At 72.8% G+C, this 55009-nt stretch carries 53 protein-coding genes and 1 riboswitch (1 of these 54 cut by a window edge); of the genes, 18 read left to right on the forward strand and 35 right to left on the reverse strand.

What is annotated here, in order from left to right:
- Positions 1-52 precede the first annotated feature (52 nt).
- Positions 53-2230: an alkyl/aryl-sulfatase gene (locus ACFXOZ_RS25860; protein WP_380592923.1), complete on the reverse strand. Its 2178-nt coding sequence runs from the start codon at positions 2228-2230 to the stop codon at positions 53-55.
- Positions 2231-2446: 216 nt separating this feature from the next.
- Between ACFXOZ_RS25860 and ACFXOZ_RS25865 the strand changes: the two genes are divergently transcribed.
- Positions 2447-2752 (forward strand): hypothetical protein, encoded by a 306-nt coding sequence (locus tag ACFXOZ_RS25865; RefSeq protein ID WP_375891969.1) that lies wholly within the window; start codon positions 2447-2449, stop codon positions 2750-2752.
- A 17-nt stretch (positions 2753-2769) separates the two neighbouring features.
- Here the strand turns inward: ACFXOZ_RS25865 and ACFXOZ_RS25870 are convergent, their stop codons facing one another.
- The 6 genes from ACFXOZ_RS25870 to ACFXOZ_RS25895 all read right to left on the reverse strand — a co-directional run bounded on the left by ACFXOZ_RS25870 (position 2770) and on the right by ACFXOZ_RS25895 (position 7257).
- Entirely contained in the window at positions 2770-3255 is a 486-nt protein-coding gene (locus ACFXOZ_RS25870) for a DUF3995 domain-containing protein (RefSeq protein WP_380526177.1), read from the reverse strand.
- A 96-nt stretch (positions 3256-3351) separates the two neighbouring features.
- Positions 3352-4251 carry a DUF1963 domain-containing protein gene (locus ACFXOZ_RS25875; protein ID WP_380592925.1) on the reverse strand — a complete coding sequence of 300 codons (900 nt, stop codon included), beginning with the start codon at positions 4249-4251 and terminating at the stop codon, positions 3352-3354.
- A 114-nt stretch (positions 4252-4365) separates the two neighbouring features.
- Positions 4366-5454, reverse strand: coding sequence for a methyltransferase domain-containing protein (locus ACFXOZ_RS25880; protein WP_380526173.1), 1089 nt, complete (start codon positions 5452-5454; stop codon positions 4366-4368).
- Positions 5455-5721: 267 nt separating this feature from the next.
- A complete protein-coding gene (locus ACFXOZ_RS25885; protein ID WP_380526171.1) occupies positions 5722-6573 on the reverse strand; it encodes a helix-turn-helix domain-containing protein in 852 nt (283 codons plus the stop codon).
- A complete protein-coding gene (locus tag ACFXOZ_RS25890) occupies positions 6570-7082 on the reverse strand; it encodes a DUF6879 family protein (protein WP_380526169.1) in 513 nt (170 codons plus the stop codon). Before ACFXOZ_RS25890 ends, ACFXOZ_RS25885 begins: the two co-directional genes overlap by 4 nt.
- Entirely contained in the window at positions 7066-7257 is a 192-nt protein-coding gene (locus ACFXOZ_RS25895; RefSeq protein ID WP_380526167.1) for a hypothetical protein, read from the reverse strand. Before ACFXOZ_RS25895 ends, ACFXOZ_RS25890 begins: the two co-directional genes overlap by 17 nt.
- A 369-nt stretch (positions 7258-7626) precedes the next feature.
- Between ACFXOZ_RS25895 and ACFXOZ_RS25900 the strand changes: the two genes are divergently transcribed.
- Positions 7627-8001 (forward strand): SMI1/KNR4 family protein, encoded by a 375-nt coding sequence (locus ACFXOZ_RS25900; protein WP_380401026.1) that lies wholly within the window; start codon positions 7627-7629, stop codon positions 7999-8001.
- A 73-nt stretch (positions 8002-8074) separates the two neighbouring features.
- Here ACFXOZ_RS25900 and ACFXOZ_RS25905 read toward each other — a convergent pair whose 3' ends face one another.
- The 11 genes from ACFXOZ_RS25905 to hisC form a co-directional block, all read right to left on the reverse strand.
- The gene (locus tag ACFXOZ_RS25905; RefSeq protein ID WP_380592927.1) at positions 8075-8497 is read right to left on the reverse strand and encodes a hypothetical protein; all 423 of its coding nucleotides are present in this window, start codon (positions 8495-8497) and stop codon (positions 8075-8077) included.
- A gap of 234 nt (positions 8498-8731) precedes the next feature.
- Complete coding sequence (locus tag ACFXOZ_RS25910) at positions 8732-9241, reverse strand: GNAT family N-acetyltransferase (protein ID WP_380592929.1); 510 nt, start codon at positions 9239-9241, stop codon at positions 8732-8734.
- Between the two features lie 48 nt (positions 9242-9289).
- Positions 9290-9712, reverse strand: coding sequence for a hypothetical protein (locus tag ACFXOZ_RS25915; RefSeq protein WP_380592931.1), 423 nt, complete (start codon positions 9710-9712; stop codon positions 9290-9292).
- 103 nt (positions 9713-9815) lie between these two features.
- On the reverse strand, positions 9816-11504 hold the full coding sequence (locus tag ACFXOZ_RS25920) for a CocE/NonD family hydrolase (protein ID WP_380592933.1): 1689 nt from the start codon (positions 11502-11504) through the stop codon (positions 9816-9818).
- Between the two features lie 204 nt (positions 11505-11708).
- Complete coding sequence (locus tag ACFXOZ_RS25925) at positions 11709-11909, reverse strand: DUF397 domain-containing protein (protein WP_380592935.1); 201 nt, start codon at positions 11907-11909, stop codon at positions 11709-11711.
- Positions 11902-12633, reverse strand: a complete 732-nt coding sequence (locus ACFXOZ_RS25930; RefSeq protein WP_380592937.1) for a Scr1 family TA system antitoxin-like transcriptional regulator — start codon at positions 12631-12633, stop codon at positions 11902-11904. The genes ACFXOZ_RS25925 and ACFXOZ_RS25930 overlap by 8 nt, the downstream gene beginning before the upstream one ends.
- 112 nt (positions 12634-12745) lie before the next feature.
- Positions 12746-13375, reverse strand: coding sequence for a hypothetical protein (locus ACFXOZ_RS25935; protein ID WP_380592939.1), 630 nt, complete (start codon positions 13373-13375; stop codon positions 12746-12748).
- A gap of 13 nt (positions 13376-13388) precedes the next feature.
- Positions 13389-14600 (reverse strand): ABC transporter permease, encoded by a 1212-nt coding sequence (locus ACFXOZ_RS25940; protein ID WP_375891940.1) that lies wholly within the window; start codon positions 14598-14600, stop codon positions 13389-13391.
- The gene (locus tag ACFXOZ_RS25945; RefSeq protein ID WP_375891938.1) at positions 14597-15400 is read right to left on the reverse strand and encodes an ABC transporter ATP-binding protein; all 804 of its coding nucleotides are present in this window, start codon (positions 15398-15400) and stop codon (positions 14597-14599) included. The genes ACFXOZ_RS25940 and ACFXOZ_RS25945 overlap by 4 nt, the downstream gene beginning before the upstream one ends.
- A 2-nt stretch (positions 15401-15402) precedes the next feature.
- Positions 15403-16791 (reverse strand): efflux RND transporter periplasmic adaptor subunit, encoded by a 1389-nt coding sequence (locus tag ACFXOZ_RS25950; protein WP_380592941.1) that lies wholly within the window; start codon positions 16789-16791, stop codon positions 15403-15405.
- A gap of 345 nt (positions 16792-17136) precedes the next feature.
- Complete coding sequence (gene hisC, locus ACFXOZ_RS25955) at positions 17137-18222, reverse strand: histidinol-phosphate transaminase (protein ID WP_380526154.1); 1086 nt, start codon at positions 18220-18222, stop codon at positions 17137-17139.
- Between the two features lie 358 nt (positions 18223-18580).
- Between hisC and ACFXOZ_RS25960 the strand changes: the two genes are divergently transcribed.
- The 3 genes from ACFXOZ_RS25960 (at position 18581) to ACFXOZ_RS25970 (ending at position 22402) form a co-directional block, all read left to right on the forward strand.
- A complete protein-coding gene (locus ACFXOZ_RS25960; RefSeq protein ID WP_360243017.1) occupies positions 18581-19738 on the forward strand; it encodes a LacI family DNA-binding transcriptional regulator in 1158 nt (385 codons plus the stop codon).
- 171 nt (positions 19739-19909) lie between these two features.
- On the forward strand, positions 19910-21187 hold the full coding sequence (locus ACFXOZ_RS25965) for a metallophosphoesterase (RefSeq protein WP_380592943.1): 1278 nt from the start codon (positions 19910-19912) through the stop codon (positions 21185-21187).
- 282 nt (positions 21188-21469) lie between these two features.
- Entirely contained in the window at positions 21470-22402 is a 933-nt protein-coding gene (locus ACFXOZ_RS25970) for a hypothetical protein (protein ID WP_380592945.1), read from the forward strand.
- 38 nt (positions 22403-22440) lie between these two features.
- On the opposite strand, the gene ACFXOZ_RS25975 is transcribed toward ACFXOZ_RS25970, so the two are convergent.
- Positions 22441-23343, reverse strand: coding sequence for a LysR family transcriptional regulator (locus ACFXOZ_RS25975; protein WP_380592947.1), 903 nt, complete (start codon positions 23341-23343; stop codon positions 22441-22443).
- A gap of 138 nt (positions 23344-23481) precedes the next feature.
- Here ACFXOZ_RS25975 and ACFXOZ_RS25980 point away from each other — a divergent pair, with 138 nt between their 5' ends.
- Entirely contained in the window at positions 23482-23868 is a 387-nt protein-coding gene (locus tag ACFXOZ_RS25980) for a VOC family protein (protein ID WP_375891928.1), read from the forward strand.
- A 121-nt stretch (positions 23869-23989) separates the two neighbouring features.
- Here ACFXOZ_RS25980 and ACFXOZ_RS25985 read toward each other — a convergent pair whose 3' ends face one another.
- From ACFXOZ_RS25985 to tenA, 5 genes are all read right to left on the reverse strand, one after another.
- Positions 23990-25249 carry a DUF4241 domain-containing protein gene (locus ACFXOZ_RS25985; RefSeq protein ID WP_380592949.1) on the reverse strand — a complete coding sequence of 420 codons (1260 nt, stop codon included), beginning with the start codon at positions 25247-25249 and terminating at the stop codon, positions 23990-23992.
- 59 nt (positions 25250-25308) lie between these two features.
- Positions 25309-25755 carry a DUF5994 family protein gene (locus tag ACFXOZ_RS25990; RefSeq protein ID WP_380592951.1) on the reverse strand — a complete coding sequence of 149 codons (447 nt, stop codon included), beginning with the start codon at positions 25753-25755 and terminating at the stop codon, positions 25309-25311.
- Between the two features lie 134 nt (positions 25756-25889).
- The gene (gene thiC / locus ACFXOZ_RS25995) at positions 25890-27704 is read right to left on the reverse strand and encodes a phosphomethylpyrimidine synthase ThiC (RefSeq protein ID WP_380592953.1); all 1815 of its coding nucleotides are present in this window, start codon (positions 27702-27704) and stop codon (positions 25890-25892) included.
- Positions 27699-27834, reverse strand: a riboswitch (TPP riboswitch). It overlaps the preceding gene by 6 nt.
- Before the next feature lie 156 nt (positions 27835-27990).
- Positions 27991-28191 (reverse strand): DUF5326 family protein, encoded by a 201-nt coding sequence (locus ACFXOZ_RS26000; protein ID WP_375891922.1) that lies wholly within the window; start codon positions 28189-28191, stop codon positions 27991-27993.
- Between the two features lie 181 nt (positions 28192-28372).
- Positions 28373-29041: a thiaminase II gene (gene tenA, locus ACFXOZ_RS26005; protein ID WP_380526142.1), complete on the reverse strand. Its 669-nt coding sequence runs from the start codon at positions 29039-29041 to the stop codon at positions 28373-28375.
- A 134-nt stretch (positions 29042-29175) separates the two neighbouring features.
- Here tenA and ACFXOZ_RS26010 point away from each other — a divergent pair, with 134 nt between their 5' ends.
- Positions 29176-29556, forward strand: a complete 381-nt coding sequence (locus tag ACFXOZ_RS26010; RefSeq protein ID WP_360242972.1) for a phage holin family protein — start codon at positions 29176-29178, stop codon at positions 29554-29556.
- 174 nt (positions 29557-29730) lie between these two features.
- On the opposite strand, the gene ACFXOZ_RS26015 is transcribed toward ACFXOZ_RS26010, so the two are convergent.
- The gene (locus ACFXOZ_RS26015; protein WP_380592955.1) at positions 29731-30153 is read right to left on the reverse strand and encodes an SsgA family sporulation/cell division regulator; all 423 of its coding nucleotides are present in this window, start codon (positions 30151-30153) and stop codon (positions 29731-29733) included.
- 114 nt (positions 30154-30267) lie between these two features.
- On the opposite strand from ACFXOZ_RS26015, the gene ACFXOZ_RS26020 reads away from it, so the two are divergent.
- Positions 30268-30810 (forward strand): NUDIX domain-containing protein, encoded by a 543-nt coding sequence (locus ACFXOZ_RS26020; protein WP_375891918.1) that lies wholly within the window; start codon positions 30268-30270, stop codon positions 30808-30810.
- Between the two features lie 46 nt (positions 30811-30856).
- Here the strand turns inward: ACFXOZ_RS26020 and ACFXOZ_RS26025 are convergent, their stop codons facing one another.
- From ACFXOZ_RS26025 to pdhA, 4 genes are all read right to left on the reverse strand, one after another.
- Positions 30857-32485: a globin domain-containing protein gene (locus ACFXOZ_RS26025; protein WP_380592957.1), complete on the reverse strand. Its 1629-nt coding sequence runs from the start codon at positions 32483-32485 to the stop codon at positions 30857-30859.
- A gap of 219 nt (positions 32486-32704) precedes the next feature.
- Positions 32705-34045, reverse strand: a complete 1341-nt coding sequence (locus ACFXOZ_RS26030; protein ID WP_380592979.1) for a dihydrolipoamide acetyltransferase family protein — start codon at positions 34043-34045, stop codon at positions 32705-32707.
- The gene (locus tag ACFXOZ_RS26035; protein WP_380526137.1) at positions 34045-35064 is read right to left on the reverse strand and encodes an alpha-ketoacid dehydrogenase subunit beta; all 1020 of its coding nucleotides are present in this window, start codon (positions 35062-35064) and stop codon (positions 34045-34047) included. Before ACFXOZ_RS26035 ends, ACFXOZ_RS26030 begins: the two co-directional genes overlap by 1 nt.
- The gene (pdhA, locus tag ACFXOZ_RS26040) at positions 35064-36203 is read right to left on the reverse strand and encodes a pyruvate dehydrogenase (acetyl-transferring) E1 component subunit alpha (RefSeq protein ID WP_375891913.1); all 1140 of its coding nucleotides are present in this window, start codon (positions 36201-36203) and stop codon (positions 35064-35066) included. The genes ACFXOZ_RS26035 and pdhA overlap by 1 nt, the downstream gene beginning before the upstream one ends.
- Positions 36204-36367: 164 nt before the next feature.
- Here pdhA and ACFXOZ_RS26045 point away from each other — a divergent pair, with 164 nt between their 5' ends.
- Positions 36368-36814, forward strand: a complete 447-nt coding sequence (locus tag ACFXOZ_RS26045) for an Lrp/AsnC family transcriptional regulator (protein WP_350507326.1) — start codon at positions 36368-36370, stop codon at positions 36812-36814.
- A 15-nt stretch (positions 36815-36829) separates the two neighbouring features.
- Here the strand turns inward: ACFXOZ_RS26045 and ACFXOZ_RS26050 are convergent, their stop codons facing one another.
- Positions 36830-37414, reverse strand: coding sequence for a TetR/AcrR family transcriptional regulator (locus ACFXOZ_RS26050; protein WP_375891910.1), 585 nt, complete (start codon positions 37412-37414; stop codon positions 36830-36832).
- 188 nt (positions 37415-37602) lie between these two features.
- Here ACFXOZ_RS26050 and ACFXOZ_RS26055 point away from each other — a divergent pair, with 188 nt between their 5' ends.
- The 3 genes from ACFXOZ_RS26055 (at position 37603) to ACFXOZ_RS26065 (ending at position 42408) form a co-directional block, all read left to right on the forward strand.
- A complete protein-coding gene (locus ACFXOZ_RS26055) occupies positions 37603-38880 on the forward strand; it encodes a glycosyltransferase family 39 protein (protein ID WP_380592959.1) in 1278 nt (425 codons plus the stop codon).
- A gap of 171 nt (positions 38881-39051) precedes the next feature.
- Positions 39052-40752, forward strand: coding sequence for a phenylacetic acid degradation protein PaaN (gene paaN / locus ACFXOZ_RS26060; protein WP_380592961.1), 1701 nt, complete (start codon positions 39052-39054; stop codon positions 40750-40752).
- A gap of 162 nt (positions 40753-40914) precedes the next feature.
- Positions 40915-42408, forward strand: a complete 1494-nt coding sequence (locus tag ACFXOZ_RS26065) for an FAD-dependent monooxygenase (protein WP_380592963.1) — start codon at positions 40915-40917, stop codon at positions 42406-42408.
- Between the two features lie 74 nt (positions 42409-42482).
- Here ACFXOZ_RS26065 and ACFXOZ_RS26070 read toward each other — a convergent pair whose 3' ends face one another.
- Positions 42483-43049, reverse strand: coding sequence for a CGNR zinc finger domain-containing protein (locus ACFXOZ_RS26070; RefSeq protein WP_375891903.1), 567 nt, complete (start codon positions 43047-43049; stop codon positions 42483-42485).
- A 259-nt stretch (positions 43050-43308) separates the two neighbouring features.
- Here ACFXOZ_RS26070 and ACFXOZ_RS26075 point away from each other — a divergent pair, with 259 nt between their 5' ends.
- From ACFXOZ_RS26075 to ACFXOZ_RS26095, 5 genes are all read left to right on the forward strand, one after another.
- Positions 43309-45480 (forward strand): protease pro-enzyme activation domain-containing protein, encoded by a 2172-nt coding sequence (locus ACFXOZ_RS26075; protein WP_380592965.1) that lies wholly within the window; start codon positions 43309-43311, stop codon positions 45478-45480.
- 300 nt (positions 45481-45780) lie between these two features.
- A complete protein-coding gene (locus ACFXOZ_RS26080) occupies positions 45781-46806 on the forward strand; it encodes an XRE family transcriptional regulator (protein WP_375891899.1) in 1026 nt (341 codons plus the stop codon).
- Between the two features lie 190 nt (positions 46807-46996).
- The gene (locus ACFXOZ_RS26085; protein WP_380592967.1) at positions 46997-47467 is read left to right on the forward strand and encodes a VOC family protein; all 471 of its coding nucleotides are present in this window, start codon (positions 46997-46999) and stop codon (positions 47465-47467) included.
- 8 nt (positions 47468-47475) lie between these two features.
- Positions 47476-48387 (forward strand): pyridoxamine 5'-phosphate oxidase family protein, encoded by a 912-nt coding sequence (locus ACFXOZ_RS26090; protein WP_380592969.1) that lies wholly within the window; start codon positions 47476-47478, stop codon positions 48385-48387.
- Positions 48388-48571: 184 nt separating this feature from the next.
- The gene (locus tag ACFXOZ_RS26095; RefSeq protein ID WP_380532289.1) at positions 48572-49639 is read left to right on the forward strand and encodes a peptidoglycan-binding protein; all 1068 of its coding nucleotides are present in this window, start codon (positions 48572-48574) and stop codon (positions 49637-49639) included.
- Positions 49640-49676: 37 nt separating this feature from the next.
- Here the strand turns inward: ACFXOZ_RS26095 and ACFXOZ_RS26100 are convergent, their stop codons facing one another.
- A complete protein-coding gene (locus ACFXOZ_RS26100) occupies positions 49677-50420 on the reverse strand; it encodes a TrmH family RNA methyltransferase (protein WP_380592971.1) in 744 nt (247 codons plus the stop codon).
- A 5-nt stretch (positions 50421-50425) separates the two neighbouring features.
- Positions 50426-51061: a TetR family transcriptional regulator gene (locus tag ACFXOZ_RS26105; protein ID WP_375891891.1), complete on the reverse strand. Its 636-nt coding sequence runs from the start codon at positions 51059-51061 to the stop codon at positions 50426-50428.
- 99 nt (positions 51062-51160) lie between these two features.
- Here ACFXOZ_RS26105 and ACFXOZ_RS26110 point away from each other — a divergent pair, with 99 nt between their 5' ends.
- Positions 51161-51820: a hypothetical protein gene (locus tag ACFXOZ_RS26110; RefSeq protein ID WP_380592973.1), complete on the forward strand. Its 660-nt coding sequence runs from the start codon at positions 51161-51163 to the stop codon at positions 51818-51820.
- A gap of 75 nt (positions 51821-51895) precedes the next feature.
- Here the strand turns inward: ACFXOZ_RS26110 and ACFXOZ_RS26115 are convergent, their stop codons facing one another.
- Positions 51896-54037 (reverse strand): FUSC family protein, encoded by a 2142-nt coding sequence (locus tag ACFXOZ_RS26115; RefSeq protein WP_380592975.1) that lies wholly within the window; start codon positions 54035-54037, stop codon positions 51896-51898.
- Between the two features lie 9 nt (positions 54038-54046).
- A protein-coding gene (locus ACFXOZ_RS26120; protein WP_380592977.1) for an HTTM domain-containing protein crosses the window boundary here: on the reverse strand, positions 54047-55009 show its 3' portion. The gene runs 243 nt beyond the window's last position; the window shows 963 of its 1206 coding nt (coding positions 244-1206); the start codon falls outside the window, past its right edge; the stop codon is at positions 54047-54049.

Genomic DNA, 55009 nt, shown 5'->3' on the forward strand with positions numbered 1-55009 from the left:
CGGGGTCCGGGCCCCGGTGGGGAGACCGGGGCCCGGACGCCGTATCACCGCGTCACGGGGTGACGATCGGGAACTTCGGGTCCGGCAGGGTCAGCGTGCCGAAGACGCTGTCCGCCGCCTGCTGGGCGTACGTGCCGGCCAGCGTGATCCTCCCGTCCTGCACCGCCCGGTCGAAGTTCCGCTGGAAACCGGGGGTTTCGGCGATGTCGTCGAGCGTCCGGCGGGTGAGCGTGATGGTGGCGTCCGGGACCTCGACGAAGCGGTCGCCGCCCGGCACGAAGACCAGCACGCCGTTGCGCAGGGTCGTGGTGCAGCGGTCGCCGGTGTCGGTGAACTCCCAGTTGAGCGCGATCGGCACGCGGTGCTGCTCGGCGGCCGTCGGCCCGTCCACGCTGCGGGCGAGCGCCGAGAAGAACTGGTCCAGGGTGGTGCTGCGGATCAGGTCGGCGGAGGACTGGCTGGTGATCAGCGGCTGCGGGCCGTGGACGACCTCCTGGGCGCCGGTCAGGTAGGCATTGCGCCAGGTGCCGTTCTCGGCGCCGTAGCCGAGCTGGGTGAACACCTTCGCCTGGAGCTCCTTGGCCTGCTGGAGCACGTCCGCGGGGACCGGCGTGCCGGCCGTACCGGTCGTGCCGGTCGTGCCGGTCGTGCCGGTCGTGGCGGCGGCGCCGAAGACGACGTGGTTGAGGAGTTCGGCGGCCCAGCGGAAGCCGTCCGGGGTGTCGGTGTCGTAGGCCTGCCGGGCCTGGGTGACGACGGCCTCCGCGCCGCCCATCGCCTGCACGTAGTTGGCCCCCGCCTGCACCGGCGGCAGCGTCCACAGGTGCGCCGGGTTGGCGTCGTACCAGCCCATGTACCGCTGGTATACCGCCTTGAGGTTGTGGCTCACCGAGCCGTAGTAACCCCGGTTGTACCAGTGGTCGTCGAGGCCGGGCGGGAGGGTCGCCAGCTCCTCGGCGATCTCGGTGCCGGTCTGCCCCGCGTTGATCAGGCGCAGCGTCTGGTCGTTGAGGTAGCCGTACATGTCGCGCTGCTTGTTGAGGAATTCGAGGATGCGGGCGTTGCTCACCTTCTCGCCCGGCCCCTCCTGCTCCACCTCGGCCCACACCGGCCAGTGGTGCGAGGCGAACAGGACGTCCGTCTCCTTGCCGAAGGTCTGGATCGACTCGGTGAGGTACTTCGACCAGGCGTGGGCGTCCCGCACCTGCGCGCCGCGCAGGCTGAGGATGTTGTGCATGGTGTGGGTGGCGTTCTCGGCGATGCACAGGGTGCGGGCGTCCGGGAAGTAGATGTTCATCTCCGCCGGGGCCTCGGTGCCCGGGGTGAGCTGGAACAGCATCTGCACGCCGGCCAGGGCGAACTCGTACAGGCCCGGACGCCACGGGATGACGTAGCCGTCCCGCCAGCTCTGCTCCGGCACCGCCGGGTGGGCCGGTCCGCCGATGTACTCGGTCGGCGGGACCAGCGTCACCTCGCCGGTGGAGATGGTCAGACCGAGGCCCGAACCGACCTGCCCCGTCGGGCCCTTGTCCAGCTGCGCCGCATACATGTACTGCGCGCGCCGGGCCATCGCGGGGCCGGCGTAGATGTTCTCGCTGACGGCGTGTTCGAGGAAGCCCTCCGGCGCGACGACGGGCACGCCGGGCTCCAACGGGTCGCCGAGCTCGTGGAACAGGCCGCGGGAGCCGCCGAAGTGGTCGACGTGGCAGTGGGTGTAGACGATGCCCTTGACCGGTCGCTGCTCCTTGCTGAGCTCCGTCTTGTCCCGGAACAGCCGGAGCGCGGCCCGCGCGGTCTCGTAGCAGGCCAGCGGGTCGATGACGACCAGGCCGGCGTCGCTCTCGACGATCGTCATGTTGGACAGGTCGTAGCCGCGCACCTGGTAGATCCGGTACTCGCGACAGCTGGTGACCTGGAACAGGCCTGCGATCGCCGTCAGTTCGCCCTGGCGGTGGAGGCTGCCGTTGACCGTCGGGAACCCGGAACGGTTGTCGGGGTCGAGGAACTCGTAGGCGGTGAAGTCCCAGACCACCTTCTCCCGGTCCTTGCGGGAGACGATGACGGGCACGTCCGGCGGGGCGATCAGGAACCGGCTCGCGTCGGCGAAGTCCCGGCCGTCCTTCTCGTCGGCGGCCGTGGCCGCCTCCGCGGCCCGCCGGTTCGCCGCCGCGACGGCGGGGGTCGGCTCGATGGGCTCGATGGGCTCGGCGTACTCGGGTGTTCCAGGCATGGCGAAGCCACCTCCACGTCGTTGTGCGGGAGCCGCGATGCGGCGGAGGTGGTCACGCTACGAACACGTCCGGTCACCCACAAGGGAGCGATCGCGCCAAGGCGCGGGGGCGAAGAGGCCGAATGACGACGTTTGGTGGGTGGGCGAAGCGTCCGACCACGGCGGGGACGGGGAACCCCCTGCGCTCGCACCGTCCGGCCCGGGCAGGATGGGCCGATGAGCGATGAACAGTTGCGGGTTTCCCTCGATCAGGTGCGCGATTCGTTCGAGGTGCTGATGCGGCACCTGGAGGCGCACGGGGCGGGCGGTGAGGCCGCCCTGCCGAACGACCTCTTCTGGACCGTGCCACCGCCCGAGCTGTACGACATGACCGCGAAGCCCGACGTGCTGACGATCGGACAGGTGTCGGAGTCCTGGGCGCAACTCCAGGCCCTGCTGGCCGACCCGGACCGCGCCATCGGCCACCACCTGGTGTGGCTCGCCGACGTCCTGCGCGCCATCGGCCTGGAGCACCCGGCGTAGCCCCTCAGCCTCGGCCCTCAGCTCCGGCGGGGGCGGCGGCGGGCGAGGGTGGCGAGGCCGAACAGCAGCCCGCCGGCCAGGAAGAAGGGCTCGTAGAGCAGCGTCGCGAACCGTCCCATCGCGTCGAAGTCGCCCGTCGTCCGGGAGCCGGTGGCCAGCGCGAACCAGTCCGGCACGGACGGCAGCGAGTGCACCAGCAGGACGGCGGTGATGCCCCACAGCGCGACGCCGAGCAGCTTGGCGGGCAGCCGCCCGCCCCACGGCCGGACGATCGCCAGCGCGAGCACCGCCGCCACGGCACACCCCGGGATCGCGAGGATGTCGATGATCAGCAGCGGGGTGTTCCCGGTGACGGACAGCCCGTCCGGGAGGCCGATCCGGCCACCGAACAGCCAGTAGAGGTGGACGAGCGAGAACGCGCCGGCCCACACGGCGGCGGCGTACGCGGCGGAGGCTGCGTGGACGGCGGGGGCGGCGGCGGGGCGAAGGAGGGTCGTCTTCATGCCTCCACCGTCCCGCCGTGACGACGGTCGGCGGATCGTCCCGGCGGCCCGGCCCCCTCCCCCGCCCAGGGGAGGGGGCCGCACCCCGCTCGTCCGTCAGGAGCAGTCGAAGCGGTGCGCGAGGGGCCGGTCCGGGCAGTCCGGGCACTCGAACAGGTAGACGCCGCCCATGTCGCCGATCGTGAGGTCCGGCGGACACTGGACCAGCTTCCGCTCCTCGTACGGGAGGTCCCAGATCTCGCCCTCCGCCGGGGTGTCCTCAACGGCCAGCCAGGTACGCCAGCCCTCACCGTCGAACTCGCGGCTGTTGACGGTCAGCAGGTGCCGCATGGTGCGGTCGCAGGACGGGCAGTCGGGCCAGTCCGGTTCCTGCGTCCAGGTCGGATAGCCGCCGACCTTGATCCCGCTGGACACCGAGAGGTGGTACCAGTACGACCAGCCGGTCTCCTCCTCCACCTGCTCGAACCTGGCCCTCAGCGCGTCGGCGACCTCGTCCGGCAGGTCCCAGTTCGGGTAGTCGGTGACGACCTCCGGGTGCAGGACGCACGGATCCGGCAGGTAGTCGTCGTCCGCACCGTCCGGGCGGGAGGGCGCCACCGGTGCGAGGTCCGGGCAGGCACTGTCCCACCGGAACACCTCCGGGCGGGGCACGAAGTCCGGATCGTGCTCCAAGGGGCACCACAGCAACTGCAGCAGGTCGGTGCCGGGCGGCAGTTCGAGCCCGGGCAGATCAGCGGCGAACAACTGCAGGACGGGCACCAGCGGGACCGGGCCCTCCGTGGTCCTCGGCGGGGAGTACGCCGTCCGCGGATGCTCGTCCGCGCAGTGCGGCCACGGCTCGGAGGACGGCCACAGCACCGGCCCGCCCATCGAACTCTCCCGGGGCCCCGGCTCGCCGGGCCGCGGATGCAGCCGGGTGGCCGGCTTCCGGAACGCGGCCACCTCGGGGAACAGCGCCTCCACGTCGAGCGGACGCGGCGGGGTCGTACGAGCCATCGAACGGCCTGTCTACGGGGGAACAAAGATCCACCCGTGTCTACCGCCGCCCCTCACCCGACGCAAGGGCCACCTGCCGCGAGCACGGTGAGGTGGGGGCCGACCCGATCGGGGTCAGCGCAGAACGTTGCCCGGGTCGTCCAGCCACGGGCGGTGTTCGCCGGCGACGGTCACGGTCATACCGAGCCGGGTGAGACCGGGCCTTCCGCTTCGGACCCACCAACCGTGCGCCGCCGTCACCTCGTCCCACAGGCTGCGCGGGCCGGACTGCGACACGGCGTGCGGCCCGTCCCAATCGGCGAAGCGGCAGTGGGCGTAGGAGGTGCCGTCCCAGACCTCCGCCCGGCCGGTGCCGAACCGGTCGTAGTCGGCCCACACGCTCCGCCGGAACAGGCCGGGCAGCCGCAGCCCGACGGCGAAGGCGCAGTCGGTCCGTTCGGCCACCTCGTCCGGGTCGATGCCGGAGGGCCCGTGCCGGACATCCTCGATGCCGAACTCGCCGCAGTCCGGGCGCTGGTCGCGCACCCACATGAACGACACGTCCTCGACGAACGGGCCGCTCGCCGACCGCCCGTCCTCGGCGACGGTGAGCCGCAACAGCGCCCCGTTGCAGAACGGCGTGCCGTACGGCACCAGGATGACCCCGCCGGGCGCCGTCTGTTCGATGATCGCCGACGGGAGCCGCTGGACGGCGGCCGTGAACTGCACCCGGTCGTACGGGGCGCCCCCGGGGTGGCCGAGGGTGCCGTCACCGGCCAGCACGGTGGGCCGCAGGCCCGCCGCGTGCAGCCGCTGCCGCGCCCGGCCCGCCAGTTCGGGGTCCAGCTCGACGCTGGTCACCCGCTCCGCGCCGAACCTGGTGGCCAGCAGACCCGCTGTCCACCCAGTCCCGGTGCCCAGCTCCAGCACCCGCATACCCTCGGCCACGTCCAGGTGCCGGAGCATCTGCGCGACCACCGTGGGCATGGAGCTGGACGACGACGGCGTGTCCGTCCCCTCGTAGACCTGCGTCACCAGGGCGAGGTCGGAGGCGACCAACTCGGCCCAGCGGTGCGGCTGTTCCGCGCGATCGAGCCACTCGCCCTCGTCCAGGATCCGGTCCGGGGTGAACAGCTCACGCGGGGTGGTCCGGAACGCCTTCTCCCAGTCGGCCGACAGCGCGCCGGACTCCCGGAGCGCATCGGCCAGTTCGTACCACGTCATGACGCCCCCTACGGCTTCGACGGCTTGGGCAGGTTCTTGGGCGGCGCGTCCCGCTGCCCGTCGTGCGGCGCGGTATCCGGCTTCCCGGAGTGCCCGCCCCCGCTGCCCCCACCAGCCTTACCGGGACCGTCCCCACCCGATCCGCCGCGGTGCTTTCCCATGTGCGTTCCCTCCTGCGGATGAGACATCCAACCAGCGAGGAGCAGATTAGAGAAGTCGATGGCCGCCATTCAACGATATGCACGATATTGACTAAAGTTCATCCATCTACATTCTCCGCCGGAACTCTTCGGACCACTCATCGAGCAAGGCCCTGGCACCGGCTCCGACCTGGGAGTTCGCGAGAAAGAAGTCGAACAGGCGTTGATAGTGGTCGATGTCCTTCGGATCGCGCAGGACGACCCGTCCCGTGAAGAGCTCGACGGTCACAAGGCTCGAGTCATAGACAGTGAAGATATGGAACGGCGCATCGGCGATCTGAGCGGAAAGTGGAACTATTCCGATGTTGACGTTCGGAAGTCGAGAAATGGACGCCAAGCGGTCCAGCTGAACAGCCATGACCGATGGAGGGCACAGCTTCCAGCGGACAGCCGACTCAGTCAGCAGAAAATCGAACTGCTTACTCTCGTCATAGAGAACGGCCTGTCGTTCGATCTTCAACGCGACGGCTTGAGTCACATCACCGTCGACCGGGTCGACCGGCGGGCTCATCGCCGCTCGCATGTACTCGGGCGTCTGGAGCAACCCCGACGGAATGGCCGGCAAGAAGTAGCGGATGTGCTCGGAGTTGCTCTCGAGGGTCGCCAGTTCACGCTGCCTAAAGTGCAGTCCACGTCTGACGGACGCCCGGACATCCTCGTACTCGGCGTTGGCGACGCTGGCCAACGCGAGCAGCTCCCGGGCCAGGTCCTCGTCCAGGCCCAGTGCGTTGACGATCTGGTGCACATCGACGACCGTCGGCAGAGCGCGGCCCGTCTCGATCCGGGAGATCTTGCTCTGACTCATGCCGCAACGGACGGCCAGCCGTTCGCCGGAAAGACCGGAGGCACGCCGGAGGTCCTTGAGCGCTGCTGCAAGGTCTCGGCGTTGCTCTCCGGCCCTACCGGGATCGAGGGTCAAGCTGCGACGTACTCCTCGAAGGGGACCGAGAGGGATAGCGCGAGACCACGCCAGTGCCGGTACTGCTCCAGGTCCGGATCCTCCAGGAGTTCCCGGCCGCTCTGTGTGCCGTCGGACCGGTATCTCATGTCGACGACTGTGGTGTCGTCGAACATCCAGAAGTCCTGGTCCGGGAGCCCGGGGTCGTCCCGACCGGTGAGGTCCAGGATGCGGATGTCCTCGCCGGCCTTCACGTTGTGGGCGTAGGCGGCGAACTCGTAGCGCAGGTAGTCGGAGAGCGGTCGGGTCAGGACGTGCACCCGGCAGATCCTTCGGCCGCTCGCGCGATAGGTCCGCACGCGGGTGAGCCACGGGTCGTCCTCGGGGATGTCGAGTTCTCCGGTGGCCAGGAACTCCCGGAACTCCTCGTCCTCGCCGGGCATGGCATAGGCGCTCCGCGTCTCCAGCCGGAATGCCTCGCGTTCGAACGTGTCGAAGACGGCACGCCAGGCATCACCATCCAAGAGCACGGAACGCCTCCCTCAACACTTCCTCGGGAATCTCCACCACGGCCTCGCCCGCGGGCGTCTGCCACTCCACCACGTCACCCTGAACCGCGATCGACCCACGATCCGTGGTGTAGACGGTCGGACAGTCGTCATTGCGGCAGTCGGGGTCGCCACCCGCGATCCTCGTAAGCCTCATCGTTTCCCCTCCACGCATTTCATGGCGGACCGGTGATCAGGACCCTAGGCAGGCCACGCCGGGCGGGCAAGGACCATTCACGTTCCCGCATGAAGTCACCGCCGCCGGTACCGCACCGTTGACGCCTGTGGAAGTCGGCCTGTACGCCGGGTTCTGTCGCCCGTGAGCGGCAACAACGGTGGTCGGCCGGAACGCCCCCCGTTCGAACTCGGAGAAGCAGTCGAGTCGAGCCGGGTCGCGGCAAGAGGCGGGCGGGGGCGCGGGGCGCGGGGCGCGGGGGCGCAGGGCGGGCTGGGTAGTGTGCGGGGGATGTGGAGAGAAACGGCTCTTGGGGCCTATTCCGAGGTGGGGTTCCGGGAACCCGTGCAGGTGGCGGCGCTGGCTGAGGCGGAGCGGCGGCTCGGGTTCGGGTTGCCCGGTGAGCTGGGGGAGTTGTTGCTGGAGAGCGACGGGGTCGTCGGGCGCACCTGGGTGGACACCGTCTGGTCGGTCGAGCAGATCGTCGAACAGAACCTGCTGTTCCGGTCCGACCGTTCTTTCGCCGAGTTGTACATGCCCTTCGACGCCCTGCTGTTCTTCGGGGACAACGGCGGCGGGGACCAGTTCGCCTTCGTGCGGACTCCGGTGCGTCCGGACATCTTCGTCTGGGAGCACGAGTCCGACAGCCGCCGGTGGGTGGCACGGGACTTGCGGGACTACCTGGGCCGCTCGCTCGCCCAGGGCGGCGACGACTGGTACCAGTAACGCCAACAGCGGTGCGGCACAGGAAGTCGGTAGGGCCGACTTCCTGTGCCGCGGGGTGCTGCCGCGATCGGGGTCACGGCTTGGGGATGGCGGTGGTGACGGCCTTGGTCCGGGTGAGGAAGGCGATCGGCAGGACCGCGAGAGCGGACAGGCCCTGGAGGACGGCGTACCAGGGCGGGCAGATCCCGGGGATCAGGTCCACGGCGATGACGGCGATCGGCATCACGGTGGCGACCGTCCGGATCCGGTCCAGAGCCTTGTAGTCGCCACCGGCGGCCCGGGCGGTGATCCGCAGCAGCACCGGGGCGAGGGCGGGGAAGAGGACCCCGCGGACCCACATGAACGGGGTGCTCGCGTGCCCGGTGAACGCCATCACGGCCACGGTCGCGAGGGTGATCACACCGATCGCACCGAAGAGCGTAAGGCACTTCTTCGCGAGCGAGAAAACCTCGTCGGTACGGGAGTTGGTGCCGGTCGCCGATGCCGTGGTCGCCATTGTTCTGTCCTCCGTGTCGTGGTGAGAACGAATCTACGGAGACGACGGAAGACCCAGAACCCGTCCAGCCCCACACCTGGGGTGGGCCCAGACCCACCCCAGGCGCCGGCGGAGCGGAAACCTTCCCCCACACGCACACACCGAGAAACGCATCAGCGCAGAAAGTCGGCGGGTCCGACTTCCTGCGCTGGGTGGGGTTTCCGAAGAGGGTCGGACGAGGGCCAGACGAAGGGGTCAGGCGAGGGCGCGCTGCAACAGGACGGTGTCAATCCAGCGGCCGTGCTTGTGGCCGACGGCGGTGAGGCGGCCCGCGTCGGTGAAGCCGTGGCGGCGGTGCAGGGCGGCCGAGGCTTCGGAGCCGGAGTCCGCGATGACGGCGACGAGTTGGCACAGGTGGGTCTCGGCGCAGGCGTCGATCAGGGCGGCCAGCAGGGCTGTGCCGAGGCCTCGCCCGGTGTGGGCGGGGGCGAGGTAGATGGAGTTCTCGCCGGTGTGCCGGTAGGCGGCCTTGGGGCGGAAGGGCCCTGCGTACGCGTAGCCGGCGACCTCGCCGTCCACCTCCGCGACCAGGAAGGGCAGCCCCTGGGCGGTGAGGTCGTCCAGCCGTTGCTGCCAGGCGGCGAGGGGCGGCGGGGTCTCGTCGAAGGTGGCCACCGTGTGGTGGACGTAGTGGGCGTAGATCTCGGCCACCGCGCCCAGGTCGGCGGGGGTCGCCGGGCGGATCACTGGCTCCATGGCTGTCATGGCGGGGAGTGTAGGAGGCCGGGCTCCGGGGTGCTGCCGCGATCGGGGTCACGGCTTGGGGATCGCGGTGGTGACGGCCTTGGTGCGGGTGAGGAAGGCGATCGGCAGGACCGCCAGGGCGGAGAGGCCCTGGAGGACGGCGTACCAGGGCGGGCAGATCCCGGGGATCAGGTCCACGGCGATGACGGCGATCGGCATCACGGTGGCGACCGTCCGGATCCGGTCCAGGGCCTTGTAGTCGCCGCCCGCAGCCCGCGCGGTGATCCGCAGGAGCACCGGGGCCAGAGCGGGGAAGATGACCCCGCGGATCCACATGAACGGGGTGCTCGCGTGCCCGGTGAACGCCATCACGACCACGGTCGCGAGGGTGATCACACCGATCGCTCCGAAGAGCGTGAGGCACTTCTTCGCGAGCGAGAAGACCTCGTCGGTACGGGAGTTGGTGAGGGTCTCCGTCGCGGTGATCGCCATTGTTCTGTCCTCCGTGTCGTGGTGAGAACGAATCTACGGAGACGGCGGAGGACGGAACACGGGTCTGGCCCCACACCTGGGGTGGGGCCAGACCCACCCCGGATCAGTCGAGGGGGCTGAGCGGGATGTCGAGGTAGGACTCGGCGCCCACGGGGGAGGTGATCTCAAGGCTGGTCGGGACGGAGTTGGCGTCCGCGAAGAACTGGTCGTGGGTGCCGATGACCAGCTGGAGCACGCGGCCCTGGGCCAGGACGTAGTGGGCCGGCTGGAGCGGGAAGGTCACCGTGCTGGCCTGGCCGGCCTGCTGGTTGGTGACGGTGTACGGGGCGTTGGTGATGATGTGGGCCTTGCCGGTAGCCGGGTCGCAGTCCAGCAGGTAGGCCACGATCGTGGCGTCCATGGCCCGCGGCTTCACGGTCACCCGCAGCTCCAGTTCGCCCTGGACGCGCATGGGCTGGGTCAGCGGCGCAGTGGTCCAGATCGCGGCGAGCTCGCGGTCGATCCTGTCGGTCTTGTAGACGTGCGGCAGGCCCATCCGCTCGGCCAGGCCGGTCTGGACCAGCTTCGGGGCGACGACGACCTCGGTGTCCCGTCCGGTGGCCTTGACGGCGCGGGTCCAGCCCGACTGCGGCTCCCCCTCGACCAGTTGGGCGTCACGCTGGCCCGCGACCGGTCCGGCGAGGTGGAAGCGCTTGCGGGGCAGGGCGTAGTCCTCCCAGCTGTCGTGGAAGAGGTCGGAGAGGAGGTTGTGCATGTACTCCGAGCGGACGCCGAACCGCGGCTCGCGTCCGTCACCGGCGTTGCCGCCGAGGTGGTGGTCGAGCCAGCGGTAGGCCATCTCGGTGGGCTTGGAGAGGAGGCCCGCCAGACCGGCCAGTTCGCCGTTTCCGTGATCGCCGACCTGGACGAGCAGCGACTTGGGGCCCGCGAGGTTGGTGAAGAGGTCGATGACGGCGGGCACCGAGAAGATCGTCTCGTGCCAGGCCGTGGTCAGCATGATCGGCGTCGCGGCATCGTTGTAGGCACTCAGGTGCGTACGGGGCGAGCGCTCGGCCGCGAACTCCCGGACCTCGTCGTCGACGTTGTTGTTCCGGATCTTCTCGATGATCCCGCGGAACTCCTTCGAGCAGCGCTCCTCACCGAAGAGCTGCACGAGCGCCTCGAAGGCCTTGAGGTGGCGGGTGCCGTTCTCGTAGAGCGACGCGAAGAGGTCGCCCCACGCGCTGGTGCCGGCCACGACCTTGATCCGGCGGTCCTTGGCAGCAGCCAACAGGCTCGTCCCGGCGCCGTAGGAGGAGCCGAAGAACCCGATCCGTTCGGCGTCGACACCGTCGATCTGGACCAGCGAGTTGATGATCTCGGTGGCATCGGACACGTCCTGCGGCCCGGCGACGTGGATCTCACCACCGGAAGCGGCCAGACCCCGCTGGCTGTAGGCGAGGACGGCGTAGCCGCCCAGGGCCAGACGCGGGAACATGCCGAGGTAGGCCCGGTGTCCGATGTTGATCAGCGGGGCGGGCAGGACGACCGCCGGAACGGTCTGTCCCGGCGCGAGGTTGCGCGGGATGCTCAGGGACGCGTCGATCATCGTCCCGTCCGCCATGGCGATCGAGAGCTCCCGGTAAGTGGCGACCTCCGCGTTGGTCTCGTAGGTGTCGGCCAGACCCCACTGGTCCAGGCGCCCGATCCGGCGCGGCGACGGGTCGAGAAGTGCCTCGCGGATCGCGTCCAGCTTGGCGAGGTCGTCGGCGTTGACGACGAACGGGTTCTCCGGGAAATCGGAAACGGGCATGGGTGTAACCGCCTTTGGTGGCAAGGATGGTGACGAACTGTCGGAGCCATGCTCGCTTCGCGGCGATCATCCCGGGGCACGTTCGAGGATGGTCACTCGAATGGGTGAACGGCGCGGTTCAAACCCCCAGAGCCGAAGGAGGGCGGAGCCCGTCACACGCCGGCGGCCTCCTGCGGGGAGCAGGAGGCCGCCGGAACGATCCGCTCAGGGGTTGGTGATCAGGTGGTCGAACTCGCCCGCCTTGGCGCCTCGGAGGAGTGCAGCGAACTTCGGAGCGGTGATGCGGACGATGACATCGCCCTCATCGGATTCGCGAAGTTCGATCAGCCCGTCGACAGTGCGAACCTCAACGCAGTCAGCACTGGAACCTGAGTAACTGGACTTCTGCCAAACAGAGTTAGACATACTTGCTTTCCATGTCTTTCTTGATGGATCGAATGAAATCTCGCGACTCGCCTACCGTGAGGGCAGCCGAGTCAATCTGGGCAAGTAGCGACCGGAACCGAGCTGTGTGAGCTGGTGCATCGAAGAGAAAGTTACCGACGCCCGAGTCATCCTGGACCGTATCGAGTTCCTGCACCGGTCCTTCGGCGTAGGTGAAGTTCTCATTCGGGAGCGGGATCGTATCGGCGTCGAACAGGACGACTCGAACTGAGATATTGGACTGACCGGAAACGTCCACCAGAGCACCGAGTTGCTCGGCATGGATCCTGGCTCCGCCGAACTGCATGCGCAGCGCCGCCTCATGGATGTACGCGGTGAACGGGGTCGCTTCGGACCGGACGATGTGCTGACGCCGCAGGCGGAAGGCCGCTCTCAGATCGACCTCATGACTCGGAAGCGGCGGATAGGAGCGGGCGAAGACGGCCGAGGCATAGTCGTTCGTCTGGAGCAGCCCGTGGATGAAGGCCATCGTGTAGGCCGAGAGCCCCCGAACCTCCCGGACGGCCGTGCCCGGCAGTGATTCGCCGAGATCCATGGTTCCGCCCGGCAGCGCGTACAGACCGTTGTCGGTGCGCCGCTGGAGCAGGATGCGCCCTTCGGCATCCGTCACGACGGCAGACGCCGCCACGACGAGCCGGTTCGGCTCGGGGGCGTCGGGATCGTCGTAGTACTCGGTCCGTGCCACGCGATCACCTCCCTTCAACTGGTACCAGCGGCGGCCACCAGGCAGGGCCCGGGCAGCACTGCGCCCCGCTGGATGGCTCCAGCGGGGCGAAGTGGCGTCCGGCGGTACCGGGTCAGCCGCCGGACGGGCTCTTGGGGGCGCCGCCGCCGAAGCCGCCTCCGGCACCGCCACCGCCGAATCCGCCCGCTCCGGCACCGGCGGCGCCCTCGACGAGCTGGGTGGCGTTGTAGCCGCCGCTGGAGTCCGGCGTGCCGACGACGGTCACGCTCTGGCCGGGCTGGAGGTCGGCGACCTTGCCCTGCTTGTTGAGCTGGACCTTGGTCGAGTCCCCCGTCGTCACCTTGATCGTGTTGCCGTTGGCGTCGGTCAGGTACACCGTCGAGCCGTCGACGGCCTTGACGGTGCCGCGCGCGAAGCCGCCCTGGCCACCGCCCTGGCCACCCTGACCGCCCTGACCGCCCCGGCGCCCGCCGCCCTGACCCTGACCGCCCTGTCCGTACCCGCCCGCCGCCTGGCCGCCCGCCGCGGCGGCCCGAGCCGGCGCCTTGCCACCGGAGGAGGTCCCGCCCTGCCCCTGCTGGTACCAGACCCCGCCCGCGAACGCCCCGGTGGCGATCACGCCACCGGCCAGCACCAGCGACAGCCACGGCAGCTTCCGCCGCGGCGGCGCCGCCAGCTCCGCGCTCACGTCCCGCGCGTCGGGCGCGGTGGCCAGCAGGGCGACCTGTTCGTCGTGCTCCATCGAAGAAGTGCTCCTACTCGTGCCGGAGGGCGTCGATCGGCCGCAGCGAGGCGGCCCGGTTGGCGGGGTAGCTGCCGAAGAACAGTCCGATGGCGACGGCGATGCCGAAGGCGCCCACTACGGACTCGGGGATGACCACCGGCTTGATGCCGACGATGCTGAAGTGCGAGCCGACGATCCCCGCCGCCACGCCCAGCCCGGCCCCGATCACCGACAGCAGGGTCGATTCGGTCAGGAACTGCCCGAGGATGACGGCCCGGGGCGCGCCGAGCGCCTTGCGGATGCCGATCTCGCGCGTCCGCTCGGTGACCGTCACCAGCATGATGTTGGTGATCCCGATCCCGCCGACCAGCAGCGAGATCGCGGCCACCGCGCCGAGCAGCACGGTGAAGGTCTTGGTCGTGCTCTCCCGGGCCGTCAGCAGCGAGGCCTGGTTGGTGATCCGGAAGTCGGCCTTGGTCGGGTCGGTGATCGCGTGCGTCCCGAGCAGTACCCGGGTGATCTCCGACTGCGCGGCCGTGGTCGTGTCGGCGGACGACGCCTGGACCAGGATCTGGTTGACCGCCCCGAAGCCGGTGAAGGCGTTCTGCACGGTCGGCAGCGGCGCGATCACCACGTCGTCCGGGTCGGTGAACCCGCTGCCGCCCTTGGCGGCCAGCACGCCCACCACCGTGAACGGCGTCCCGCCGAGCACGATCTTCTTCCCGACCGGGTCCTCGGCGTCGAACAGCTGCTTGGCCGTCGTGGCGCCGAGCACCGCGACCTTGCGCGAGCCGAGCACGTCGTCCTCGGTGAAGTAGTCGCCGTGGGCGACCTTCTGGTTGGAGGTCTCGAAGTACGCTGGGTAGGTGCCCACGACCGAGCCGGGGCTGTACGAGATGTTCCCGTACAGCGCCGTCGCGCTCGTCGTGACCACCGGCGCGACGGACTTGATCGCCGACGAGTCGGTGTCGCTCGCCAGCGCCTTGGCGTCGGCGACCGTCAGCTTCTTCACCGAGGAGGTGGCCCGCGAGCCACCGGCCGCCGAACCGGCACTGACGGTGAGGGAGTTGGTGCCGAGCGAGGTGATCGAGTCCTTCACCGCCTGGGAGGAGCCGTTGCCGACCGCCAGCAGCAGGATCACCGAGGCGACACCGATCAGCACCCCGAGCATGGTGAGCGCGGAGCGCACCTTGTTGGCGGCCAGGCCGCCGACCGCGAAGCGGAGCGTCTGCCAGAGGATCACGCCGACACCCCCTGTCGGCGCAGGGCGGGCGGGGGCCCGTCGACCGGCGCCTGCCGGACGTCGCTGACGATCTGCCCGTCGACCAGGCGCAGCACCCGCTTGGCGTGCAGGGCGACCTCGTCCTCGTGGGTGATCAGCACGACGGTGCGGCCGGTGGCGTTGAGCCCGTCGATCAGGCCCAGCACCTCCTCCGTCGAGCGGCTGTCCAGGTTGCCGGTCGGTTCGTCGGCGAGCAGCATCGCGGGCGCCGTGACCAGCGCCCGGGCCACCGCGACGCGCTGCTGCTGGCCGCCGGAGAGCTGGTTGGGCTTGTGCCCGGCCCGCTCGCCGAGGCCGACCAGGGACAGCGCGGCCATCGCCCGCCGCCGGCGCTCCGCCGACCGGACGCCCGCGTAGGCGAGCGGCAGCTCGACCTGGGCGAGGGCGGTGGTGCGCGGCACCAGGTTGAAGGACTGGAAGACGAAGCCGATCTTGCGGTTGCGGACCAGGGCGAGCTGCTGCTCGTCGAGGTGGCCGACGTCGGTGCCGTCCAGCAGGTAGCGGCCGGAGGTGGGGATGTCGAGGCAGCCGAGGATGTTCATCAGGGTGGACTTGCCGGAGCCCGAACTGCCCATCACGGCGACGTAGTCGCCCTGTTCGATGTCCAGGTCGACGCCGGCCGGTTCGTCCGTCCCGGGCCGGGACGGGCCGCGCAGGGCGTGCACGGTGGCGTCGCCGTGCCCGTACGACTTGGTGAGCCGGCTGATCCGGATCACCGGCACGGGTTGCGCGGGGACGCGTTTGTCGATGACGTGCTGCATGCTCAGCCCTTACCGCCGCGGCCGCCGCCACCGGCGCCACCGGCACCGCCGCCGGTACCGCCCGGGATGCCGACCGCGCCGCCGTTGCCGCCCCGGCCACCGCCGCCGCCACCGCCGCCCAGGCCCGGGAAGGAGCCGTTCGGGAAGCCGTTGGTGCCGCTGGTGGTGGGGAGTTGGACCTTGTCGCCCTCCTTGAGACCGGAGGTCACCTGCACGGTGCTGTCGCCCTCGACGCCCACGCCGACGTCGACCCGCTCGGTGGCCCCGCCCTCGTGCACCACCGTGGCGGTCCGCGAGGTGCCGGTGCCGGACAGCGCCGAGGTCGGCAGCGAGAGCGCGTTGTCCGCCTCGCCGGTGATCACCTGGACGGTCGCGCTGAGGCCGGTGCGCAGCGTGCTGGTGTCCCCGCTGAGCTGCAGGGTGGCCGCGTACTGGACGGCGGAGGAGCCGGCCGCGCCGCTGCCGCTGCTCGACGGCAGCGAACTGACGGACAGCACGGTCGCGTTGAGCTTGGTGTCGGACTGGGCGTTCAGCGTGACGGTGGCGGCCTCGCCCTTCTTCAACTTGAGCGAGTCCAGCTCGGAGAAGTTGGCGGTGACCTGCATCCCGGTCGGGTTGGTCAGCACGATGAAGCCGCTGGGCGATCCCGAACTCGCGCTGCTACCAGTGGACTTGGTGGCCGAGGAGGAGGACGCGCCGGAGGCCGTGGCGCCCACCGTGTCCCCGACCTTCGCCGAGACCGAGGCGACCGTGCCGTCCACCGAGGCGGTGAGCGTCGTCCCGGCAAGCGCCGCCTGGGCGTTGGCGAGGGTGGTCTGAGCGGTGGCGACCTGCTGCTGGGCCTGGGCGACGGCCGCGTCGTCGACCTTGGTGGTGGTGATGGTGGTGGTCTGCGGGGCGGGCGTACTGCTCCCGCCCGCCCCGCGACCCCCACCGGAGCCGCTGCCGCCGCTCGCCGGGGGTGTGGCCCCGGGCAGCGGCTCGGTGGTCGTGGTGGTGACGCCTGCCTGCGCCTTGGTGAGGTTGGCGTTCGCCGTGGTGAGCGCGGACTGGGCGGCGTCCACCTGCTGCTGGGCCGCCGTGGTGTCGACCGTCGCCAGCACCTGGCCCTTCTTGACGGCGTCGCCGACCGCGACCTTGACCGCGGTGAGCCGCCCGCCCGTGGCGAAGTCCTGGGCGGCGTCGGTCGGGGAGGCCAGGGTGCCGGTTCCGGACACCGTGGCCAGGACCGTTCCCTTGGTGACGGTCGCGGTACGGGCGACCGGCTTGGCGGCGGCCGTGCCGCCGCTGCCGTCGAGCGTGGCGTACACCAGGGCCGCACCGCCCAGCAGGGCCACGCCGAGCGCGGAGTTGACGAGGACGGCACCGCGCCGCCGTGGGAGCACCTTCATGGCGGACAGCTTCGCCGGGCGCTCTTGCGCTGCCCTGGGCGGCGGCTGGGAGAAGACTGACCGGCCGGATCCGGACATCCCTCCCATATCCACCGGCCCGCGCGGGCGGCTTGGGCGGGGCGTGGGCGATCGTTGGCCGAACTCCCAGCGCTCTCCCAGCAATCCCCGGCCATCCGGGAGGGCTTCCTCAGACGGCCCTCAGACACGCCTTGCCCCCAGCCGGCCCCGCGCGCCCGCACCGCGCCCCCGCCCCGCGCGCCCTCGCCCCGTGCCCCCGCGCCCCGGGACGCCGCAGGGGCGCCCCCCGACCGGAGTGCGCCCCTGCGGGCGGGAAGGCGACCGGCCTCAGCCGTCGATCTCCTTGCGGAAGCCCTCCGCCACCGCCAGGAAGATCGAGTTGCCCTCGGTCTCGCCGATCGAGATCCGCACGCCCTCCGGGAACGGCCGGACCATCACCCCGGCCGCCGCGCAGGCCGCCGCGAAGTCCTGCGAGCGCTCGCCGAGCCCGAGCCAGACGAAGTTGGCCTGCGAGTCCGGGACGTCCCAGCCCTGGGCGCGCAGCCCGGCGACGACCCGGGTGCGCTCGGCGACCAGCGCCTCGACCCGCTCCAGCAGCGCCTCCTCGGCGCGCAGCGAGGCGACGGCGGCGTCCTGGGCGAGCTGGCTGACGCCGAACGGGACGGCGGTCTTGCGCAGCGCGTTCGCGACCGGCTCGTGGGCGATCGCGAAGCCGACCCGCAGGCCCGCCAGGCCGTACGCCTTGGAGAAGGTGCGCAGCACGCAGACGTTGGGGCGGTCGCGGTAGAGGTCGATGCCGTTGGGCACCTCGGCGTCGCGGATGAACTCGATGTACGCCTCGTCGACGACGACCAGGACGTCACCGGGGACGGCGTCCAGGAAGCGCTCCAGCTCGGCGCGGTGGATCACGTTGCCGGTGGGGTTGTTGGGGTTGCAGACGAAGACCAGCCGGGTGGCCGGGGTGACGGCGGCGAGCATCGCGTCCAGGTCGTGGTCGCCGTTGTCCTTGAGCGGGACCGGGACGGGCGTGGCGCCGGCGATCTGGGTGATGATCGGGTAGGCCTCGAAGGAGCGCCAGGCGAAGATCACCTCGTCGCCCGGGCCGGCGGTGGCGAGCACCAGTGACTGGGCGACGCCGACCGAGCCGGTGCCGAGGGCGATGTGCTCGGCGGGCACGCCGAAGCGCTCGGCGAGGACGGCGGTCAGCTCGCTGACACCCATGTCCGGGTAGCGGTTGAAGGAGCCGGCCGCCGCGACCGCCGCCTCCAGGACGCCGGGCAGCGGGTCGTTCGGGTTCTCGTTCGAGGACAGCTTGTAGGCGTCGGCGCCGGCCGGCTTGCCGGGCTTGTAGGTGGGGATGCCGTCCAGGCTCGGGCGCAGGCGCGGGCCCGGCGCTGAGGTACCACTGCTCACGGTCGTACTCCTTCGTCTTCTCTGCCGGTCCGCCCGCCCTCGCACGGCCGGGATCGCCGCCGTGCCGCGGTACCTGGCCACGTCCCCGGGAATCCCGGAACGCGCCCGGACCAACCCCGGTCGGGTGCCTTGCACGATACCGACCGCCCTCACCCGTAGGAGTGAGATGCCCGGACGGGTGACAGGCGCAGATCAGCCATTCTGCCCGGTTCCTTTGGCACATGTCAGAGGTAAGACGGCTGGATTCGGGAGGGGATCGAAGGGGTGCACCCCGGCTCACTCATGGAGAAACGTATCTCCAAAGGCTCCCGATGCGCCGGTCACAGACCCTTGTCAGGAGCCATACGATCGGTCCGCCATGACAGCAGCAGCCAACCAGAGCGGTCGGCGTCCCACCACCTCACGGCGTCTGGAGCGGGCCGGCATCCGGGATGTGGCAGCAGCCGCCGGAGTGTCGATCACCACCGTCTCCGATGCGCTGAACGGAAAGGGCCGCCTGCCCGACGAGACCCGCAGCCGGGTGCGCGAGGTCGCCGAGCGCCTCGGCTACCGCCCCTCGGCCGCAGCCCGCACCCTGCGCACCGGACGGTCCGGCCTGATCGGGCTGACCGTCACGACGTACGGCGAAGAACCCTTCACCTTCACCGAGTTCGCCTACTTCGCCGAGATGGCCCGGGCCGCCACCAGCGCCGCCCTCGGCCGCGGCTACGCGCTGGTCGTGCTGCCCGCCTCCTCCCGCCACGACGTCTGGGGCAACATCGCCCTGGACGGCACCGTGGTGATCGACCCGCCCGACCAGGACCCGCTGGTCAGCGAGCTGTACCGGTCCGGCGTGCCGGTGGTCAGCGACGGCAAGCCCGGCAACTGCCCGGTCACCGCCTGGGTCGACAACGACCACGAGGCCGCCGTGCTCGGCATCCTCGACCACCTCTCCGAGGCCGGCGCCCGCCGGATCGGCCTGCTCACCGGCACCAGCACCGACACCTACACCCGGCTCTCCACCGAGGCCTACCTCGGCTGGTGCGCCAAGGTCGGCCAGGAGCCGGTGTACGAGGCCTACCCCGCGCACGACCCGGCGGCCGGCGCCGTCGCCGCCGACCGGCTGCTCGCCCGCCCGGACCGCCCGGACGCGGTGTACGGCCTGTTCGACCCCAACGGCACCGACCTGCTGGCCGCCGCCCGCCGGTACGGCCTGCGGGTCCCGGACGACCTGCTGCTGGTCACCTGCAGCGAGAGCGACGTCTACGCGGCCACCGAACCGCCGATCACCACCCTCTCGCTCAAACCGCGCAAGATCGGCACCACCGTGGTCAACCTCCTCATCGACGCCATCGAGGGGGTCGACTCCGGGACGGGCGTGGACATCGCCCGGCTCTTCCCGCCCCGCTTCCGCACCGCCGGCAACGGCCCGCCCCCCGGCACCCTGATGCCGACCGAACTGATCGTCCGTGCCTCCTCCCAGCGCCGCAGCCCGCGCACCACCGTCAGCCCGCCGCGCCCCCCGGGCGAGGTGTAGCGCAGCGGGCGGGAAGGCGGCGAACAGCCGCCGGTACGCCCACGAAAAACCCACGAGACCCTACCGAGCCGGGGCAAAACGGACCCTGCGGGACCGCCCGGCTGACGCTCCGGAGGATTGGATACCCACCAGGTGACGACGGCGGGAGAGTGGTCTTCCTATGATGGGCGAATGACACCCGAGGACCGCTTCCCCGGACCTGAGCACCCCCACTCAGGCCCCCGCCACCAGCCGGACCTCGACGTGCTGCCGTACGGCACCTACTACGAACCCGAACCCGCCCAGGGCTACCAGGACACCCCGTACGAAGCGGAGACCTACAGCGGCTACGGCGGCGCCCGCTACCTGGAACAGCACTGGCACGACGGCCAGGGGCAGGGGCACACCGTGCACGCCCAGGTCGGCTACGAAGGCGGTTACGAACCCCAGGAGCGCGGCGGCTACGGGCAGCAGGACCACACCGGCTACGAGCCCACCCTGCCCGACCAGCCCTCCCCGGCCCTCCAGCTCGCGGACCAGCTGACCGACCAGCTCGGCGACCAGCTGACCGACCGCGACGACCCGCCGACCATCGAGCTCGGCCCGCCGCTGCCCGACCCCTCCGCGCCGACCTACCCGTACCCGGCCCCCGGCCCCGGCGAGCCCCCCGGCCCGGTCTACGTCGTCGGCGACGTGCACGGCTACCTCGAAGAGCTGCGCGCCGAACTCCACCACCAGGGCCTGATCGACGACGGCGGCCACTGGTCCGCCGGCCGCGCCCGGATCTGGTTCCTCGGCGACTTCACCGACCGCGGCCCGGACGGCATCGGCGTCATCGACCTGGTCATGCAGCTCGCCGCGGAGGCCGCCGCGGCCGGCGGCTACTGCCGCGCCCTGATGGGCAATCACGAACTGCTCTTCCTCGGTGCCGCCAAGTACGGCGACGAGCCCGTCCAGTCCACCGCCGGCACCGCCTCCTTCCTCGCCGCCTGGCGGCTCAACGGCGGCCAGCAGAACGACCTGGACCGGCTGGAGGCCCACCACATCAGCTGGCTCTCCCGGCTGCCCGCCATGGGCCTGGAGGACGGCCACCTGCTGCTGCACTCCGACACCACGGCGTACCTGGAGTACGGCGAGTCCATCCCGGACGTCAACGACGCGGTGCACAGCCTGCTCGCCGACGGCGGCGTGGACGAGTGGTGGGACTGCTTCCGCCGCTTCACCAAGCGCTTCGCCTTCCGCGGCGACGCCGGGCCGATGGCCGTCCACGAGCTGCTCGACACCTTCGGCGGCAGCCGGGTCGTGCACGGGCACAGCCCGATCCCGTACCTCACCGGCGCCGTGCACGCGGACGACGGGCAGCCGCCGCACATCCCGGGGCCGTACGTGTACGCGGACGACCTGGCGGTGGCGATGGACGGCGGGGTCACCATGGAGGGCCGGCTGCTGGTCGCGCGGCTGCCGATCTGACGACCTGTCGACCTTCCGACCTGACGGCCTGACAGTCATCGGCATCACTGGAACAGTTGTTCCCGGCGCTCGCGCCCCCACGCGCGCGGGCCGGGGCGCGAAATTCCGGAAACCGACTGTCAGCACGGGCGCACCCGCCCCTACCATGAGGCACACCACACCCGGCCGCCCGTCCGGCGGCCCGCCTCCGCGCCCGCCCCGGTGCCCTGAGGATGTCCCGCGTCCTCGATGCGGTCCCGCGTCCTCGCCGCCGGGCCGGGGGTCCGCATGAACGGGGTCCCCATGTCCAACCCCCCGCCGCTGCTAGCCGAGGACCGCCCGGAGTACGAGCGCCTCCTCGCCGAAGCCCTGCGCGACCGCACCGTCCTCACCGCCCTGCGCGCCCCCGGCGCGCTCGGCACCGACCAGCTCCGCGCCCTCGCCCTGCGCGACGCCGACGCCGTCAACACCGCCGCCGCCACCGAGTACGCCCACTACACCGCGCTGCGCGAGACCCTGCGGGCCACGCCCCCGCCGCCGGCCGACGTCGAACCGTACGCCCCCGGCCTGCTCAGCCAGCTGCGCTCCGCCGACGGCGGCGCCGGGCTGTTCCCCGTCCTCACCGTGCTCACCCCGATCCTCGCCTGGGCCGCCGCCCTCGTCCTGCTGCTGGTCGGCTACCTGATGCGCGCCGCCGGCTCCGGCCTCGCGCTCGCCCGCGCGATGGTCACCGCCGGCTGGGTGGCGCTCGCCGCCGGGGTCGCCGCCATGGCCGTCGGTGTCATAGGCCTGCTGCTCACCGCCCTACGGGACGGCGCCGCCGCCGTCCCGGCCGGCACCGACCCCGAGCTGGCCGCCGAACTCGGCGCCGCCCGCGCGGAGTGGCGCACCGCCCTGCGCGAACGCGGCCTGCTGCCCTACCTCCACGGCCACCTGCCCGCCGTCGCCGGCCGCCCGGCCCCCGGCTACACCAGCCCGGACTTCTCCAGTCCGGACTTCACCGGCCCCGACGCCGCCGGCCCCGACGCCACCGGCGCGGAACCCGCCCGCCCCGACTTCACCCGCCCCGACTTCACCAGCCCCGGCTACAGCCCGCCGGCCTTCACCAGCCCCGGCCCCGACGGCATCACCGACCCCCAGGGCCGCAGCCCCCGCCCGGCCGCCTTCACCCCGCCCGACTTCACCGGCCCGGGTTACACCCCGCCGGACTTCACCGGCCCGGACGAGGTCGGCTGACCTCGCCCGGAAGCCCGTCGGCAGCCGCGCCGGGCGCCCTACCTCCCTGCCGCGGCGGCCATCTCGGCCACCTCGGCCGCCGCCCGGACGAACGCGCGCACGCGCTCGGTGGTGTTGCCCGGGAGCCAGACCGGGCCGCGTTCGATCGGCGGGGCGTCGTGGATGGGGACGTAGGCGAGGTCGGGGCGCGGGTAGTAGCGGCGGCAGTGCTCGCCGACCGGCAGGACGCCCCGGCCCAGGGCGACCAGGCTGAGCATCTCGGAGAAGGTGCTGCCCGACGGGCCCTTGGGCACGGCACGGCCGGACGGCGTGCGGTCGGGGGTGCGGTCCCGCTTGAAGCCGACCGAGGTGACCGCCGGGTACTGCACCACCGGGTGGTCCCCGAGGACTTCGAGCGACACCGAGGCCTCGGCGGCCAACGGGTGCCCGGCCGGCACCGCCAGGAGCCGCCGCTCGCTGAGCAGGACCGGACCGACGGCCATGCCGCCGAAGGGGTAGGAGGCCAGCAGGATGTCGATCGAGCCGTCCTCCAGGCTGGCCCGGGAGTTGGAGAGCTGCACCTCCCGCACGTCCACCCGGCACTCGGGGTGCCGCTCGCCGAACAGCGCCACCGCCCTGAACAGCACCGGCGCCGTCCACTCGCCCAGGAACGCGACCCTCAGCCCACCCGTCACCCCGCGCCCGGCGTCCACCGCCCGGCGCACCGCCTCCTCCATCGCGGCCACCACCGGGGCGAGGTCCGCGGCCAGTTGCCGCCCGACCGGGGTGAGCCGGACGGACCGGCTGGAGCGGTCGAACAACGGCACGCCGATCCGGCGTTCCAGCGCCTTGACCACCTGGCTGACCCGCCCGGTGCTGAGCCGCAGCCGCTCGGCGGTCCGCCCGAAGTGCAGCTCCTCGGTCAGGGCGAGGAAGACCTCGGTCTCCAGCCGTTCCAGCATGCCGCCCCACCCTTCGACCCGGCATCGTTTAACCGGGCTCAACGATCGTACGGTGATCCGCCATTGATGACCGCCCCGGGCCGGAGGATCGTTGACCCCGTCACCGCACGAGAACCCACACCACCGGAGCCGATCACCATGCGCGTCGTCGCCCTCGACCACCTGGTCCTCAACGTCGCCGACATCGAGCGGTCGCTCGCCTTCTACACCGGCCTGCTCGGCCTGGCTCCCGTCCGGGTCGACGAATGGCGCGCCGGGAAGGTCTCCTTCCCCTCCGTCCGGGTCAGCGGTGAGACGATCATCGACCTCTTCCACCGTCCCCGCCACGAGTCCAACGTCGACCACATCTGCCTCACCGTCGAGCCCCTCGACTGGCAGGAGGTCGTCGACTCCGGCGTCTTCACCGTCCTCGACGGCCCCGGCCCCCGCTACGGCGCCCGCGGCACCGCCACCTCCCTCTACGTCCAGGACCCGGACGGCAACACCGTCGAACTCCGCTGGTACCCGCAGGACACCACCGGCTGAAAGAGCAGGGTGCCGCCCCGGACCCTCGGGGGAGGACCGGGTCGGCACCCGCAGTACGCCTCAGGACCGCTCGTCCGGACCGTTGGTCCCGGGCACTCGTCCGGGCGCTCGTCCGGGCCGCTCAGACGATCTTCAGATGGGGCAGCCAGTCCACCTGGACGATGACGCACACCACGCCCCCGGACCCGTCGAGGCCCAGCCACACCGGGTGGGTGCCGTCGCTGTCGGTGGCGAACGCGAGCAGGTCCGCGCCCGACTCCTCGTCCACGGTCCGCAGGAAGAACCCGGAGCCGGAGTCGAGGTCCTCACCGGCCTCCCCGTCCCGGTCCACCAGGGCACGCCGGAACCGCTCCTGGAGGACCGGCCAGGCCCCGGCGTCCGCGAAGCACCCCGTCGCGCCGTCCGTGCTGAACCCGTACGCCTCGCCGTCCCGCAGCAGCCTGAGGTCGTCCCCCTCCCCGAGGGCCATCGTCCAGGAGTCGACGGGTCCGTCGCCCACCCGCAGCCGGAGCGCTGGTGTCCCAGTGCGCTCGACCCAGGCACCCTCGAACTCGCAGTGGTACCCGAACCCGATCGTCGCCACCTCCGTCGGGTAGCTGCCGGGCAGCACCTCGACCGTGATGTCCGGCCGCCCGGTGTCGAGCGGATCGGCCACCGCCAGCCGGCCGCTGGGGACCCGCAGGCGTGGGCCGGCCTTCGGCTCCAGCACCACCATGTTCTCCCGGTGATCGCTGGTGGTGAGCCGGGTGCCGGGCACGAACAGGGCGGGGAGGTCCCCCGGCCCGCCCGGGCGCGGCGGGAGCCACGGCTCCGCCGCGGCTGCGGACACCGGCTCCGTGAGCGGCGCCGCGGTGGGCCGGACCGTGCCGTCGAGCCCCCACCGGTCGGCCGAGAGGAGCGGCCAGTCGTCGAAGTCCGGCCGCCGGAGCCAACGTTCCTCCTCGGAGGCACTCGGCACGGTCACCGTCCTGGGCCCGGCGTCCCCTCGGGGCCGGTGCGACACCCGGCCCCGTCCGCCCGGGAACAGCTCGACCGCCATCCGGTCGGCGACCCGGTCGAACTCCGGTGCCTCCGGGCCCGAGTAGCCCCAGCGCTCGTGGTACCTCCGCAGCAGCCGGCCCTCCTCCAGCAGCCGCAGCTCCAGGTGCTCCACCCGTCGCCCGTGCTCGTCGTACACCCACACACCCGCGTAGTGGTCCCGCCACGACACCAGGCGCACTTCGAGCGGCACCGAACGCCCCGCGCTCCGGTACACCACGACGTACGGCAGGCCCGCCGCGTCCCGGGCCCGCGCCTCCTGCGGCCGCAACGCGCCCACCGCGGCACCCGCCGCGAAGTCCCACCCCTCGGCATGGCCCAACTCGACCACCGGACCGCTCACCCGCACGCCTCCTCGCTCATCGGTCCGAGCAAGGTACCGGAGCCCGCCGACAGCCCGGTTCAGTGCAGCAGTTCCGCGGCCGGGGTGTGGTTCCCGGTCGCCGAGGCGCCGGCCATCGCGGCGGCCGCCGTCGCCGGGGCGGTGCCGGGCGGCACCACCAGCAGCAGGAAGTGGTCCTGGAAGCCCCGGGTGATGCTGATCGTCGCATCGCTGCCGGGGAACCAGTTGATCTTGACGGTCAGGCCGTTCGCCGCGACCGACCTGGGCACGCCGTCCCAGGCCGAGGTGTCGAGGCCGACCCGGACGATCCGTCCGAAGTGGGCGCCGAGTGCGGTGATCAGGTCCGGCAGTTCGGCGAGGACACGGTCCGAACGGGGCCACCAGGCCCCGTCGAAGACGCCGTCCCGCGTCATCGTCGGCTCCAGTTCCAGCCGCGGGAGCAACGGGACGCCCGGGACCGGCCACGGCCCGGAGGCGAACGAGCTGGGGAGAGGAATCGGCATCATACGGAGCCGCCCGTCCGGTCCACGCGGGACCCATCACCACCCAGGGCGACGTCGGCGCTGCTGCCGGTGTTCGGAATGTCCTCGGTTACCCCCACGCTACTCCGCCGCAGCCTCCCCCGGCGCCGGTCAGCGCGTCAGTCGACCAGGGGGAGGTAGACCTTGTTGCCCTGGGCGGCGAACTCGGCGGACTTCTCGGCCATGCCGGCCAACGCCTCGGCGTCGAAGTCCGTCGTGACGGCGGTGGAGCCGTCCCCGTGCTCGTCGCGGATCTTCTGGGAGATCTTCATCGAGCAGAACTTCGGGCCGCACATGGAGCAGAAGTGCGCGGTCTTGGCCGGCTCGGCGGGGAGGGTCTCGTCGTGGAAGTCGCGGGCGGTCTCCGGGTCGAGGGCCAGGTTGAACTGGTCCTCCCAGCGGAACTCGAAGCGGGCGTCGGAGAGGGCGTCGTCCCAGGCCTGGGCGCCGGGGTGGCCCTTGGCGAGGTCGGCGGCGTGGGCGGCGATCTTGTAGGTGATCACGCCGGTCTTGACGTCGTCCCGGTTGGGCAGGCCCAGGTGCTCCTTGGGCGTGACGTAGCAGAGCATCGCGGTGCCCCACCAGGCGATCATCGCGGCGCCGATGCCCGAGGTGATGTGGTCGTAGCCGGGGGCGACGTCGGTGGTGAGGGGGCCGAGGGTGTAGAACGGCGCCTCGTCGCAGATCTCCTTCTGGAGATCCATGTTCTCCTTGATCTTGTTCATCGGGACGTGGCCCGGGCCCTCGATCATCACCTGGACGTCGCGCTCGCGGGCGATCCGGCCGAGCTCGCCGAGGGTCTGCAGTTCGGCGAACTGGGCCTCGTCGTTGGCGTCGGCGATGGAGCCGGGCCGCAGGCCGTCACCGAGCGAGAAGGTGACGTCGTAGGCGGCCAGGATGTCGCAGAGTTCCTCGAAGTTGCTGTAGAGGAAGTTCTCCTGGTGGTGCGCCAGGCACCAGGCCGCCATGATCGAGCCGCCGCGGGAGACGATGCCGGTCTTGCGGCGCGCGGTGAGCGGGACGTACCGCAGCAGCACGCCCGCGTGGACGGTCATGTAGTCGACGCCCTGCTCGCACTGCTCGATGACGGTGTCGCGGTAGACCTCCCAGCTGAGCTCCTCGGCCCTGCCGTCGACCTTCTCCAGCGCCTGGTAGAGCGGCACGGTGCCGATCGGCACGGGGGAGTTGCGCAGGATCCACTCGCGGGTGGTGTGGATGTTGCGGCCGGTGGAGAGGTCCATGACGGTGTCGGCGCCCCAGCGGGTGGCCCAGGTCATCTTCTCCACCTCCTCCTCGATCGAGGAGGTGACGGCGGAGTTGCCGATGTTGGCGTTGATCTTCACCAGGAAGTTGGTGCCGATGACGGCCGGCTCCACCTCGGGGTGGTTCACGTTCACCGGGATGACGGCGCGGCCGCGGGCCACCTCGTCCCGCACGAACTCCGGCTCCAGGCCCTCGCGCAGCGCCACGAACTCCATCTCCGGCGTCACCACGCCCCGCTTGGCGTAGGCGAGTTGGGTGACGGCGACGCCGCCGCGGCCACGCAGCGGGCGGCGCGGGCGGCCGGGGAAGACCGCGTCCAGGTTGCGCAGGTTCCCGCCGCGCGGGGAGGTGTGCTTGATCCCGTCGTCCTCGGGGCGCGCCTCGCGGCCGTCGTACTCCTCGACGTCGCCGCGCTGGCGGATCCAGGCGTCGCGCAGGGCGGGCAGCCCGCGCCGCACGTCGGGCTCGTACGCCGGGTCGGTGTACGGGCCGGAGGTGTCGTACAGCGGCACGGTCCGGCCGTTGGTGAGCTGCACCTCGCGGTACGGGGCCCGCAGGTCGGGGCGGGATCCGTCGCGGTAGGCCTTGCGCCAGGCCGGGGTGGGGTAGCCGGTGCGCTCGCTGCTGGGCGTGCTGCGGGCAGGCTGCGGCTGTGCTTCGAACGTGGTCATCTGACCTTCACTCCCTACGCCGGCATTACCCGGTCCAGGTTCCTGCGGTCGACGCAGCCGTCGGTCCGTCCGTCGACGGTCCGGTCAGCGTCCTCTCAGCCCGGTGCTCCGAGCTCCCGCGTCGCAGGCGGTGTTGCCTGCACATGACGCCAACACGGTAGCGAGCCGATCGCCGCAGGTCCAGACGGTCCCCGAAACGGATCCGCGGGGGGAACGGCCGAGGCCCGGCCCCCGCGAACGGGGTGCCGGGCCTCCGGAGGTGCTCCGCGCGGTGCGCGGAGCGGGGTCAGTTCTTGGCGGCCTTCTTGACCAGGATCACCACGGCGGCGGCGATGCCGACGACCACCAGCAGCTTGATCACGATGCTCAGCAGGGCGCCGACCACGCCGAACACGAAGGCGATGACGTTCCAGGCCAGCACCAGGACCAGCACCGGGATGACGATGTTGCGCACCCAGGAGGGCAGCGACTTCCAGAGCTCAGCCATGTCGGTTCCTCTTCTCCCCTCGGGTCGGCCGCCGTCCGGTAACCGCATCCCGCTTGCTTTCGATGCTTCGAGCTTACGGCGGCGGAAGCGGCGGAACGAGGGCCTTCGGCCCGGAGAGAACCCCTAGATCACCCCGATCCCACCCCCCGGGGGGACCCCCGAGAAACGGCGGGGGAACGGGTCAGACCGGCCAGCGCTCGCCGCGCCAGGCGGCGTCCCAGAACATCCACTCGTAGCGCGAGGTGGTCGTGAAGTGCTCGACCACCCGGCGGCGTTCGGCCGCCGAGAGCTCCTCGCCGAGCCGGTCGGTGAGCGCCAGCACCCGGCGGACCACGGACTGGAAGGCCTCGTCGCCGTAGGTGGCGATCCACTTGGCGTACAGCGGGTCGGGGGAGCCCTGGGCGAGCAGCGCCTCGCCGACCCGGGCGTAGATCCAGTAGCAGGGCAGCACCGCGCCGAGCGCCTCGGCGAAGGACCCGCCGTACACGGTGGCCAGCAGGTAGCTGGTGTAGGCGCGGGTGGTCGGCAGCACCGGTTCGGCGGCGGCCTCCTCGGCGGTGCCGCCGAAGGCGGTCAGGAACTCGGCGTGCATGCCCTGCTCGGCGGCGAGCGCGCCGACCGCGTCGTCGGCGAAGGCCCGCACGTCGGCCTCGCCGGGGGCCTTGGCGGCGCAGACGGCGAGGGCGCGGGCGTAGTCGCGCAGGTAGTGCGAGTCCTGGACGACGAAGTGGCGGAAGGCCTCGCGCGGCAGGGTGCCGTCGGTGAGGCCGCCGATGAAGGGGTGGGCGAGGATCTCGGCGTAGATCGGCTCGATCGACGCCCAGAGCTCTTCGCTGAGGCTACGGGTCATGCCCACGACCCTACGACGGCTGCGCCCCCGCCCTTCGGCTCCGTCGCGTCCGCCTCCGGGACCAGGGGCGTTCGGCACCAACTCGTCCGGTGGGAGCTTCCCCCGGAGCGGGCCGCCTGTCAGGCTTGGGCGGCATGAAGGGTTTCGTCATCAAGACACTGATCAACGCGGCGGCCATCTGGGTCGCCGCCTGGATCGTCAGCGGCATCCAACTCGCCGAGGGCAAGGCCGACTGGCAGCACAAGACGCTGACGGTGCTCGGCGTCGCCGTCGTCTTCGGCCTCATCAACTGGCTGATCAAGCCGGTCGTGAAGCTGTTCTCGTTCCCGTTGTTCATCCTCACGCTGGGCCTGATCACCTTCGTGATCAACGCCCTGATGCTGCTGCTCACCTCGTGGGCCTCCACCAAGCTGGAGTTGGACTTCCACGTGTCCACCTTCGGCTCCGCGCTGGTCGGTTCACTGATCATCAGCCTGGTCTCCTGGGGTCTGCACCTGGCCCTGGACGACGACTGATCCGTCGTGCGCGGTGTCGCACGCGGCCGTGGAAGGGGCCCGTGCCCGGGTGGGTGGTCCACCGGGTACGGGCCCCTTCGTCGTCCCCGGGGGTCCCCGGCCGTCGTCCCCGGGGGTCCCCGGCCGTCGTCCCCGGGGCGCACCGAGCACCCGGCGCGCCCCGGCCCGACCCGCTCACCCCGCGTCGCACCCCCGCAGGATGTCCGCGAGCTCGGCGTCCAGCTCCTTCCCGATGGACTCCCCGCCCACCGGCACCAGCTGGTCCGCCCGGGCCAGGAAGGCGGTCAGCGGCGCCGCCGGGGCGTGCAGCACGGCGTGCCCGTTGGGGGAGCACAGCGCGATGCGGACCTCGGCGGGCTCCCCGCCGAGCGGCCGGACGCGCACGTCGCCCTCGCCGGACGGGCCGCCGAGGCCGTCCAGCAGCAGCTCGCGCGCGAACACCCAGGTGACCGGGGCGTCACCGGGCAGGTGGAAGGTGAACCGGACCGCGTAGGGATCGCCCGCCTCGTACGCGAGGTCCACCACGGTGCGGAAGGACAGCTCGGGCGAGACCACGAGGTTCATCGCCAGGTGCCCCTGGACAGTGCTGTGCTGCATGGCGCCGGTACCTCTCTTCTGCTCTTCTGCCGGTGTTTCGACCCTTTCCCGGGGTTTCGACCGTTTCCCTCCGCGGGGAGACTCACGCACAACGCTCCAGCCCCGGAGGTCACCATGGGCCCCGACAACCGAACCCCGCCGCCGCGCCCGGTGGTCAAACGGACCGCGCGGGCGATCCTGCTGGAGCTGGACCCGGACGATCCGCACGGTCCGGCCTCGATCGTGCTGATCCGGCGGGTCCGGCCCGGGGCGCCGCACCCGTACTGGATCACCCCGGGCGGCGGCGTCGAGCGCGAGGACCGCACCGTGGTCGAGGCGCTGCACCGCGAGGTGGACGAGGAACTGGGCGGCAAGGTCGTGGACGTGGTGCCCGCCTTCGTCGACACCATCAGCCACACCCACCACGACGACGGCACCCCGCTGCACCCGCACGGGGTCAAGGTGCAGCACTTCTTCGTCTGCCGGCTGGCCTCGATGGACCTCAGCCGACGGCACGGTCCCGAGGTGACGGACCCGAACGGCGAGTACGAGGTGGTCCGGCTGCCGTTCACCCGCGAGGGCGTGACCTCGGTGAACGTCGTCCCGCCCCGGCTCCGGGCGTACCTCGCGGCCAACATCGAGGGCATCCGCGCGCTCCTCGCGCCCGACCTCGGCTGAGCCCCGGGGCCGGTCGCCGGGGCTGGTCCCCGACACCGGCCCGGCGCTACCCGGCCGCCAGTTCGCCGACCAGGTCGTGCCGGATCCGCTCGGCCGGCAGCCCCGCCCGAAGCAGCACCCCGACCCCGCGCCGGACCATCGCGGGCGGGCCGCTGAGCACCGCCTCCCGACCGTCCCACGGGCCGAACCGGCCCACCACCTCGGGAAGTTCACCGGTCAGCGCACCCCCGGCCGGGCCGGTGCCGGACAGCACCGGCCGCACCGTCAGCCAGGGCAGCCGCCCGGCCAGCTCGCGCAGCCCGTCCAGGTCGTACAACTCGGCGGCGCTGCGGGCCCCGTAGAACACCTCGACGCTGCGGCCGGAGGCGCCGTGCTCGGCCGCCTCCTCGACCAGGGCGCGGATCGGCGCGATGCCGGTGCCGCCGCCGAGGCAGAGCAGATCGGGACCGGAGGCGTGGTCGACGGTCATCCCGCCGGCTGCCGGGCCCAGCCGCAGCACGTCCCCGGGGGCGGCCCGGCGCACCAGCGCGTTGCTCACCCAGCCCGCCTGGACGGCCTTGACGTGGAAGACCAGCAGCCCGTCCGGGCGGGGGGCGGAGGCGAAGGAGTAGTGCCGCCAGACCCGCGGCCACCAGGGCGTCTCCAGGCTGCAGTACTGGCCGGCCCGGAACGGGTACGCCTGGTCGGGGCGGACGGTGAGCACCGCGACGTCCCGGGTGCGCTGCTCGTGCCGCACCACCTCGCCCTGCCACCACGGCGGCGAGGTGCGGGCGGCCTCCTCGGCGGCCTCGATCATGATCGTGGAGATCAGCCGGTAGGCGCGGCGCCAGGCCAGTTCCGTCGCCGCGTCCCAGCGGCCGCCCGCGTACCGGGCCAGCGCCTGCACCAGGCACTCCCCCACCGGGGCGTAGTGGCCGGTCAGGGTGCCGTAACGGCGGTGGCCGCGGCCCAGTTCGCTCAGCCGGGTGCGCAGCGCGACCGGGTCCTCGGCGCCGCGGGCGGCGGCCAGCAGGGCGCGGAACAGCCGGTCGCGCTGGACGTCCATGGCGGCGGGGAAGAGCGGGCGGACCTCGGGGTGCTGCAGGAAGAGCAGGGCGTAGAAGTGCGCGGTGGCCCGGTCGGCGACCGGTTCGACGAGCGCGAGGCTGTCCCGGATCAGTGCGATGTCCTGGGCGGTGAGCGGGAGTTCGGTCGGGTCGACACCGACACCGACACCGACGGCGGGGGCGGGCGCGGCGGCGGTCGGGGCCTGCGACTGGGGCTGGAGCTGGAGCTGGGACGGAGGCTGGTGCTGGACCGCCCAGGCGTCGCTCCAACTGTCGCCCGGCCCGGCCCAGTTGAGGCTGGGAGCGTCGACGAACAGGGACTGGAAGGCGGGGGCGGTCCCGGTGGTCGACGACGTCTCCGGGTAGCTCGGCGCGGGGACGATCGGCGGCTCGGTGGGCGGCGGCGGCACGACCGGCCCGGTCCGCACCGGGGCCGCCACCGACGCGGACTCCGCCACAGCGACCGGCTCCGCCAGCGGCACGGGCTCCGCCACCGGCGCGGGCGGCAGGTCGGGCGGGTCCAGCGGCATCGGCGGCCGCGCGGGCTCCGCCTCCGGCAGGCCCGGGACGGAGGCGGCCCCCGCCGAGCCGTGCCCGGTGCGGATCAGAAGTGTTCTGCGGGACTTCACCGCTACGTTTCGAGTAACCAAGAGAATCGTTTCGCCTCCGGCCGGCCTGCGCCACCACCTGGCTTGTCTCTGCTGACGCCTAGGCAGCGTGGCACGCCCGAACTGCTCATCCGACAAATCGCGGGAAGCCCGGACACCCGGCCGGGGAACGCGCTACTCTCACACGATCGGTGGTCGCCCTGAGTGCCGAGCAGCACACCCAGGGCGACCCCGCCCTGCTCACAGCTGCCGCAGCAGCATCCCGGGTTGCTCGACGCAGTCCGCCACGAACCGCAGGAACCCGCCCGCCGTCCCGCCGTCGCAGACCCGGTGGTCGAAGGTGAAGGACAGCTGCGTCACCTCGCGCACCGCCAACTCCCCGCCGTGCACCCAGGGTTTGGCCACGATCCGGCCGACCCCGAGCATCGCCGCCTCCGGGTGGTTGAGGATCGGGGTGGACCCGTCCACCCCGAACACCCCGTAGTTGTTCAACGTGAAGGTGCCGCCGGTCAGTTCGGCCAAGGTCAGCGACCCGGCGCGCGCCGCCCCGGTCAACCGTCCCAGCTCCTCGCCGAGTTGCTCGGTGCTGCGGGTGTGCGCGTCCCGGACCACCGGGACGACAAGTCCGCGTTCGCCCTGGGCGGCGAAGCCCAGGTGCACCGCCGAGTGCCGCACGATGCCCGAACCGTCCTCCGTCACACTGGAGTTGAGCTCGGGGAAGCGGGCCAGTGCGACCGTGCAGATCCGGGCCAGCAGCGCCAGCACGCTCACCTTCGGGCCCGGGGCGGCGTTCAACTGCCGCCGCAGTGCCATCAGTTCGGTGGCGTCCGCATCCACCCAGCAGGTCGCGGCCGGGATCTCCCGGTGGCTGCGGCCGAGCTTCTCGGCCACCGCCTTGCGCAGCCCGCGCAGCGGGACGACCGTGTCCGGCCCGGCCGGTACGGGCGCGGCGACCGCCGCAGCGGCCACCGGGTCGGCCGCCTTGGCCGCGACCGCGCGTTCGACGTCCGCCCGCATGATCAGGCCGTCCGGCCCGCTCCCGGCGAGCGCGGTCAGATCGACCCCCTGCTCCCGGGCCAGCCGCCGCACCAACGGCGAGATCACCGGCACCACGACCGGAGCCACCGGCACCACCGCAGCCGCAACAGCCACAGCCGGAGCCGGAGCCGGAGCCGCAACAACGGAAGCACCGGGAGCACCGGGAGCAACCGCACCGACCCGGCGCCGCCGCCCGCCCTTGCTCTCGAGCACCCCGTACCCGACCAACGGCCGCTCGACCTCGGCGACAGCGGCAACGACACCGGCAGCGGCGAGTTCCTCGCCCACCCCCGCCGGCGACGCCACCGCGACCGTCACCAGCGGCGCACCCACGGCGATCTCCTCGCCCTCCGCGCCGTACCGCGCGGTGACCACCCCGCCGTACGGGCAGGGCACCTCCACCACGGCCTTGGCCGTCTCCACCTCCACCACCGGCTGGTCGACGGCGATCACCTCGCCGACCTCGACCATCCAGCGCACCACCTCCGCCCCGGTGAGTCCCTCACCGAGGTCGGGCAGCCGGAACTCCCGTACGACGGGCATCATCCTCGGTCCTCCCACTGCAGCCGGGCGACCGCGTCCAGGATCCGGTCCACCCCGGGCAGGTGGTGGTGCTCCAGCATCGGCGGCGGGTACGGGATGTCGAAGCCGGTGACCCGCAGCACGGGCGCGGCCAGGTGGTGGAAGCACCGCTCGGTGACCCGGGCGGCGATCTCCGCGCCGGTGCCGCCGAAGCCGCTGGCCTCGTGCACCACCACGGCCCGGCCGATCGAGCGCACCACCCGGGTGACCGTCTCGTCGTCGAAGGGCACCAGGGTGCGCAGGTCGAGCACCGCGAGGTCCCAGCCCTCCGCCTGCGCGGCCTCGGCCGCCTCCAGGCAGACCGGCAGCGAGGGCCCGTAGGTGATCAGCACCGCGGAGGTGCCGGTGCGGCGCAGCGCGGCCCGGCCGATCGGCTCGACCGGCGCGGCCGGGTCGAACCCGTCCTTGCCCCAGTAGAGCCGCTTGGGCTCCAGGAAGACCACCGGGTCGTCGGAGGCGATCGAGGCGCGCAGCAGCCCGTAGGCGTCGCCGACCGTCCCGGGGGTGACCACGTGCAGGCCGGGGGTGCTGGTGTAGTACGCCTCGGAGGCGTCGCTGTGGTGCTCGACGCCGCCGATGCCGCCGCCGTACGGGATGCGTACGGTGATCGGCAGCGGGAGCTTGCCGCCGGTGCGGTTGCGCATCTTGGCGACGTGCGAGAACAGCTGCTCCAGCGCCGGGTAGGCGAAGGCGTCGAACTGCATCTCGACCACCGGGCGCAGCCCGTACATCGCCATGCCGATCGCGGTGCCGAGGATGCCGGCCTCGGCGAGCGGGGTGTCCAGGCAGCGGTCGGGGCCGAACTCGGCGGTGAGCCCGTCGGTGATCCGGAAGACCCCGCCGAGCGCGCCGACGTCCTCGCCGAGCACGTGCACGGTGGGGTCCTCGCGCAGGGCGTCCCGCAGCGCGGAGTTGAGCGCCTGCGCCATCGACGCCGTACGGGCGGTACCGGCGGCAGGGGCGGAAACAGCGGTGGACATCAGTGCTGCACCTCGGCTTCGGCGGCCAGCTCGGCGGCCAACTGGGCTGCCTGCTCGCGAAGTTGCGGGGTCGGCTCGGCGTAGACATGGGTGAACAGGGCCATCGGGTCGAGCTCCGGGTCGGCGTGGAACTCGGCCCGCATCCGGGCCGCCAGCGCCTCCGCCTCGTCGGCGGCGTCCTGCACCAGCCCGTCGTCCAGGACGCCGAGTCCGCGCAGTGCGCGGTCCAGCAGCAGGATCGGGTCGTGCTCCCGCCAGGCCTCCACCTCGGGTTCGGTGCGGTAGCGGGTGGCGTCGTCGGCGTTGGTGTGGGCCTCGATCCGGTAGGTGAGGGCCTCGATCAGGGTCGGGCCCCCGCCGGCCCGGGCCCGCTCGACGGCCTCGCCGAGCACCGCGTGCACGGCGGGCGCGTCGTTGCCGTCGACCAGCCGCCCTGGCATGCCGTAGCCGACCGCCTTGTGGGCGAGGCTGGGTGCGGCGGACTGCGCGCTGAGCGGGACGGAGATCGCGTAGCCGTTGTTCTGCACCAGGAAGACGACCGGCGCCCGCAGCACGGCGGCGAAGTTCAGCGCCTCGTGGAAGTCGCCCTCGCTGGTGCCGCCGTCGCCGAGCATGGCCAGCGCGACCACCGGTTCGCCGCGCAGCCGGGCGGCGTGCGCCAGTCCGACGGCGTGCGGGGCCTGGGTGCCGAGCGGGGTGCAGAGCGGGGCGGTCCGGCTGGCGCGGGGGTCGTAGCCGGTGTGGGCGTTGCCGCGCAGCAGGGTCAGCGCCTCCAGCGGGTCGACCCCGCGGGAGACCACGGCGAGGGTGTCGCGGTAGCTGGGGAACAGCCAGTCGCGTTCGCCGAGCACCAGGGCGGCGGCGACCTGGCAGGCCTCCTGCCCGGTGGAGGCCGGGTAGACGGCGAGGCGGCCCTGCTTGGTCAGGGTGGTGGCCTGCTGGTTGTAGCGCCGGCCGACGACGAGTCGCCGGTAGAGCTCGCGCAGCAGCGCCGGGTCCTGCTTCTCCAACGCGGGGGTGCCGAGCACCCGGACGGGGGAGACGTCCGGGAGAAGGGGGGCCGGATCCGTGCGCGGAGCGGTGGCCCCGGGCATCCAGCCGGGCACACCGGTGTGGTGTCTGTGGTCGAGAACGGTCATCTCGGGGCACCTCCAGGGGTGGCGGGGGCTCCCTACCGATTGTTCGGTCGTCTGTTCATCTTGACCAGAAGCGTGACAAGGTGGTGGACATTCGGCCCGAGCGGCGGTCGACTGGTGGCAGTGTGTCCAATCGGCGAGGGTGGGGGGTCATGTCGGCTGAACAGATGTCCAGACTCGACCGGGTCGACCGGGCGATCCTGCGGCTGCTGCAGCAGGACGGTCGAGCCTCGATCCGCTCGGTGGCCGAGCGGGTGCACGTGTCCCGGGCGAACGCCTACGCCCGGATCTCCAGGATGGTCGAGGACGGCATCATCCGCGGCTTCACCGCCCGGGTGGACCACGAACGGGCAGGTCAGGGCGCGTCCGCGTACATCACCCTGAAAATCGTCCAGAACTCCTGGCGCACCGTTCGCGAGCAGCTGCTGGCGCTGCCCGGGGTCGCCCACATCGCCCTGGTCGGCGGGGACTTCGACGTCCTGCTGCTGGTGCACACCGCCGACAACCACGCCCTGCGGGACCTGGTCCTCAATCGGATCCAGTCCATCCCGCAGGTGCTCGGTACACAAACCATGCTGGTGTTCGAGGAGACCGACCAGGTGCCCCCCGACTAGGGCCTGTCCGGCGGGTCAGCGCGCCCGCAGCCCGTCGAAGGCCAGGTGCACCACGGCGTCCGCGACCCCGTCGGCCGCCTTCAACCCCGGCCGGTACCACTCCACGATCGAGTTGATCATCCCGAACAGCAGCCGGGTGGCCAGCCGCGGCTCCACGTCCCCGCGCAGCGAGCCGTCCGCGACGGCCGCCCGCACCAGCTCCGCCACCTGGTGGTCGAAGTCCCGCCGCCGCTCCAGCGCCCACAGCTCGGTGGCCGTGTTGCCGCGCACCCGCAGCAGCAGCGTCACGTACGGCAGCTCCGCCAGCAGCACCTCCGCGGTGCGCCGCACCACGTGCTCCAGCCGCTCCACCGCCGGGCCCGCCACCGCCTCCGGCTCGGCCAGGATCGCGAACAGCCCGTCCAGCGCCCGCCCGACGGCCAGCCGCAGCAGCTCCTCCTTGCCGCGGACGTGGTGGTAGATCGAGGACTTGGAGATCCCGGCCGCCCGGGAGAGGTCCTCCATCGACGTGCCGTCGTATCCGCGCTCGTTGAACACGTCGACGGTCACCGCGAGCAGTGACTCGACGGTGTAGGCGGTGCGCGTGGTGTGATCGGCCATCCTCCGAGTATCCCCGGCCGCCGGGCGGGGTACGCGATCGGGTCCGGCCGGTCCGCTCCGGAGGGAGCCGGTCCGCACCGTCCGGAGCCGGTCCACACCGGCCGGAGCTGGTCCACACCATCCGGAGGGGGGACCGCCTAGAATCTGCGGACGATCGTCCACGTCCAGCAGGCTGGGGTCCGCAGCTGATGAACGCAATACCGGCAGTCTCCTCCGACCTGCCCGAGGACGTGCCCGACCAGCGCGGCGAGGACCCGGCGGGCGTCACCCCCACCTGGCAGGACCGCGCCCGGGCCCTGGTGGTGCGGTTCGGACCGGCCGTGTGGTGCTACGCCGTGCTCAAGCTGGTCGGCTTCACCGTCTTCATGAAGCTGCTCTCCTTCTCCGGCGACTACGCGAAGAAGCCGGCCCGTTTCGGCGGCGGCACCAACCCCTGGGACGTGCTGGCCAGCTGGGACGGCTGGTGGTACCAGCAGGTCGCCCAGTTCGGCTACCACCCGGCGCTGGTCCCGATCCCGGGCGGCCAGCCGGGCTTCACCATCGAGCAGAACTCGGCGGCCTTCTTCCCGCTCTACCCCGGCCTGATGCGGCTCACCTCGGACGTCACCGGCCTCGGCCTGTACGGCGCCGGGATGCTGGTCTCGGTGCTGGCCTCGCTGTTCGCGGCGGCCGGGATCTACGCCGTGGTGGAGAAGCTGTCCGGCCCCCGGGCGGGCGTGATCGCGGCCGGGATCTGGGCGATCGCCCCCGGCTCGGGCGCCGAGTGGGCCGTCTACTCGGACTCGCTGTTCGTCGCGCTGGCCGCCTGGGCCTGCTACTTCACGATGACCAAGCAGTGGGTCGCGGCCGGGGCGGTCACCCTGGTCGCCGGGCTCAACCGGCCGACCTCGGCGGCGCTGATCGGCGCCGTCGGCCTGGCCGCGCTGGTCGAGCTGTACCGCCGGGAGAGCGGGGTGCTGCGCCCGCTGGCGGCGATGCTGCTGGCCCCGCTGGGCCTGCTCGGCTACGTGGCCTGGGTGGGCTGGCGGACCGGCGAGTGGGGCGGCTACTTCCGGATCCAGCACGACGCCTGGCTGCACTACTTCGACGGCGGCCAGGGCACCTGGCAGGCGATCCGCGGCGTGCTGCTGGGGCGGGGCGACTACCCCTTCGCGTTCCCGGTGCCGGACCTGCTGGCCACCCTGATCGTGTTCAGCCTGCCGGTGCTGATCGTGCTGCTGGTCCGGCTGCGCCCGCCGCTGGTGCTGACCGCCTACACCCTGGCCACGATCGTCTCGGTGCTCGGCAGCCTGGGCATCTTCGGCAACGTCTCGCGCTACCTGCTGCCGGCGTTCCCGCTGTTCATCGCGCTGGCGGTGGGGATGCGCAAACTCAGCTGGCCGGTGCTGGCGACGGTCCTGGGGACGGGTGCGATCGCCTCGGGCTGGTACGCCGGGTTCGTGATCTTCGAGCTGGGCGTGCCGTAGACCGGTCCACCCGGTCGCACGACCGGTCCACCCGAGCGCACGGGGGCGGTGTCCTACGGGACCCGCCCCTTCCCCGTTCCCGGCGGAATCCGTCCCCCACGCCCTCTTGAGCCGACCGATCGTTCGGTTACCCTGTGACGTGTCCCGTCCTCCCCTCTGAGGAGCGCACAGATGCCCGCAGCGGTCACCCACCCCCTCGTCGGCGAGCTGGTCGAGCGCCACCAGGCCACCCTGGACGCCGCGCTCGCCGCCGCCGCGACGCGCGACTACTGGTCCGCCTACCCCGAGTTCCCGAAGGCCTACGGCGAGAGCGGCCCGGCCGACGGCAAGGCCGCCTTCGACGCCCTCCTCGGCCGGCCCTTCGTCCTCGACGGCCACCCCGGCGACGGCGACCAGGTCGGCGGCGAGGTCTCGCCGTACGGCATCGAGCTGGGCATCACCTACCCGCACGCCGGCCCGGACGCCCTGGTCGCCGCGCTCGACGCCGCCCGGCCCGGGTGGGCCGCCGCCTCCCCGCTGGAACGCGCCGCCGTCTGCCTGGAGATCCTGCGGCGGATCAACGCCCGCTCCCACGAGTTCGCCCAGGCCGTCATGCACACCACCGGCCAGGCCTACGGGATGGCCTTCCAGGCCGGCGGGCCGCACGCCCAGGACCGCGGCCTGGAGGCCGTCGCCTACGCGTACGCCGAGCAGACCCGGCTGCCGCGGCAGGCCGGCTGGACCAAGCCCCAGGGCAAGCGCGAGCCGCTGGTGATGACCAAGGACTTCACCGTCGTCCCGCGCGGCCTCGCGCTGCTGATCGGCTGCAACACCTTCCCCACCTGGAACGGCTACCCGGGCCTGTTCGCCTCGCTGGCCACCGGCAACCCGGTGCTGGTCAAGCCGCACCCGCGGGCCGTGCTGCCGCTCGCGCTGACCGTCGCGATCGCCCGCGAGGTGCTCGCCGAGGCCGGCTTCGACGCCAACCTGGTCTGCCTGGCCGCCGAGCACGAGGGCGGCACCGTCGCCGCGACCCTCGCGGTCCGCCCCGAGATCCGGATGATCGACTACACCGGCTCCACCGCCTTCGGCGACTGGCTGGAGGAGAACGCCAAGCAGGCCCAGGTCTACACCGAGAAGGCCGGCGTCAACGCGGTCGTCATCGACTCCACCGACGACTACAAGGGCATGCTGGGCAACCTGGCCTTCGCCCTCTCGCTGTACAGCGGCCAGATGTGCACCACCCCGCAGAACGTGCTGATCCCGCGCGGCGGCATCGGCACCGACCAGGGCGACAAGTCCTACGACCAGGTCGTCACCGACCTCGCCGCCGCCATCGAGGGCCTGCTCTCCGACGACGCCCGCGCCGCCGCCATCCTCGGCGCCGTGGTCAACCCGGGCGTGCTCCAGCGCTCGGCCGCCGCGGCCGGCGGCGAGTACGGCGAACTCGCCCTCGCCCCGCGCGCGGTGGTCTCGCCCGACTTCCCCGGCGCGACCGTCCGCACCCCGGCGCTGGTCAAGCTCGACGCCGACAAGCCGGACGACCGCGCGGTGTTCCGCACCGAGTGCTTCGGCCCGGTCTCCTTCGCCGTCGCCGTCGAATCCACCCCCGCCGCCGTGGAGTTGCTGCGCACCACGGTCCGCGAGAAGGGCGCCATGACGGCCTCCGGCTACACCACCTCGCCCGAGGTGGAGGCCCTGCTGGTCGAGGCCGCGCTGGACTCCGGCGTCTCGCTCTCGCTCAACCTCACCGGCGGCGTCTACCCCAACCAGACCGCCGCCTTCTCCGACCTCCACGGCACCGGCGCCAACCCGGCCGCGAACTCCGCGTACTGCGACGGCGCCTTCGTCGCCAACCGGTTCCGCACCGTGGAGATCCGCCGCCACAACTGAGCCGGCGGGGCCGTCCCGCCCCCGCCCGCACCCCCGGTCCCCCGGTCGGCCACCCGCCACCGGGGGACCGGCGGTTCACAGCTCCACCGGCGCCCGCGATGATGGAGGCTGGGAGAACGCCGGGGACGGCGTAACCGCCCTCCGAACAACGGGAGCTGATACATGGCCGTGAAGCCGACCGAAACCGATGTCGTCATCGTCGGCGCCGGACCGACCGGACTGCTGCTGGCCGGCGACCTCGCCGCCGCCGGGGTCGGCGTCACCGTCCTGGAGAAGCGCGGCACGGAGTCCAACCTCACCCGGGCCTTCGCCGTGCACGCCCGCACCCTGGAGCTGCTGGACGCCCGGGGCCTGGCCGACGAGCTGATCGCCACCGGCCGCCCGCTCAGCGGGCTCAGGATGCTGAACAAGGTCGGCATCGACCTCAGCACGCTGCCCAGCCGCTTCCCGTTCGTCCTGATCACCCCGCAGTACAACGTCGAGCGGGTGCTCCAGGAGCGCGCCGAACGGGCCGGCGCCGTGATCCTGCGCGGCGCCGAGGTCACCGGGCTGCGCCAGGACGCCGAGGCGGTCACCCTGGAGACGGCCGACGGGCAGAGCCACCGGGCCCGCTACGCGGTCGGCACCGACGGCGTCCGCTCCGCCGTGCGCGAGCTGCTCGGCATCGAGTTCCCCGGCGAGTCCGTGGTCGACTCCGTGATGCTCGCCGACGTCCGGCTGGAGCGCGAGCCCGCCGACGCGATCGCCGTCGGCGCCAACAAGGCCGGCTTCTCCTTCGTCGCCCCGTTCGGCGACGGCTGGTACCGGGTCATCGCCTGGGACCGCAACGAGCAGCAGGCCGACGGCGCCACCCCCACCCCCGAGCAGCTCAGCGCGATCGTCCAGGCCACCCAGGGCGAGGACTACGGCCTGCACGACGTGCGCTGGAGCTCCACCTTCCACAGCGACGAGCGCCAGGCCCCCCACTACCGCTCCGGCCGGGTCTTCCTGGCCGGCGACGCCGCCCACTGCCACTCCCCGGCCGGCGGCCAGGGCATGAACACCGGCCTCCAGGACGCCGCCAACCTCTCCTGGAAGCTCGCCGCCGCCGTCCGCGGCCGGGCCACCGACGCGCTGCTGGACACCTACCAGGCCGAGCGGCACCCGGTCGGCAGGACGGTGCTGCGCACCTCCGGCGCGCTGATCCGGATCGCCCTCGCCGAGTCCGCCCCCACCCGCGCCCTGCGCGGGGCGCTCACCGCGATCGGCGGCCACCTCGACCTGCTCACCGAGCGCGGCGCCCGGATGGTCTCCGGCATCGAGATCGCCTACCCCGCCCCCAAGGGCGCCCACCCCCAGGTCGGCAAGCGCGTCCCCGACCTCCGGCTGACCTCCCTCAGCAAGCCCGCCGACGGCGAGCCGGCCGGGCCCGAGCGGCTCTACGAGGCGCTGCGCGCCGGGAAGTTCGTCCTGGTGAGCAATGACGAGCTGGCCGCCACCGCGCCCTGGGCGGACCGCCTGGTCTGCGCCGCCCCGGCCGACCCGCACGGCAAGCTGGCCGACACCGTGCTGCTGATCCGCCCGGACGGCTACGTCGCCTGGGGTGCCGTGGACCCCGGCCAGCGCGAGCTGCGCGAGGCCCTCGCGGACTGGCTGGGCGCCCCCGCCGAGGACTGACCGGGGCACCGCGACGAAGGGTCGGCGGGCGCGGCACGGACGCCGCCCCCGCCGACCCTTCGTTCGGTCGTCGGTTAACCCCGCGCCTTCACGTAGTGCCGCGCCGCCTTCGCCCGGTTCCCGCAGACCGCCATCCGGCACCACCGCCGGCGCCCGTTCTGCGAGGCGTCGAAGAAATGCAGAATGCACGCCTCGTGTGCGCACTGCTTCACCCGGTGGGCGCCCTGTCCGAGCAGCGCGAGGAAGTCGTCGGCCGCCAGCCAGGGTGCCAGCCACTCCGGCCGGTCGGCCTCGACCCGCTCCTCGGCCCCGCCCGGCCCGGCCGTCCGCCGGATCCGTCCGTGCGCCAGCACCGCGTCCAGCCCGGCCCGCGCCCGCTCGCCCAACTCGCCCCGCTCGCGGGCGTCCTGGGCCGCGAGCAGGACCGCCTCGCGGGTCTGCCGGATCGCCGCCAGTCCGGCCGCGTCGGCCGGGCAGCGCTCGGTCAGCCCGTTCGAGGAGAGCCAGATCCCGTACTGCTCCACGTCGGTGAGCGCGTCGTTGACGGGCGTTCCGGACCAGCGGGTGTTGAGCAGGTCGAGGGCGAGCGGCTCGCCGGTCAGCGGTCGGTGGTCCCTCGGGTCCGGCATCAGGTCAGTCATCGCTCTCCCTCGGCTCGGCCCGATTCTACGTCCGCTCCCGCACCGGGAATTGGTGTGGACCGTTCCCGGAACAGCGGCCATTCACTGTATGGAACGCCCGGATTTCCGGCCCTCCACAGTTGACTGTTTTTTAGCAACGAATTGCCGGACCATGATCCACCGCACCGATCCGCTCTGACATGTTCTAGCCAGCGTTCCTGAACCCCTCGGGACGCCTTGCCCCTTGCCGGCTCCCCACAGCCGGCCGGAGGAGGATCCGTTGCGTCACCGTTCCCTCGCCATCGCCGCGGCGATAGCCGTCCTGCCGCTGACCGCCGTCTCCCTCGGCGTCGCCACCGCACAGGCCGCCACCCCGCACGCCGCCCCGCGCGTCGCCCTGCCGAACACCGTGAACCCCGCGGTGGCCCACTCGGAGAAGAAGGGTGACGTCCCGGCCGAGCAGCAGATCTCGGTGGCCGTCAGCCTCAAGCTGCGCGACTCCGCCGGGCTGGACCGCTTCCTCGCCGCCGTCGCCACCCCCGGCACCCCGGAGTACGGCACGTACCTGACGCCGGAGCAGTTCAGCGCGCGGTACGCGCCCACCCAGCAGGCCGTCGACCAGGTCAAGGCCTACCTGACCGCCCAGGGCCTGACCGTCGGCGACGTCAGCGCCAACCGCCAGGTGGTCAACGCCCACGGCACCGCCGCGCAGGTCTCGCAGGCCTTCGGCACCCACGAGAGCTCGTACCTCGACCCGCAGCAGCAGCGCACCTTCTTCGCCAACGACGGCGCCGCCTCGATCCCCGCCGAACTGGCCTCCGTGGTCCAGGGCCTGAGCGGCCTGGACAACCACGCGGTGCGCAAGGGCCGGATCGCCGCCCCGCACTCGGTGACCCCGAACGCCGCCACCGCCACCCCGAAGGGCATGGCCCCGGCCCAGTACCGGGGCGCGTACAACCTGGACAAGACCGGCGCCGACGGCACCGGCACCACGGTCGCCCTCTGGGAGTTCGACGGCTACAAGTCCTCGGACCTGACCACCTACGACTCCCAGTACGGCCTGACCGGCCCGGCCGTCACCACCGTTCCGGTGGACGGCGCGAACTACGACTCCTCGCCCGGCCAGGGCGAGGGCGAGGTCGAGCTGGACAGCGAGATCGTCCGCGGCGCGGCCCCCAAGGCCACCCAGCTGCTCTACGAGGCCCCGAACAGCGACCAGGGCGAGATCGACATGGCCAACAAGATCGTGGCCGACAACAAGGTCTCGGTCATCTCGATCTCCTGGGGCACCTGCGAGCCGGACACCACCGCCTCCTCGATGACCGCCGTCGACAACGCCTTCAAGCAGGCCGCCGCCCAGGGCATCTCGGTCTTCTCCGCCTCCGGCGACGACGGCTCCAAGGACTGCACCCGCTCCGCCAGCGGCGCGAGCGTCACCTCGGTCGACTTCCCGGCCTCCAGCCCGCACCAGACCGGCGTCGGCGGCACCAACCTCCAGGTCACCGGTGGCAACGGCTACTCCTCGGAGAGCGCCTGGAGCACCGCCGGCGGCGGCGTCTCCACCGTGTTCGGCAAGCCGAGCTGGCAGACCGGCACCGGCATCGGCGGCACCATGCGCACCGTCCCGGACGTCGCCTCCAACGCCGACCCGCAGAGCGGCTTCGCGATCTACACCGGCGGCGGCTGGAACGTCTACGGCGGCACCAGCGCGGCCGCGCCGCTGTGGGCCGGCTACGCCGCCCAGGTCAACCAGAAGGCCAAGGCCGCCGGGCAGCCCGCCCTCGGCGAGGCGAACCCCAAGCTGTACGCGGTCGCCAACAGCAGCAGCTACGGCAGCACCTTCCACGACGTGACCACCGGCGCCAACCAGGACTTCTCGGCCGGCACCGGCTACGACCAGGTCACCGGCTGGGGCACCCCGGTCGCCGACGCCCTGACCACCGCCCTGCTCGGCGGCGGCAGCACCGGCGGCACCACCCCGCCGACCGGCGGGGGCTGCACCGCCGCCCAGCTGATCGGCAACGGCGGCTTCGAGACCGGCACCGCCGCCCCGTGGAGCACCTCCTCGGGCGTCGTCGACAACGGCACCTCCGAGCCGGCCCACTCCGGCAGCTGGAAGGCCTGGCTGGACGGCTACGGCAGCGCCCACACCGACACCCTGTCGCAGACCGTCACCGTCCCGGCCGGCTGCGCCTCGGCGACCCTCACCTTCGCGCTGCACATCGACACCGCGGAGACCGGCTCCACCCCGTACGACACGCTGACCCTCCAGGCGAACGGCACCACCGTGAAGACCTGGTCCAACGTGGACGCGACCGCCGGCTACGTGCAGCAGACCGTGGACCTGACCTCCTTCGCCGGCCGTAGCGTGACCCTCAAGTTCACCGGCACCGAGGACGGCTCCAACCAGACCAGCTTCGTGATCGACGACGTCGCCCTGAACGTCAAGTGATCACCGGCCGGTAGCACCACGTAGACCCCCGCCGGGGCGGCGCCGTCAGGGCCCGCCCCGGCGGTGTCCGTTTGCGCCCGGTTCCGCACCGTTCCCGACGTCGCGTTCCGGCCGTGTTTCCGAACTGTTTCAAGATCGCTAACCATCCGGTCCACCTGCTGTGACCACTGTCATCCGCACGACTGATGACGTAGCCTCTCGACGGTGCATAGGGTTCCCCAAAGCTCGGTGAAGCCGCTCACAGCGCGCCCCGGCGCCGGTCCGGTGCCACCGAATCCACCTGGTGGGGAGGTTCACCGCATGGCCGCACAGCAGCCTCAGGACGCCGCGCGGCTGCGGCTGGTCGGATCGCGTACGGAGCGCCCCGACCCGCCCGTCCAGGCGCCCGCCCCGACCCCGGGGCCCCCGGCGCCGTCCGCCGGCCGACCGGCCCCGGCCGGCGGCTTCGCGGACGCCCTGCACCTGGCGATCGAGGCCAGCGGCCTCAGCCTGGACCGGATCCGCGCCGCACTCGCCCAACGCGGCGTCAGGGTCAGTGTCACAACGCTCAGTTACTGGCGCCGCGGCCGCAGCCAGCCCGAACGGGCCAGCTCGCTGCGCGCCGTCCACCTGCTGGAGGAACTGCTCGGCCTGCCGCACAGCGCGCTCTCCTCACTGCTCGGCCCGCCCCGCCCGCGCGGCCGCTGGGCCGCCGCCGCCAACACCCTCCACCTCGGGCTGGAGGACGTCTGGCCGGGCGAGCAGGAGATCGCCGAGATCTTCGCCGAACTGGACGCCCCGCCGGCCGGCGAGCTGGAGCGGCTCAGCATCCACGACTCGTACTACGTGGACGCCGAGCGGCGCGCCAACCTGCTGCGGATGCGCCAGGTGGTGCGCGCCACCGTCGGCGGCGTCGGCCGCTGCCTGGTCGTGCACAAGGCCGACGAGGAGGCCACCGGCTGCCCGGAGATCACCTCGGTGCGGCACGGCCGGCTGGGCCGGGTCCGCCGCCGCCCGGAGGTCGGCCTGACCGTCGCCGAGCTGATGCTGGACCGCCCGCTCGGGCTCGGCGACAGCACGGTCTTCGAGTACGAGGTGGAGATCCCGCCCGGCGGCCCGACCATGGAGTACAGCCGCCGCTTCGCCACCACGGTGCGCGAGTACGTGCTCCAGGTGCACTTCGACCCGGCGGCCGTCCCGGTGCACTGCGAGCGCTACGACCGCGAGCCGGGCGCGGACGTCGACCACCGCCGCGAGCAACTGTGGATCGGCGCCTCGGCGAGCGCCCACGTCCTGGCCCCGGACCAGCAGCCCGGCCACATCGGCATCCGCTGGGAATGGCCCTAGGCACCACCGCACCACCGAAGCCCACCGGAGCCCCGTCGGACCACCAGGTCCGGCGGGGCTTCCGCGTCCCCTCCCGGAAACCTGACCCCTTCAAGCCGCTCCATCGGTTGACGCTCCATCATCTAACCCATAACCTCATTAGTACCGGTTAGGCAGTCGCCCCGCCGGAACCCACCGGGAGGGACCAGGCATGTCCGGCACCACCGCACTCCGCACCCTGCAGACCGGCCACGTGGGCCTCAACGTCACCGACCTCGACCGCTCGGTCGACTTCTACCGGACCGTCCTCGGCCTCGAACTCACCCACCGGGGCACCGACCCCGAACGCCGCTACGCCCTGCTCGGCCGCGACGGCCGCCTGGTGGTCACCCTCTGGCAGCAGAGCACCGGCACCTTCCCCACCACCACCCCCGGCCTGCACCACCTCTCCTTCGAGGTGGCGGACCTCGACGAGGTCCGCGCCACCGAGGAACTGCTGCGCACCCTGGGCGCCGAGTTCGCCTACGACGGCGTCGTCCCGCACAGCGAGGGCTCCGCCTCCGGCGGCGTCTTCTTCACGGACCCGGACGGCATCCGGCTGGAGGTCTACACCCGCACCGGGCTGGCCGACACCGCCGCCGAGGCCCCCCACGCCGACGCCCCGACCTGCGGCTTCTTCTAGGCAACGGGATGACCGCCACCAGCACCCCCTACCACCCCGGCGAGCGCAGGGCCCAGGCCCGCGCCGGAGTGACCGAGCGGGCCGACCACGCGGGCCGGTCGATCCGCAGCACCGTCCCGGCCGTGGCCGCCCGCTTCCTCACCGAGCGCCGGACGCTGGTGGTCGGCGCCGCCGACCAGGACGGCCGGGTCTGGGCCACCCAGCTGTCCGGCCCGGCCGGCTTCCTGCGGGCCCCGGACGAGCACACCGTGACGATCGCCGCCCACCCGTCCGAGGCCGACCCGCTGGCCGCGGCCCTGGCCCGCCCCGCCCAGCTCGGCACCATCGCCCTGGACCCGGCCGGCCGCCGCCGGATGCGGCTCAACGGCCGTTCGGTGCCGGACGGCCGGGGCGGGCTGGTGGTCCGTGCCGAGGAGGTGGTGTCCAACTGCCCGAAGTACATCCAGCGCCGCAGCCCGCTGGACCGCCCGGGCGCGGGCGCGCCCCGCACGGTCGCCGACGGGCCGGTCCTGACCACGGCCCAGCGGCTGACCGCGGCCACCGCCGACACCTTCTTCATCGCCACCTGTGGACCCGACGGCAGGGTGGACGCCTCGCACCGCGGCGGCTTCCCCGGCTTCCTGGAGGCGGTGGCGCCGGACACCGTCCGCTGGCCCGAGTACCGCGGCAACAGCATGTTCCTGACCCTCGGGAACCTGGAGCTGGACCCGCGGGCCGGACTGCTGCTGCCCGACTGGGAGACCGGCGGGGCCCTGCTGATCACCGGCGAGGCCCGCACCGACTGGTCCGAGGAGGCCCGGCGGGCCGCCCCCGGCGCCGAGCGGATGGTCGAACTGACCGTCACCGGGGTCCGGGAGATCGCCGACGCCACCCCGCTGACCTGGACCGATCCCGAGTACTCGCCCGCCAACCCGCACTGACCACGGGTCAGTTCCGTACGGGCCCCCGACCGAAGGCCGGGGGAGGGTCCTCACCCGTCCGGCGCAATCCGCCGCGCCGCACCCCGCCCGCTCTGGGACCTTTGGTTCCCGATGACACGCGGTCGGACCGGGACGAGCACTCCCGTCCCGCCGTCAGGCGCGCCGACCAGGAAAGAGGCGGGGCATGACCCTCACCGACGGCCCCTCACCGCTGATGGAGTTCACCGAGGTCGACCCCGAGGAGGACTGCATATGCGGCGGCTGCAACGCCCGCCGCCGCGCCCGGCTGCACGCCGCCCCGGTCCACGAGGGCGGGCACGCCGCGGCCCGCAGCACCCGCCGCCGGGCCGCCGTCCTGGTGGCCGCCGTCGGCACCGCGATAGGCGGCGGCACCGCCGCCGCGGCCCCCGCCCCCGGCCCCACCCCGGGCGGCAGCAGCACCGCCCAGCCCCCGCGGACCCCGCAGGGCGAGGTCAGCGGCCTCTACGGCCAGGACCCCGGCGCCCGCTCCGCCGCCCCGCAGCCCGCCGCCCAGCCCGTCACCCGGGCCCGGATCATCCAGCGCGCCCAGGCCTGGGTCGACCAGGCCGTGCCGTACGGCATGGGCCGCTACTGGTCGGACGGCTACCGCCAGGACTGCTCCGGCTTCGTCTCGATGGCCTGGGGCCTCGGCAGCAGCCAGACCACCTGGACCCTGCCGAACTTCGCCGAACGGATCGACCGCAACGACCTCCAGCCCGGCGACGCGCTGATCTACAACAACCCGGCCAACCCCCAGGCCGGCTCGCACGTGACGATCTTCGGCGGCTGGACGGACTCCTCCCGCACCCGGTACGTCGCCTACGAGCAGACCTCCCCGGGCACCAGGAAGCGCTCCACCCCGTACGCCTACTGGAACAACTCCGGCTCCTACCTCCCGTACCGCTACACCGGCCTGTCCGGCGGCAGCAGCGACGGCACCGGCAGCACCGACGCCTTCCCCGGCGCGCAGGAGTTCGGCCCCGGCGCGGACAACGGCTACGTCACCAGGCTCGGGCAGCTGCTGGCGCAGCGCGGCGGCGCCCGCTTCTACGCCGAGGGCCCCGGCCCCCGCTGGGGCGAGGCCGACCGCAGGGCCACCCAGGCCTTCCAACTCGCCCAGGGCTGGCGCGGCGGCGAGGCCGACGGCATCCCGGGCAAGGACACCTGGGACTTCCTGGTCCACCACAAGGGCCACGACATCGACGCCGGCACCCCGCCGCCGTCCCCCTGAGGCCCCCGCGGTCGCGGCACCGCCCGGGCGCCGCGCCTCAGCACCGGCCCGACATCCAGTGGAACAGCCCCATCGCCACGCTGGTCGCCAGGTTGAAGCTGGACACCCCCGCCTGCATCGGCACCGCGACCAGCCGGTCGGCCCGCTCCCTGAGCTCCGCCGACACCCCGTGCCGCTCGGTGCCGAAGGCGAGCAGCGCGTCGTCCGGGAACGGCAGGTCCCGGATGTCCGTGCCCTCCGGGTCCAGCACGTACAACGGCCCGGCCGGCAGCTCCGGCAGGTCCACCCGCTCCACCGCGGTGGCGAAGTGCAGTCCCGCGCTCCCGCGCAGCACCGTCGGGTGCCAGGGGTCCAACTCGCCCGTGGTCACCACCCCGGTCGCCCCGAACCCGGCCGCCAGCCGGATCACCGCCCCGACGTTCCCCAGGTTCCGCGGATTCTCCAGCACGACCACCGGCGCCCGCCGCGGCAGCCGCCCCAACGCCTCCCGGTTCGCGGCCACCGACGGCCGCGCCGCCAACCCGACCACCCCGGTCGGATGCAGCCGCGGCGCCAGCCCCCGCAGCCGCTCCTCGGCCACCTCCACCGCCAGCGCGTCCAGCGCCGGGACCACGTCCGGCGCCAACTCCCCGGCCAGTGCCAGCAGGGCCCCCCGGTCGGCCGTCAGCACCCGCCGGACCTCGCCCCCGAACCGCAGCGCGTGCTTCAACGGGTGGAACCCGTCCAGCAGCACCGCGCCCCGCTCGGCCGCCCGCCAGTCCCGCACCAGCTCGTCGTCCATGCCGCTCACTCTCCCACCCCCGGCTCCCCGGGCCGCCCGGCGGCCGCGATCACCTCGTCGAACCCGAGCGGCACCCCCACCGGGCCGCCCTCGGCGGCCAACCCGGCCAACGCGAGATCCAGATGCCGGTGCACCAACGCCCCGTCCGCGTCCAGCGCGGCCAACGCCCCCGGCAGCGGCCGGGAGACCCGGACGCAGAGCAGCACCAGATCCCCCATCCCCACGTCCGCCCGGATCTTGCCGGCGTCCCGGGCAGCCCGCAGCAGTCCCTCCACCGCCGTCACCGCACCCCGCCGGGCGGCCACCAACTCCCCGTCCACCACCAGCCGTTCGAGCAGCACCACGATCGCCGCCCCCATCCGCAGATCGGCGGCCGCGTGCACGAACCGGCGCAGCGCCCGGTACGGATCGTCCTCCGCCCGCCGCGCCTCCTCCGCCGCCCCGGTGAGCCGGCCCAGCAGATCGGTGACCAGCGCCCGCACCAAGGCCTCCCGGTCGGGGAAACGTCGGTAGAGCGTGCCCGGCCCGACGCCCGCCCGCCGGACCACCGCGTCCAACGGGGCGTCCGGCCCGCGCTCCAGGAACACCTCGCAGGCGGCGTCCAGGATCCTGCGCCGGCTGCGTTCCGCGTCGGCCCTCATCCACCACTCCCTAACCGGAGAACTTCTCTCCCCCTATGCTAGCGTCCAGCCAAACGGAGAAAAACTCTCCGCCTATCGCCCTCCCCGAGGAGCGCCACCATGCCCACCACCACCCCCCTCACCGTCCACACCGCACTCGACGGCGTCCCCCAGCCCCGCGAAGCCGTCCTCGCCTGGGAGCTCGACCGCGCCCGCGCCGCCCTGCACCTGCTCAAGCAGCGCCTCGGCGACGACCGGATGCGCGAACTCCTCACCCCCGACACCGCCGAGGCCGACGCCGCCCTCACCACCTGGGCCCACGCCTCCCGGGGCCGCTGGCGCACCGCCGTCACCGAACTCACCGCCACCGGCATCGACGCCACCCGGTTCCTCGCCTGGTGGCAGGGCCGCCTCCGGGCCGGCGACCGCACCGCCCTGCTCGCCGCCAACCCCGAGCACTACCTCGCCGACTCCACCGCCGACCGCGTCGAGATCATTGAAACCCTCGGCGCCACCCCGACCCGCTTCTTCCTCCGCTTCCACGACGACGTCCCCGTCCCCACCACCTTCCCCACCCACATCGCCGGCACCGGCACCCTCGCCGACGGCACCGAGATCCTCCGCGTCCTCCACGAGTTCGCCGACACCCCCGCCGGCCTCCGGATCCGCCTCACCGTCCAGTTCCCCGAGGCCGCCCCCGACCACCTCCCCACCGGCCACCAGTGGCACTTCGCCTGCGAGTTCACCAACTGGCTCCGCGCCGCCCACACCGCCGCCTGACCCCGGACCCCGAGCGGGCGCGCAGGGCCGGAGCCCGCGCGCCCGCACGAGGAAACCCACCCCGCCCCCGGCCCCCTACCGCTTCTCCTTCTCCGAACTCCCCCGCAGATTCTCCGAACTCCCCCGCAGAGCCCGCTCCAGATCCCGCAGGGCCACCCCCACCAACCGGGTCCCGGCCCGCACCACGTCCCCCTGCACCCCCGCCCCCGCTCCCTCCCCCAGGCCCTCCTCCAACCGCACCTGCGCCTGTCGCACCGCCCCGAACTCCACCGCCCGCCCCGTCAGCAACGCCCCCGCCGCCAAGGCCGTCGCCAACCGCAGCTCCTCCGCGTACTCCGCCGCCCCCGGCACGGGCTCCGCGTCGGCCGCCGGCAGATGGGCCTCCAGCAGCACCGCCGCCCGCCCCAGGTGCCCCACCGCGGCCCGCGCCCGGTCGATCTGGCGCCGGGTCACCCCGCTGAGCCCCGACTCGTGCCGCCCCGGCTCCGCATCGGCCCGCTGCATCGCCTGCAACAGCTCCGACCGCGCCTCCCGCGAGTCCAGCAGCGCCGCCCGCACCGCCCGCCCCCGCGGCGCCGCCGGATCCTCGTAGCAGTCGACCACCGCCGCCGCGTACCGCCCGGCCGCCGCCAGCCATTCGGCGAGCCGCTCCCCGAGCCGCGCGGTCTGCCAGGTCGGGAACAGCGCGTACGTCAGCAGCGCCAGCGACCCCCCGAGCAGCGTCAGTCCGACCCGCTCGAAGGCCGTGACCAGCGGATCCCCGGCCTGCAGCCCGAGCAGGAACACCACGTACGAGGAGATCCCGACCGTCGTCAGCGCGTACCCCGTCCGGAACGCCAGGTACGCCCCGCCGATGCACAGCACCGCCAGCGAGGCCAGCACCCACTCCCCGGGATGGGCCAACTGCACCACCAGCGTCGAAACGGCGACCCCGACCACCGTCCCCGCCAGCCGGGCGACCCCCCGGCTGTAGGTCTGGGCGAAGTCGGGCCGCATCACCATGGCCGCGGTCATCGGCGCCCAGTACCCGTGGTGGAACCCGGCCAGCCGGGCCAGCAGGTAGGCGGCGGTGACCACCCCGGCGAGCCGGACGGCGTGCTGGAAGATCGCCGACCGCGGCCGCAGCTGCCGCCGTACGGCCCGCAGCGCGACCGGCAGCATCCGCGAGATCGACGGCTTGTGCAGCGCCCCGCCGACGCCGACCACGGGCGTGGTGATGGTGTCCTCGTCGTTGCGGTCCAGGGTGTCCGCGGCCTTGCGCAGCAGCCCGCCGAGCCGCCGGGCGGAGCGCCGGGCCGCCCCCTGCAACTGCGCCCCCTGGTCCGGCCGGACCAGGGTCAGCGCGGGCGCCGACCGGGGGAGCCGGACGGGGTCGCCGGTGCGGACGGCCCGGGCGAGGGCGTCCATCACCTCGGCGGCGGCGGCCAGCACCTCCCGGGCCCGGTCGCGTTCCGGCCCCTCCTCGGGGGCGCCGACCTTGGGGTCGGCGAGCGCGGCGAGGGTGGGACGGATGCGCTCGGCGATGCCGCGCAGGCCGCGCAGTTCGGGCGGCCGGTGGCGGTCCTGCCAGGGGGTGACGGCGGAGGCATGCCGGGCCGTCATGAACGGTTCCGGGTCCACGTGCGCGGTCGGGTCCTGGCGCAACCGGCGCGCGTAGTCGGCGAGTTCGGCGAAGGTGTCGGCGAGCGCGGCCCGTTGGGCGCTCCAACTGCCGATCGGCCACAGGGTGATGACGACGGCCTGGGCGACGCCGCCGAGCGCGGCGACCAGTCCGTGGCCGAGCGCGGCGGCCGCGCTGACCGGGAGTTGGACCACGATCAGCATCACCGAGAGGGTGTTCGCGGTGACCACTCCGGCGGTGGGGCCGATCGCCCAGGCGAGTCCCGCGCCGAAGGCCCACACCGCGAGCAGCGCCGGGAACAGCCCGTACACCCCGGCGGCGAGGTAGCCGAGGAAGGTGCTGATCCCGAGCCCGACGCCGGCCGCGACGGCCAGACTGGCGCGGGGCCGGAAGCTGCGCTGGAAGGTGGCCGAACCGGCGATGAACGCGCCCATCGCGGCCGAGGTGGCGAGCCCGACCCCGCCGAGGGCGAGCGTGGGGAAGAGCACCAGCGCCACGGCGACCGCCCCGCGCAGCGCGCGCTTGGGATCGGTGAGCGCCCGGTCGAGGGTGAGTCCGGTCCGCGCGGTGTCACGAAGGGCGGCGAACCAGGACATACCGCCATCCTAGGCTGCCGTCGGCCCCGACCTCCGCCACCGCTGCCCGAGCCGCCCCAGCCGCGCCGCCGCCCACAGCAGGGCCCCCGTCGGCAGGAACACCGCGTCCGCCGCGACCATCGCGAGCGAGAACACCGGCAGCCCGAGCACCACCGCGATCCCCAGGTGTTCCAGCATCAGGACCGCCAGCAGCGCGTTCTTGACCCGCCGGTTGAGCAGCGTGAACGGGAACGCCACCTGGAGGACCACCGTGCCGTACGAGATCAGGAAGACCGGCAGCAGCGCCGAGCCGACCAGCGCCGACAGCCCCGGCCAGGGCGCGAAGTAGTCCAGGTGCAGCGGGTAGTACAGGGCCGTGCCGTCCTGCCAGCGCGAGCCCTGCACCTTGTACCAGCCGGCCGTGGCGTAGACCAGCACCACCTCGGTGGCGATGACCAGCATCGCGCAGTTGTGCACCATGTTCGCCAGCGCGTCGAGCACGGCCCGCGGCTCGCCCGCCGGCCGCAGCCGGCCGAGCGTCCACCAGATCCCGGCGACCGCCCAGAGCCCCCAGAACAGCGGCGCCCAGCCGAGGTACGGGAAGGCCGGCCCGGTCCAGGTGAGGCTGTCCCCGGAGAAGTCGCCGGCCTGACAGACGGCCAGCACCGCGCCGAGCAGGGCCCAGAGCACCACCCCGCCCCGCCCGGGCCGGGCCCGGCGCGCGTCCAGCGACCAGACCTCGGCGCAGCGGGTGAAGACCAGGTAGACGGCCATCAGGTGGACGACGTTGTCGCCGCCGTCGCCGAGCAGGACGTCGCGGTTCTGCAGCGACAGCACGGTGACCAGGAACAGGACGGTGCTCGCCCTGGTCCGCCAGCCCAGCAGCACCGCCAGGGCGGCCAGCAGGGCCAGGTGGTAGACCAGTTCGAACCAGAGCCGCCCGCCGAACCAGGGCAGCACGGTGAACGCCCCGTCGTCGGCCAGCAGCCGCTG

The organism is Kitasatospora sp. NPDC059160 (assembly GCF_042755465.1).
Lineage (GTDB): Bacteria > Actinomycetota > Actinomycetes > Streptomycetales > Streptomycetaceae > Kitasatospora.

What these genes read in the sequence shown, in the direction of transcription:
- ACFXOZ_RS25860 (WP_380592923.1), bottom strand. Translation starts at nt 2,230, where the DNA reads ATGCCTGGAACACCCGAGTACGCCGAGCCCATCGAGCCCATCGAGCCG.
- ACFXOZ_RS25865 (WP_375891969.1), top strand. Translation starts at nt 2,447, where the DNA reads ATGAGCGATGAACAGTTGCGGGTTTCCCTCGATCAGGTGCGCGATTCG.
- ACFXOZ_RS25870 (WP_380526177.1), bottom strand. Translation starts at nt 3,255, where the DNA reads ATGAAGACGACCCTCCTTCGCCCCGCCGCCGCCCCCGCCGTCCACGCA.
- ACFXOZ_RS25875 (WP_380592925.1), bottom strand. Translation starts at nt 4,251, where the DNA reads ATGGCTCGTACGACCCCGCCGCGTCCGCTCGACGTGGAGGCGCTGTTC.
- ACFXOZ_RS25880 (WP_380526173.1), bottom strand. Translation starts at nt 5,454, where the DNA reads ATGACGTGGTACGAACTGGCCGATGCGCTCCGGGAGTCCGGCGCGCTG.
- ACFXOZ_RS25895 (WP_380526167.1), bottom strand. Translation starts at nt 7,257, where the DNA reads ATGAGGCTTACGAGGATCGCGGGTGGCGACCCCGACTGCCGCAATGAC.
- ACFXOZ_RS25905 (WP_380592927.1), bottom strand. Translation starts at nt 8,497, where the DNA reads ATGGCGACCACGGCATCGGCGACCGGCACCAACTCCCGTACCGACGAG.
- ACFXOZ_RS25910 (WP_380592929.1), bottom strand. Translation starts at nt 9,241, where the DNA reads ATGACAGCCATGGAGCCAGTGATCCGCCCGGCGACCCCCGCCGACCTG.
- ACFXOZ_RS25915 (WP_380592931.1), bottom strand. Translation starts at nt 9,712, where the DNA reads ATGGCGATCACCGCGACGGAGACCCTCACCAACTCCCGTACCGACGAG.
- ACFXOZ_RS25920 (WP_380592933.1), bottom strand. Translation starts at nt 11,504, where the DNA reads ATGCCCGTTTCCGATTTCCCGGAGAACCCGTTCGTCGTCAACGCCGAC.
- ACFXOZ_RS25925 (WP_380592935.1), bottom strand. Translation starts at nt 11,909, where the DNA reads ATGTCTAACTCTGTTTGGCAGAAGTCCAGTTACTCAGGTTCCAGTGCT.
- ACFXOZ_RS25935 (WP_380592939.1), bottom strand. Translation starts at nt 13,375, where the DNA reads ATGGAGCACGACGAACAGGTCGCCCTGCTGGCCACCGCGCCCGACGCG.
- ACFXOZ_RS25945 (WP_375891938.1), bottom strand. Translation starts at nt 15,400, where the DNA reads ATGCAGCACGTCATCGACAAACGCGTCCCCGCGCAACCCGTGCCGGTG.
- ACFXOZ_RS25950 (WP_380592941.1), bottom strand. Translation starts at nt 16,791, where the DNA reads ATGAAGGTGCTCCCACGGCGGCGCGGTGCCGTCCTCGTCAACTCCGCG.
- ACFXOZ_RS25960 (WP_360243017.1), top strand. Translation starts at nt 18,581, where the DNA reads ATGACAGCAGCAGCCAACCAGAGCGGTCGGCGTCCCACCACCTCACGG.
- ACFXOZ_RS25965 (WP_380592943.1), top strand. Translation starts at nt 19,910, where the DNA reads ATGACACCCGAGGACCGCTTCCCCGGACCTGAGCACCCCCACTCAGGC.
- ACFXOZ_RS25970 (WP_380592945.1), top strand. Translation starts at nt 21,470, where the DNA reads ATGTCCAACCCCCCGCCGCTGCTAGCCGAGGACCGCCCGGAGTACGAG.
- ACFXOZ_RS25975 (WP_380592947.1), bottom strand. Translation starts at nt 23,343, where the DNA reads ATGCTGGAACGGCTGGAGACCGAGGTCTTCCTCGCCCTGACCGAGGAG.
- ACFXOZ_RS25980 (WP_375891928.1), top strand. Translation starts at nt 23,482, where the DNA reads ATGCGCGTCGTCGCCCTCGACCACCTGGTCCTCAACGTCGCCGACATC.
- ACFXOZ_RS25990 (WP_380592951.1), bottom strand. Translation starts at nt 25,755, where the DNA reads ATGATGCCGATTCCTCTCCCCAGCTCGTTCGCCTCCGGGCCGTGGCCG.
- thiC (WP_380592953.1), bottom strand. Translation starts at nt 27,704, where the DNA reads ATGACCACGTTCGAAGCACAGCCGCAGCCTGCCCGCAGCACGCCCAGC.
- ACFXOZ_RS26000 (WP_375891922.1), bottom strand. Translation starts at nt 28,191, where the DNA reads ATGGCTGAGCTCTGGAAGTCGCTGCCCTCCTGGGTGCGCAACATCGTC.
- tenA (WP_380526142.1), bottom strand. Translation starts at nt 29,041, where the DNA reads ATGACCCGTAGCCTCAGCGAAGAGCTCTGGGCGTCGATCGAGCCGATC.
- ACFXOZ_RS26010 (WP_360242972.1), top strand. Translation starts at nt 29,176, where the DNA reads ATGAAGGGTTTCGTCATCAAGACACTGATCAACGCGGCGGCCATCTGG.
- ACFXOZ_RS26015 (WP_380592955.1), bottom strand. Translation starts at nt 30,153, where the DNA reads ATGCAGCACAGCACTGTCCAGGGGCACCTGGCGATGAACCTCGTGGTC.
- ACFXOZ_RS26020 (WP_375891918.1), top strand. Translation starts at nt 30,268, where the DNA reads ATGGGCCCCGACAACCGAACCCCGCCGCCGCGCCCGGTGGTCAAACGG.
- ACFXOZ_RS26030 (WP_380592979.1), bottom strand. Translation starts at nt 34,045, where the DNA reads ATGCCCGTCGTACGGGAGTTCCGGCTGCCCGACCTCGGTGAGGGACTC.
- ACFXOZ_RS26035 (WP_380526137.1), bottom strand. Translation starts at nt 35,064, where the DNA reads ATGTCCACCGCTGTTTCCGCCCCTGCCGCCGGTACCGCCCGTACGGCG.
- pdhA (WP_375891913.1), bottom strand. Translation starts at nt 36,203, where the DNA reads ATGACCGTTCTCGACCACAGACACCACACCGGTGTGCCCGGCTGGATG.
- ACFXOZ_RS26045 (WP_350507326.1), top strand. Translation starts at nt 36,368, where the DNA reads ATGTCCAGACTCGACCGGGTCGACCGGGCGATCCTGCGGCTGCTGCAG.
- ACFXOZ_RS26050 (WP_375891910.1), bottom strand. Translation starts at nt 37,414, where the DNA reads ATGGCCGATCACACCACGCGCACCGCCTACACCGTCGAGTCACTGCTC.
- ACFXOZ_RS26055 (WP_380592959.1), top strand. Translation starts at nt 37,603, where the DNA reads ATGAACGCAATACCGGCAGTCTCCTCCGACCTGCCCGAGGACGTGCCC.
- paaN (WP_380592961.1), top strand. Translation starts at nt 39,052, where the DNA reads ATGCCCGCAGCGGTCACCCACCCCCTCGTCGGCGAGCTGGTCGAGCGC.
- ACFXOZ_RS26065 (WP_380592963.1), top strand. Translation starts at nt 40,915, where the DNA reads ATGGCCGTGAAGCCGACCGAAACCGATGTCGTCATCGTCGGCGCCGGA.
- ACFXOZ_RS26070 (WP_375891903.1), bottom strand. Translation starts at nt 43,049, where the DNA reads ATGACTGACCTGATGCCGGACCCGAGGGACCACCGACCGCTGACCGGC.
- ACFXOZ_RS26080 (WP_375891899.1), top strand. Translation starts at nt 45,781, where the DNA reads ATGGCCGCACAGCAGCCTCAGGACGCCGCGCGGCTGCGGCTGGTCGGA.
- ACFXOZ_RS26085 (WP_380592967.1), top strand. Translation starts at nt 46,997, where the DNA reads ATGTCCGGCACCACCGCACTCCGCACCCTGCAGACCGGCCACGTGGGC.
- ACFXOZ_RS26090 (WP_380592969.1), top strand. Translation starts at nt 47,476, where the DNA reads ATGACCGCCACCAGCACCCCCTACCACCCCGGCGAGCGCAGGGCCCAG.
- ACFXOZ_RS26095 (WP_380532289.1), top strand. Translation starts at nt 48,572, where the DNA reads ATGACCCTCACCGACGGCCCCTCACCGCTGATGGAGTTCACCGAGGTC.
- ACFXOZ_RS26100 (WP_380592971.1), bottom strand. Translation starts at nt 50,420, where the DNA reads ATGGACGACGAGCTGGTGCGGGACTGGCGGGCGGCCGAGCGGGGCGCG.
- ACFXOZ_RS26105 (WP_375891891.1), bottom strand. Translation starts at nt 51,061, where the DNA reads ATGAGGGCCGACGCGGAACGCAGCCGGCGCAGGATCCTGGACGCCGCC.
- ACFXOZ_RS26110 (WP_380592973.1), top strand. Translation starts at nt 51,161, where the DNA reads ATGCCCACCACCACCCCCCTCACCGTCCACACCGCACTCGACGGCGTC.
- ACFXOZ_RS26115 (WP_380592975.1), bottom strand. Translation starts at nt 54,037, where the DNA reads ATGTCCTGGTTCGCCGCCCTTCGTGACACCGCGCGGACCGGACTCACC.